Origin of the sequence: Corynebacterium sp. HMSC05C01, assembly GCF_001807155.1 — a bacterium.
GTDB lineage: Bacteria > Actinomycetota > Actinomycetes > Mycobacteriales > Mycobacteriaceae > Corynebacterium > Corynebacterium coyleae.
In genome coordinates, this window is sequence record NZ_KV787969.1 from 1 (window position 1) to 57,671 (window position 57,671).

Here is a 57,671-nt window from a genome sequence, read left to right on the forward strand (position 1 = left end):
AACAACACCAGCACACCCAACAACCACAACTTACAAAGTCACGGCCGTCAAAGCGGCGGAACCAGAGACTACAACACAACGTAAACCAAAGTCAAACCCAAGTTCAACAACCGTTTACCTTGCACAGCAACCTCATGAAATTAACTTGTTCCCTCTCGCCAGCCCCTCAAGGCCGCTCGAAGCAACGGATGAAGATATAACCACGAACTCACAAACAACACAAACACCCAGGCAGATGGTGGTTTCTGCCTGGGTGGTGTCGTCGATAAGCAGTTGCTTATGCGCGCTTAGCGCCTGCGAAGTTCTTCTTGCCTCGGCGCAGGACCAGCCATGTGCCGTGGAGGAAATCCTGGTCAGACGGCGCCCACGCCTCGTCTTCGACGCGCTCGTTGTTCACGTACACGCCACCTTCCTTGATGGAGCGGCGCGCTGCACCCTTCGACTCTGCAAGACCAGCACCGACGAGAAGCTCCACGATATCCGTGGTTTCGCCGGCTGGGATCTCAAAGACAGAGGTTTCAGAGACTGCCGATGCGAGGGTCTTCTCGTCGAGGTCAGTAAGTTCTGCGCGACCGAACAGAGCTTGCGATGCGAGTTCGACAGCCTCACGGGCTTCCTTGCCGTGGACCAGATCGGTCATCTCCTGCGCCAAGCGACGCTGGGCTTCACGCTTGAATGGGCGCTCCGCCACTTCGGTCTCCAGGCGGTTGAGCTCTTCCTGGTCAAGGAAGGTGAACCAACGCAGGTAACGGATGACATCGGCGTCCGCAGTGTTTACGAAGTACTGGTACCAGGTGTACGGACTGGTCATCTCGGGATCCAGCCACAGCGAGCCGCCACCAGTGGACTTGCCGAACTTCTTACCTTCGGAATCCGTCACCAGCGGAACAGTCAACGCGTGAACCTGCTCGCCGTCCATACGACGATTCAGGTCAACGCCCGCAACGAGGTTGCCCCACTGATCGCCGCCGCCAACCTGCAGCACGCAATTGTGGTTGCGGCGCAGCTGCACGTAGTCATTCGCCTGCAGCAGCATGTAGGAAAACTCGGTGTAAGAAATGCCGTCGTTCTCCAGACGACGCTTCACCGTGTCGCGGCCGAGCATCGTGGACAGCGAGAAGTGCTTGCCCACATCACGCAGGAACTCGATAACGCCAAGGTCTTTAATCCAGTCGTTGTTGTTGACCAGGCGTGCTGCATTGTCGCCATCAAAGTGCACGAAGCGCTTGAGCTGGCCGCTGATCCGGTCCGCCCAATCACGGACGGTGTCCGCGGAGTTCATAGAACGCTCCCCCACATCGCGGGGGTCACCGATCATGCCGGTAGCGCCACCAGCAAGCACGATCGGTGTGTGGCCTGCTTCTTGGAAGCGGCGCAGCATGAGCAGCGGAACGAGGTGGCCGGCGTGCAGCGAGGGACCAGTCGGGTCGAAGCCGCAGTACAGCACGATCGGCTGCTCGGTTTCCTTCCGCAGTGCGTCGAGGTCCGTGGACTGGTTGATCAGCCCGCGCCACTCAAGCTCATCAATGATGTTTTTGCTCATTGGGTTTTTCTCCGTCTTCTACTTTGCCGAGATGTATGGCTCTGCTTCGTCGATGAGCAGAACTGGGATGCCGTCGTCAATGCGATAGGCAATGCCGAGGCGTTCGTTGACCAGCAGCTCCCGCTCTTGGTCATACTCCAGCGTTCCCTTGTCTTTGGGACACGCGAGGACGTTAAGAAGCTTCGGATCCAGACTCATGCTTTCGGATCGTACCCGCTGCCTCCGTGGTAGCTGTCGTCGAGTCCGGGCAACTCACCGAGCTCTTGACGCAGGAACTGCGCTTGTGAATCCATGGCGCGCAGATTGTCGTCCAAAATCCCCTGCTGCACCCGCTCAGCAGCGCGAGTGAGCGTGGTTAAAGAGTCCACAACCACGCTCACCGCAGACTTGTCTCGGTACTGAGGGGCATCAAGGTACGTATCGACGACCTCCGGGTAGTACACATTGACTACATTCCACATCGTCTGCCGGTGCTTAGGCGTCGGCTCGAGGTGTTCCCACTCGGACAATACGAACTTGGAGGCTTTTTCAAACGCTCGCGCCTGCATCATCACCTGACGTGGTGGCTTCGCCGATTCCAACCGATCAGTCGTTTGCCGCAGCGCATTCTCGAGAACTTGCGACGTGGGCAGGGTTGGTGCTGCTGGAAGTTCCTTGGTTTTCCGGGACGGCGCAAGAGCCGCGCCGGCGCCATACGCGGCCGCCGCGGCGACCGGCCAGAACAGTCCGATACCTACCGCAATATGAACCACAACCACGAGGGTGGCCAGCACCAACCCAAGCTGGTTCTTGGGTGAGGCGAAATACCGGGCTGCTTTTCCCGCAGACGAATTATTGGAATCCACGAATCTCCTTAAAGGCAGCCGCCAGGTCGCCACCAAGCGCGTCAAACACCTCACCACCGGTGAGATCTGCAAGTGCTTGCATCTCTATCGCATTAGCATCGCCGTACAAGATAACGAACACAGGCACGTTGCGCAGCTGTTCTGGCAATGCTTCATACTGCCTCTTGAATTCGACATAGTCTGGGGCAACGGTGCTTTCGCCGTCACTCAGCAGGACTATCGACGGAATACCTCCGTTCGGGTCCGTATTCCTCAATGCCTTCAGCAGGGTCTGATACACCGCGGTTCCGCCCTCAGCCTGGAGACCATCGACGAAGTCAGATAGTTGTTCAGCAGACTTCGGGTCTTCCCGGGAGAAGCGAACTGTCAACGGTTCGTGTGGTGCGAAATCAAAGGCTTGCAACGTGACGGTTTCCCGGTCGCGTAGGGAGACGTCACCGGTGAGTGTTGAAGCGGATCCGTCGATAAGCGAGTGCATGATGCTTTTCAGCGACGCCAACCGCTGCCCTTCCATCGACCCGGAAGTATCTAGCACAAACGTTGTTCGGCCTGGTTTGCGGTAGGAGTTGTCGTACGCATAAAGCAGCTCATCGACGACTCCCTCGTTGGCTGGGAACGGCAGCTCGATGACGTGTTGGTTGGCTATCTCCACCGGCACGTTATCCACGCCGGTCACAGGCCTGCGATAGGTCTGAGCGATGTCCTCTTGGTGTTCCAGGAGCCAGCGCGACAGCTCTTCTACCCGACCCCGCGCGTCTGCATGCGCAGGGTTAGCCAGTGCCGATAACGGGTAATCTGCGGAAATCACGCCATCGGCGGGGACAACAACCTCAATAGGCACACCTTGGGCCTTTAGCTGGTGAAGTGTTGCTTCGTAGTTGATGATGCCATCGCCTCGGGACGAGTCATTGACAAACGTCTCAGCCAGCCACCCGGAAGAACCGGAAACCATAGATTGCGCTTCGAACATTTCCTTGAGCTGTGGCCCAACGCGCTCCAAGTCAGTAGGGGAAATCGCATCGCCGGTGTCTGCGAGCGCAGTCGCCACCGAGACGAGTGCGGAGAATCCCGAGTTCGAGGCTTGCGGGTTGGTCATCCCGAACGTGAACTTGCCGCTTGCGGCAGCGTCGGCAAACTCGGCCCAGGTGGGCTGCTTGGTGTCCCAGCCGAGGCGCTTTGCGCTGTCCTCCCATACACCGAACGCGACGGGGCTTGTGGCAATCTTTGTCTCACCGTCCAACTTGTCGGAGGCGCCGATCAGGTTGACGTAGCGGTTCGTAGCAAACCATGTGGCATCCACTTCCCCATCGAAACCTCCCTGTTTGAGCGTTTGGGAGTTTTCTAAAGTTCCGCCGGGGAACTGCATGTCGATAGTGAAGCCGAGCTCCTCTGCTGCACGATCAACCAATTCTTCGAGGTCTTTGAGCTCGGTTGCAGCGACAATGGTCAGATCGGCATTACCGCTGGGCCCTGCGCCGGATGTATCAGGAGTATTGGAAGTGCCTTCTTCGAAAGTGCTACACGCGACGAGCACCAGAGACATGAACGCAGCAAGCGCCGCGACGAGGCGATTCATTATTCCTCCTCCTTCACCGGTGCGGGTGCTCCGCCATAGCGTTGACCGACACCGTCGATGAGTTGTTCAAGCCTGTCGTAGGAGGGTGGGTCGATGGAATTGACGTAATCCGCAGGCGCATCGAGCCCTCGATCCTCCATCTCTTGGGCCAGGTTGCCTGAGGTCGCGGGCCGGAATCCGTGGTACGCGGCCAGCCTTTGTAGCTCGGGGTCGTTGGTGAGCAGACGACCGAGTTCTCTACCGCCCTCGCTCACCCCGACGATGCCGTGGTTAGCCAGCACTGTCGGACTGAGTTGCAGCAGCACCATATCGTCGCGGATTCGGGAATTATCTCGCATCTGCTCACCAATGAACTGTGCTTCGTACACCATCACCATCGGTACCGCTCCCATGCCTTGGCTGAGGTAGTCCGCAAAAGGGCCAGAGGATGAGGCTTCGCTGTATCCCTGAGCGGTGAAGAAGGGCGCAATCTCGTCGACAAGAAAACCAACGTCATTGGCGCGATCGGGTTCTCGCTGTGCTACCTCCCACGCCAACAGCGACAGATACATCGCGGCGGAGTTTGAGGTGCGGATATCTGTCGAGCGGATCTGTACATTGCGTGGCGACGGAAACGCGTCCCCGAGGTCGCGCCATCGTTTTCCGGAGCGGGCCAAGTCCATGTACTTGTTCACGTCCAGTGTGTAAGCGCCGTTCTGCTCAGCCACGACTCCCTCAGCTACCAGTAGATCCGCAATCGGCTTCCAGCTCGCTACCGCCATCGGGGAGAAGAACGGGAAATCCACCGAGTAGCCACTGCCCTGTTCGCGCACCTTTTGCGTGGCAGGCCCGGAAGACGGGAAAACGAAATCTTGTGCGGCAATATCCGTGGTGGTAGCTATCTGGCGGGACCCCGCTGTTGTCACGCTGACGCTGTAGCCCAACGCTGCAAGTCTGTCCTTGACCTTGGGGTCTTCAAAGAAAGCCCGCTTTTCAGAGCCGATTACTCCGTGGAGTTGCTGCACGTTGCCCTGAGACTGGCGATTTGATTCAGCGCCACTGTCTTTTTCGTCGCCATCACTGCCAAAGGGAAGAAGCCCCCGGCCTAAAGCGACTGCGGCGATGACCACTGCAATAAAAATGAGGCCAAGCACCACGGAGACTGACCGTCCCCGGGGCTTGGCTTCATAGGTATTTGGCGCATCCATATCCCAATGCTAAAGGGAAACTCTGAACTGCGCTCTGCGAACGTGTATTTACTTCTTCCGTACTGGCTGCTCTGCCCACTGGCGCGCAGCCTTGTTCGCTTCGCGCACACGCTCCCGCTGCTCCACCACACGCGGTTTCGCAGTACCGCCGCGGGTATCGCGGGATGCGACCGCCCCATCGACAGTAAGTACCTCGCGCACTTCGGGGAGCAGACGCTTATCGACGCCCGCTAGCTCCTCATCCGTCAGATCCACGAGATCGACACCACGGGATTCTGCGATGCGAACGCAGGCTCCCGAAGCCTCGTGTGCTTCGCGGAATGGAACGCCCTGGCGCACCATCCATTCGGCAAGGTCGGTGGCCAATGTGAACCCTGCTGGAGCCAGTTCGCGCATGCGGTCTTCGTGGAACGTCAACGTGGAAACCAGTCCAGTGAACGCCGGCAGGAGGATGGAGAGCTGCGTGACCGAGTCGACCAACGGCTCCTTGTCTTCCTGAAGGTCACGGTTGTACGCCAGCGGCATAGCCTTCAGCGTGGCGAGCAAACCGGAAAGGTTACCGATCAAGCGACCAGCCTTGCCGCGGGCAAGTTCCGGAACGTCCGGGTTCTTCTTCTGCGGCATGATCGACGAGCCAGTCGACCACGCGTCATGCAGCGTGACGTAACCGAACTCTGGCGTGGACCACGCGATGATCTCTTCGGCGAAACGAGAGATATCAATCGCAATCTGTGCCAGGACGTACGCGGATTCTGCAGCAAAGTCGCGCGATGAGGTGCCGTCGAGCGAGTTGTCGGTTGCAGAATCGAAACCAAGCTCCTCTGCGATCGCCTCTGGGTCGAGGTGCAGCGACGAACCAGCCAGCGCTCCGGAACCGTACGGCGAGACTGCCAGTCGCTTGTCGGCATCCTTGATCCGGTCCAGGTCACGCAGCAGCGGCTGGGCATGCGCCAACAGCGAGTGCGCAAGCAGGATCGGCTGTGCAGCCTGGAAGTGGGTCTTGCCAGGCATGATCGCGTCTGGGTGGGCTTCCGCCTGTGCGACGATCGCGTCGATCAGATCGCTGACATCGAGTGCGACACCCCGCAGGGCATCGCGCAGCCACATCCGGAACATGGCCGCAACCTGGTCGTTGCGGGAACGTCCAGCACGCAGGCGACCACCGATCTCGGGCCCGACACGGTCGATGAGTCCACGCTCCATCGCACCATGGACATCCTCATCGGTCGGCAACGGACCGAACGAGCCGTCGGCAACGTCGCGGCCGAGTTGGTCCAGGCCGTCGAGCATGACGGCGAGGTCGTCGTCGCTAAGCAAACCTGCCTTGTTCAGCACCTTCGCGTGTGCCTTGGATGCGAGCACATCGTATGGCGCAAGCACCCAGTCAAAATGGGTAGACACGGACAGGGCGAACATGGCTTCCGACGGGCCGCCGGAAAAACGACCGCCCCAGAGCGCACCTTCGTTTGTCTTGTGCTGCTCCATTTACTTGCCGGCCTCGCGGTCGCGCTTGTTCGCGATCTGGGAGGACAGACCGTGCAAACGCACGAAGCCCTTGGCCAGGGTCTGGTCGAAGGTATCGCCGGTGTCGTAGGTAGCCAGGTTGAAGTCGTACAGCGAGTGGTTGGAACGACGGCCGTTGACCGTGATCTGGCCAGCGTGCAGGACCATGCGGATATCGCCGGTGACGTGCTCCTGGGTGGACTCGATGAACGCATCCAGGGAGCGCTTCAGCGGGCCGAACCAGAGGCCGTCGTAAACCTCCTCGGACCAGCGTGCATCGATAAGACGCTTGTAGCGAGCCAGCTCGCGCTCAACGGTGACGTCCTCAAGAGCCTTGTGAGCGGTGATCAGCGCGACGGCGCCCGGCGCTTCGTAGACCTCGCGGGACTTGATGCCAACCAGACGGTCCTCAACCATGTCGAGACGGCCAACACCCTGGGCACCTGCGCGACGGTTCATCTCTTCGATTGCTTCGAGGACCGTGACCTTACGGCCGTCGATGGCCACCGGCTTGCCGGACTCGAAGGAGATGATGACCTCGTCGGGAGCGTTGCCGAGCGCCGGGTCCTCGGTGTAGGCGTAGAGGTCCTTTGTCGGCGGGTTCCACAGATCCTCAAGGAAGCCGGTCTCAACTGCGCGGCCCCACACGTTCTGGTCGATGGAGAACGGCGACGCGGCAGACTGCTCAATCGGCAAGTTCTTGCCCTCTGCGTACTCGATGGCCTTATCGCGGGTCCAGGCATAGTCACGAGCCGGAGCGATGATCTCCAGGTCCGGATCCTGGTTCAGGAATCCGACCTCGAAACGAACCTGGTCGTTGCCCTTGCCGGTGCAGCCGTGGGCGACGTGCGTGCCGCCGTACTTGTGACCAGCCTCAACGAGATGCTTGACAATCAGCGGACGCGAAATCGCGGAAACCAGCGGGTACTCGCCCTGGTACATACCGTTCGCCTTGATGGTGGGCAGGCAATACTCCTCGGCGAACTCATCCTTGGCGTCCACAACAATGGACTCCACTGCACCACAGTCCAATGCGCGCTGGCGCACTGACTCCATGTCCTCGCCGCCCTGTCCAAGGTCGAGGGAGACCGCGATCACTTCACCGCCGGTCATTTCAGCCAGGTACGGGATAGCAACGGACGTGTCCAAACCGCCTGAATATGCAAGAACAACGCGATTAGTCATGGTAGAACGATTCTCCTTCAAAAGATTTCATGAATAGTATGAGGTTACCTGCAGGGTAAAACTTTTTAGTCGCTGCCCCGGGCGTGTCCGCCGAAGAGTTCCACGGCAAGTTCTACGCCGGTGAGCGGTTCGCGTGCAAGAACAAAAATTGTGTCGTCGCCAGCAATGCAGCCGACAACCTGGTCGAGGCCTACGCGGTCAATGTAGCTGGCCAAATACTGCGCCGCACCTGGGGGCGTGCGCAGCAGTGCAAGTTGACCCGAGCCATCCACGGATACGACCAACTCGTCAATCATGCGGCGGAGCTTCTCACGGGGGCCAGTCTGCGCGTTTTCAAAACCATCGGCATCGCCGTTGATCGTGTAGTAGGCACGGCCGCCGCCAGATGGGCGGATCTTCTTCGCACCAAGTTCATCCAAGTCCCTCGACAGGGTCGCCTGCGTAATGTCGATGCCTTCTGCGAGCAGCAGCTCCGACAACTGAATCTGCGAGGAAACACGAGTCTGCTCAAGCAACTCGAGGATCCGTGCTTGGCGTGCGGTACGGGATACAGGTTGGGACATTATTGGTGCTCCAGAAGCCAGGTCAGCAACGCTTTCTGCGCATGTAAACGGTTTTCAGCCTCGTCGAAGACGCGCGACTGCGGGCCATCAATGACCTCCGCGGCGACCTCGTTCCCGCGGTACGCGGGAAGGCAATGCAAGAATATTGCATCGTTTGCCGCGCGCGCCATCAGGTCCGCATCAACCTGGTAGGGCAAGAACGGTGTGCGACGATCCTTGCCGTCCTCTTCCATGCCCATCGAGATCCAAGTGTCGGTGATCACGACGTTCGCGTCTTCAGCAGCTGCAACATCATCAGTCACGGTGACTCGGGCGCCGGTTTCTGCGGCGCGCTTCTCGGCGCGCTCGACAAACTCGGCACGCGGCTGGAATTCCTTGGGCGCGATAACAGTGATGTCCATCCCCGCTGTAGCGAAACCGATCAGGTACGAGTTAGCCATGTTGTTGTCACCATCGCCGAGGTACACCGCTTTCAGCCCCTTCAGGCCAGCGGCGCCTTCCTCGGGGCAGAACTCCTCGATGATGGTTTGCAGGTCCGCCAGGATCTGGCATGGGTGCAGGTCATCGGTAAGTGCATTGACCACAGGAACGGTGGCTGCCTCAGCCATGTCCACAAGGTTCTGGTGATCGTAGGTGCGCCACACAATTGCCTGTACGTAGCGAGACAGTACGGCACCGGTGTCCTGGAAGGATTCGCCCTTGCCCATCTGTGCGTGCCCAGTCTCAGTCACAATCGCCTGGCCGCCAAGTTGCGCAATACCGGCGTCGAATGAGAACCGCGTACGCGTCGAGGTCTTGTCAAACAGTACTGCCACTGAAAGCGGCCCTTCCAACGGCCGGTGCGACAGCGGTGCCTTTTTCAGCTCCGCTGCGAGTGCAAGGACTTCAGCCTGTTCTGCTGGGGTGAGATCGTCGTCTGCGAGAAAATGACGAGCCATTGGTCTAGTTCCTTTCTGCGGCTTGTGCGATTGCGGCTGCGAGACGCTCAACCGCCTGCTGGATCTCGTTGTCGCTAATTACCAGGGGTGGGGTGAGTCGGATGACAGTGTCGGACGGCGCGTTCAGAATGACACCGTGTTCGAGCCCATGCTTGACGACGAGCTTCGCAACCGGTTGCTCCAGCACAACGCCCAGCATGAGTCCCCGGCCGCGCACTTCCGCGACGCCGGGAACGTCCGTGGTTTCGTCGATAAGCACTGCTGCTTTGCGACGAACATCGGCCAGGAACCCATCGTCAATAGTGTCCAGCACCGCGTTGGCCGCAGCACACGCGACGGGGTTGCCACCGAAGGTTGTGCCGTGGCTGCCCGGAGTGAACAGTGTCGCGGCTTTACCGCGGGCGATCGTCGCACCGATGGGCAGTCCCCCGCCGAGACCTTTGGCCATGGTGATGACATCCGGCACGACCCCTGCGTCTTCGAAGGCGAAGAAGGTGCCGGTGCGGCCGACTCCGGTTTGGACCTCGTCGGTGATGAAGAGGATGCCGTGCTCGTCGCAAAGCGAGCGCACCGCCTGCAAGAAGCCCTCGGGCGCCGGGATGATGCCGGTTTCGCCCTGAATCGGCTCCAAGATGATGGCGGCAGTATCGGTAGGGTTCTGCTCAACCAGAGCCGTCAGCGCATCAATGTCGCCATACGGGTAGAACTCCACACCCGCGGGCAATGGCGCGAACGGGGCCTGCTTCTCTGGCTGTCCGGTCAGCGCGAGCGAGCCCATGGTGCGGCCGTGGAAACCATGCTCGGCTGCGAGGATGCGCCCCCGACCAGTGAGACGGGCAAGCTTAAATGCGGCCTCGTTGGCTTCTGCGCCAGAGTTACTGAAAAACACACGGGCGGTCTCGTCGCCGACGCGTGCACGGAGCTTCTCCGCCACCTCGACGACCGGCTTCGAGCCGAAGAGGTTGGACACGTGGCCGAGGGTGGCCACCTGCTGCGACACCGCCTGCACGATGGCTGGGTTGGCATGTCCCAGCGCGTTCACGGCGATGCCTGCGAGCATGTCGATGTACGTTTTCCCGTCGGCATCGGTGACGGTAGCGCCATCGCCAGAGACGAGTTCAACCGGCGGGGCTGGGTACGTGTCTAGCAGTGACTCCGACCAACGTGTAGCGAAGTTGCTCATGCCTCATCCTTCCTAAAGATTGTGCCGTCTGGGTAGTGGGTGCGGTCGTAATCGTCGGGAAGCACCATCGTGCCCACACCACCCATTGTCAGCAGTTCGAGCAGTACCGAGTGGGCCACACGACCATCAATAACGTGCGCCGCTTTCACCCCGCCCTGGACCGCGGTCAGGCAGGCTTCCATCTTCGGGATCATCCCGGTATCAAAGCCAGGCAGCATCTTCTCGAGCTCAGCTGCCTCGATCTTGGACAGCAACGAATCGCGGTTTGGCCAATCGGTGTAGAGCCCCTCCACGTTCGTGAGAACTACGAGGCGTTCCGCGCCGATCGCAGCTGCCAGCGCGCCTGCGGCTTCGTCGGCGTTGATGTTGTAGACCTCGCCGTTTTCGCCAGGAGCGATGCCAGAAACGACCGGGATGCGGCCGGCGTCGATGATGTCCATCACCGCTGCCGGATTCACGTCGGTGATTGTGCCGACAAGCCCGATATCCATAAGCTCGCCATCCACTTCGACCTGGCGGCGCTTGGCCGTGAACAAGCCGGCGTCCTCGCCTGAGGTGCCTACCGCGTACGGGCCGTGGGAGTTGATCTTGCCCAGAAGATCACGACCTACCTGCCCGAACAGCACCATGCGCACGACATCCAGGATTTCCGGCGTGGTGACACGGAACCCGCCGACGAACTCGCCGCCGTCGAGGCCCAAACGCTTGAGCATCGCGCTAATCTGCGGCCCGCCGCCGTGCACGACCACGGGCTTTGCGCCAACGGTGCGAAGAAACACCATGTCTGCGGCGAACGCCGCCTTGAGTTCTTCATCAATCATGGCGTTACCGCCGTACTTCACCACCACAATCTTGTCGCGGTAGTGCTGCAGCCACGGCAGTGCTTCGGCAAGGACGGTGGCGCGCTGTTCACTCGTTAGATTAGGCATCAACTCACCCACCTCCTAGCTCGGGTACGCGGAATTGATCTCGACGTAGGCGTGCGAGAGGTCGGTTGTGCGCACGGTTGCGCTGCCCGCTCCCCCGGTGCCCAGGTCCACAACAACGTCGATGTCGGCTCCGCTCAAGTCAACGTCGCGGGCGCCTGGAGCGCCGGTCGACTGCTCGCATACGGTCTGACCATTGAAGGTCACGGAGATGTTCTCCGCATCCATCTCGGCATCGGCCATGCCTACGGCTGCCAGCACGCGGCCCCAGTTCGGATCGGAGCCGAACATCGCTGTCTTCACCAGGCTGTCGCGGCCGATCGCACGCGCTGCGTTGAGCGCTTGTGCATCGTCGAGCGCCCCTTGGACGGTGATCGCGACACGCTTGGTCACGCCTTCCGCATCCGACTGCATCATCGCCGCTAGCTTCGCGCACGCTTCGTGCACTGCGGCGTTGAGTTCTGCTTGCGTTGGGGTCACGCCACTGGCACCGCTTGCCATTGCGACGACCGTGTCGTTGGTGGAGGTCGAGCCATCAATATCCAACGTGTTGAACGTCGTGGCACAGCCTTGCTCGAGCGCAGCCTGCAACGTGGCGCTGTCAGCTTTTGCGTCGGTGGTGATGCAGACAAGCATCGTCGCCAGCGACGGCGCCATCATGCCGGCGCCCTTTCCCATCGCCCCCACAGTCCAGCCGTCACCCTTGACGACGACTTCCTTCGCCACCGTATCTGTCGTCCGAATCGCATCTGCAGCACCCGCCCCATCATCGCCGAGTTGCTTGACGACGACACCGATACCGGCTTCCACCTTGTCCATCGGAAGTGTGTCGCCGATCAGCCCCGTCGAGCAGACCGCAACGTGGGCTGGGTCGACCCCGATGCCTTCTGCGGTAAGACGCTGCATGGCCTTTGCGTCTTCGTATCCTTGTGCGCCGGTACACGCGTTCGCGTTTCCCGAGTTCACAATCAGAGCCTTAATGGTGCCGCCAGCTGCGGCCTCACGGCTCACCTTCACTGGCGCTGCAAACACTTTGTTGCGGGTAAATACGGCTGCGCCGGCGAACTCCGGGCCTTCGTTGACAACCAATGCGAGGTCACGGTTGCCAGACGCCTTGATCCCGGCGCTGATACCTGCAGCGCTAAAGCCCTTCGGTGCGGTTACTCCGGTGGTGGTCATGAATTGTTCGTTTTCCTTTCAACAGGGGTGGAGAGTCGTTGTGAAGTGGCGGTTACGGAGCCACCGCAGCTCGCGATAGTCCTGCCCCTTCGTCCCACCCGAGTGCAAGGTTCATGCATTGCACAGCGGCACCACCAGTGCCCTTGGTCAGGTTGTCGATGGCACTCGTCGCCACCAACTTGCCGGCGTGCTCGTCCACTGCAACCTGCACGGCACACATGTTCGTGCCCACGACATGCTGGGTCTGCGGCTGCGAGCCTGCCGGAAGCAGCCTGACAAACTGTTCTCCCTGGTACGCCTGTTCGTACGCGCTATTTACCGCCTCTGCTGTAATGCCCTGCACCAATGGTGCGGTCACTGTGGTGAGAATCCCACGCGGCAGCGGTGCCAGTACCGGGGTAAAGCTCACGGAAACCCTGGCGCCAGCAACACTCTCGAGATTCTGTTGGATTTCTGGTGTGTGCCGGTGCGTCCCGCCGACGCCATAGGCTTTCAAGGAGCCCATCGTTTCCGCGCCGAGGAGATCCACATTCGCCTTCTTGCCAGCACCTGAGACACCGGAAACGGCGACAATGGTCAGGTCAGGCTCCACGAGCCCAGCCTGGAGTGCTGGCCAGGCCGCAAGCGTTGCCCCAGTGGGGAAACACCCCGGGACAGCGACACGGTTTGCCCCCTGCAGGGCGGCCCGCTGACCCGGCAGTTCGGGAAGCCCGTAAGGCCAAGATCCTGCATGCTCAGAGCCGTAGAAACGCTTCCATTGCTCGGCATCGCGCAACCGAAAATCTGCAGCGCAGTCAATCACGACGACGTCCTCGCCGAGCGCCTGACCGATCTCGGCGGAGTGGCCGTGCGGCAAGCCGAGGAACACAACATCGTGGCCAGCAAGCACATCGATTGTTGTTGGCTCAATGACCCGATCTGCAAGTTCCGGCAGATGCTGCATAAGATCGCCGACCTGCTGGCCAGCGTTCGATGCTCCGGTAAGAGCACCGATCTGAAGCGAACCCGCAAGGTAGGCGGGGTGGCCGAGTAGCAGACGGAGAATCTCACCGCCTGCGTACCCGGTGGCTCCGGCGACCGCAACCTTGATCACACTTTCTGACATAGCGGACAGTGTATCAGTTATGCAGTGCGCCGTAAGTTATTCACGGATTAATATTTACCCGCGCATTTCTGCGCCGAAGCGCTCCTTAGCCAACTCGGCTGCCTTGAGGCGAGCCTCCGAGCCTTCCTCTTCCTTCAGCGTGCGATCGGGCGCACGGAAGGCCAGGCCGAATGCGAGAGACTTCTTGCCCTCGCCGAGGGATTCCGAACGGTAGACGTCGAAAAGCGTTACGTCCTCGACAAGCTCACCTGCGCCCTCAACGAGAGTGCGACGGACGTCTTCAGCCGGAACTTCCTCATCGACGACGAGCGCGATGTCCTGGTGCAACAGCGGGAACGACGACAGGCGCGGCGCCGGAAGACGCTCCTCCAGCGGGATCGCAGTCAGGTCGAGCTCCATCGCGCACGTGCGCGCTGGCAGGTTTAGCTTCTCCAGAATCTGCGGGTGCAGCTCGCCAGCATGGCCAACGACGATACGCTCGCCAGCAGCATCGCGGACAGAGAGTTCCGCACAGCGCCCCGGGTGCCACGGCAGAACCTCGGCAGCGACGATGTCGAGTTCAACACCGCATGCGCGGGCGACGATCTGCGCAGACTGGATCGCGTCCGACCACTCATAGGCGCGCCCATTGCCCCACGGCCCCTCGAGCTCGACGTTGCCGAGCGCCACCGTTGCGGCATGCAGATTCTGCTTTGGCAGCGACTGAATAAGTTCTGCGACAACGTCGTCTGCTGGACGCTGGGTAACGGCCGGCAACGGCGAAACATCCGCGCGCTTCTCAGAGGTCTGTGCAACCGAGTAGAGCGCAATATCGCCACGGCCGCGGGCAACATTGCGGCCTGCTGCCTCGAGCATCGACGGCAGAAGCGTCGTGCCCAAGATGCCGTAGTCAGCATCCAACGGGTTCTGCACCTTCACCGTGTTGCGGCGCGGATCGTCTGCGTCGAGCCCCCACACGTCGAACGTGTCGTTGGCAATAAACGGCGTCGGGATGATCTCCGCGTAGCCGGAGTACGCCAGCGCGTGCGTGACCGCGCGACGGCGACGCTGCAGCGGGCTCAAACCGCGACCACCACGCGGCGTCGGCAGGATCGACGGGATGTCGTCGAGTCCTTCAAGTCGCACAACCTCTTCGACAAGTTCCACCGGAACGGTGATATCGGTACGCCATGTCGGCGGCGTGACCTGAAGGTTCTCACCCTCGCCTGCGATAGTGCAGCCGACCTCCTCAAGACGGCGCACAACCGTATCGCGGGAGTAGTCCACACCGATGAGCTCCGACGGGCGCGAGGCACGCATGGCAATCGGCTCACGCGGTTTAACGTCACCGACAAGCGTACGGCCAGCCTCGATCGAGCCGCCAGCGATCTCGACGAGGAGCGCACAAGCGGCATCCAGAGCGACCTCGACGATGGCGGGGTCAACGCCGCGCTCAAATCGACGAGAGGCCTCCGAGCTCAGCTTCAGGCGACGTGCAGTACGAGCAACAGTCAGCGGATCCCAGGTTGCAGCCTCGAAGTGGACGTTCACGGTGTCGTCGGAAATCTCCGACGTCGTGCCACCCATAACGCCGGCGAGGGACTGGATGCCGTTGTCGTCGCTGATCACCACATCGTCTGCGGTCAGCGTCCGCTCAACGTGGTCGAGCGTTTCAAACTTCTGACCGACCTCAGCATTGTGCACCCGTAAGCCGCCGGAGATCTTGTCGGCGTCGAATGCGTGCATCGGCTGACCAAGCAACAGCATGACGTAGTTAGTCACGTCAGTCGCCGCGTTTACAGAGCGAACACCGCTGAGCATCAGCTCGCGCTGCATCCAGAACGGCGCCTGTGCCTTCGGGTCGATGCCCTTCACAGTGCGCAGGCCGAAGCGCTGCGCCTTCGTCGAGGCCTCAACCTCGACGGGGATGCTCTCGCCTGCCGGCTCCGGAACAGCAGACATATTAACGCCTGCGATCGACGGATCCTGCGCGACATCCTTAAACGCCAGGTCGAAGGCGGATGCGATCTCACGGGTCAGGCCGCGTGCAGACAGCGCGTAGCCACGGTCCGGGGTGACGTTAACCTCGAACACGGTGTCGCCGGAGCCGAGGATCTCGCGAGCGTCATCGCCCGGGGTCGCTGCCCCCTCCTCCAGTGTGATGATGCCTTCGCTCTTTGTAGCCAGGCCAAGTTCTGCTGCGGACGCCATCATGCCGTTCGAAATGTGGTCGTAGGTTTTGCGCGCGGAGATAGCAAAGCCACCTGGCAATACCGCACCCGGAAGCGACACGATGACTAGGTCGCCTTCCTTGAAGTTTCGCGCGCCACAGATGATGCCCTGCAGTTCACCTGTGCCGTTGGCCTGTCCGACATCAACCTGGCAGTAGCGGATGGGCTTCTTAAACCCGGTCAGTTCCTCGATCTCGGCTACTCGGCCAATGACGAGCGGGCCGGTCACCTCAGGCAGCGGCTCGTAGCCCTCGGTCTCAAAACCGACGCGGACAAAACCGGCGTCCAATTCCTCGTCGGAGGGATTGAAGCCCTGGTTGCCTGCCTGATTAAGCAGGCGGGTGATCCAATTCTTGGAAATAAGCATTCTTGGTTCTCCTTTTACGCCTGCACGCCGAACGGAATAGTGAAACGGACATCGCCTTCGACCATGTCGCGCATATCCGACAGGCCATTGCGGAACTGCAGCGTGCGCTCAAGGCCCATGCCGAACGCAAAACCGGTGTACTCCTCCGGGTCGATGCCAACAGCACGCAGCACGTTCGGGTTGACCATGCCGCAGCCGCCCCACTCAATCCAGCCAGCGCCGCCCTTCTTGTTCGGGAACCAAACGTCCACCTCGGCAGACGGTTCGGTAAACGGGAAGTAGTTCGTACGCATACGGGTCTTGGTCTCCGGGCCGAACAGCACCTTAGCCAGGTGGTCGAGCGTACCGCGCAGGTGCGCCATCGTCAGCCCCTTGTCCACAGCGAGACCCTCCACCTGGTGGAACACAGGGGTGTGGGTGGCATCGAGTTCGTCCGTACGGAACACACGGCCCGGGCACGCAATGTAGATCGGCACATCGCGCTCAAGCATCGTTCGCACCTGCACCGGCGACGTGTGTGTACGCATGACCTGCTTGGAGCCTTCTTCGCCGATGTAGAAGGTGTCCTGCAAGGTACGGGCCGGGTGGTCCGGAATGAAGTTCAGCGCGTCGAAGTTGAAGTACTCCGCTTCAACCTCGGGGCCTTCGGCCACTTCCCAACCCATGCCGATGAAGATGTCGGCGATGTGCTCCGACAGCGTAGTGATCGGGTGCATCGCGCCGGCGTAAGCACGTGCGGTAGGCAACGTGACGTCAACCTTTTCCTCACGCAGCTGCTTCTCACGGTGCTCTGCTTCGCGGACCTGGCGCAGCTGGGCATAGACCTTTTCGGCGCGGCCACGCGCCATGTTCACAAAGCGACCAGCGTCCTTACGCTGATCCTTTGGGATAGAGCCCAGCGACTTGCGCGCCTGCATGATTGGGGCCTTCTCCCCCAGGTGCGCGCGATGCGCATCTTCAAGTGCCGCGAGGTCCGCAGCAGCCTCGAACGCAGCAATCGCATCGTCTGCTGCCTGGTTCAGGGCTTCCTCGGTCAGTTCAATATCCGGAAGTTGTGTTGCGTTGTCGGCCACGCTTACGCTCACCCGCGCCTTTCCACAAGTGCTCTGCAGCTCAGGGCGTCTGCAGCGATGTCGGTTCAAAAGCGTCCACCACTTTACCCGTGGAGCCGACACATGAATGCGCCAGGGGCACATGCGGTAGCTGTCAGTGTCGCGACTACCTTTCGTCTGCGTCGAGCGCCTTTGAGGATTCCCAGAGGCACATGGATGCAGCGGTAGCGAGATTCAGCGATTCCGCGCTGCCCTTAATCGGGATGGAGATCCGGTGATCAGCATTGGTGAGAAGCTCATCGCTAAGCCCGTGGGCCTCGTTGCCAAACAGCCACGCTGTTGGGCGTGCAAGCACCTCGTCCGCTTGCGCGAGGGATGTCTCCCCCGACGCCGAGGTTGCCACCGTAGCTAATCCTGCAGAATGCAGCTGCCCAATTACCCGGTGGACATCACGGTCACGTGCCACTGGTACGTGGAACAACGATCCTGCGGTGGAACGCACCACTTTCGGCGACTCTGGATCGACGGTGTCCCCAGCGAAGATGACTGCATCCGCACCCAGCGCATCTACTAGGCGGATGATCGTGCCTGCGTTGCCCGGGTCGTTGGTCTCCACACACACTGCGACTAGACGGGGCCGGCCCTTGAGGATCGACGGCACCGTCCACAGCACCGGCCTACACACCGCGAAAATACCCGTGTTGGTCACCGCGTCGGCGAGGTGCTGAGCAGCTTTGTCGTTGATGGCATGCGTGTAGACATCCATGTAGCCAGCGGCGCGAACGATTTCCTCGAAACGCTCAGCCGCTGCTTCGGTGACAAACAAGTCTGTTGCTGCACCCGTAGCCACCGCCGCTTCCACGGCGTTCTCCCCTTCCGCGAGAAAAGCTTTTGCTTTGCGACGACCCGCCGCGCGTTTCAGCTTCGCAGCGTTGACCACACGCGGGGTGCGCTCAGTAAACGGCTGCTCAAAATCCAATGCCATGGCCGATACCTTACCGCGAACAAAAACCGCCCCGTCCCACCTGGTGTGGTGGGACGGGGCGGTGTGTCGTCGAAAAGCGAAAGCGCTTATGCGGCGTTCTTCGGAGCGTTGACGTCCTCCGGCAGAGCGTTCTTTGCAACCTCGCACAGGGCGGAGAATGCAGCGAAGTCGCTGACAGCGAGCTCGGCGAGGATCTTGCGGTCGACCTCAACCTCAGCCAGCTTCAGGCCGTGGATGAGGCGGTTGTAGGTGATGCCGTTCATGCGTGCACCAGCATTGATGCGCTGGATCCACAGCTTGCGGAACTCACCCTTGCGCTTACGACGGTCGCGGTAAGCGTAGGTCTGGGAGTGCAGCCACTGTTCCTTAGCCTTGCGGTAGAGGCGGGAACGCTGGCCACGGTAGCCCTTCGCGGACTTGAGGATTGCGCGGCGCTTCTTCTTAGCATTGACTGAACGCTTCACACGTGCCATGAGTCAAACTTCCTTTTCTTATCTCGTAATCGGTTGATTGATCGGGCAGTGCTTAGGACATGCCGAGGAGGCGCTTTGCGCGCTTGACGTCAGCCTTAGCGACGTCGGTGGTGCCGGAGAGCTTGCGGCGACGCTTCGAGGAGAGCTTCTCGTTCAGGTGGCGCTTACCAGCCTGCTCGCGGCGCAGCTTGCCCTTGCCGTTGACCTTGATGCGCTTTGCGGTGCCCTTGTGGGTCTTCTGCTTCATGGTGAAAGCCCTTCAGAGTGTCGGTTATTTCAAAACTTACTTTTTGCCCTTGCGAGCCGGTCCGAAGACCATCGTCATGTTGCGGCCGTCCTGCTTCGGGCGGGACTCGACCACACCCAACTCGCCGATATCCTCAGCGAGACGCTCCAGCAGGCGGTAGCCCAGCTCAGGGCGGGACTGCTCGCGACCGCGGAACATGATGGTGACCTTGACCTTGTTGCCCTTCTCCAGGAAGCGCTCAACATTGCCCTTCTTGGTCTGGTAGTCGTGCTCATCGATCTTGGGACGGAACTTCTGTTCCTTGACCACGGTCTGCTGCTGGTTCTTACGGGCCTCGCGGGCCTTCTGATCCTGCTCGTACTTGAACTTGCCGTAGTCCATGATCTTGGCCACAGGCGGCTTAGCGTTCGGCGCCACCTCAACCAAGTCGAGATCCGCTTCGTACGCCAGCTTGCGGGCATCATCCGTACGGACAATGCCGACCTGCTCGCCGGACGGGCCGACAAGGCGAACTTCGGGGACGCGGATTCGATCGTTAATCCGAGCTTCAGCGCTGATGAGAACTCCTAGAGACTTTGAGAAACAATGTTGTTGCCGCTCTGGGTCACATTTGGGGTGATCTCACACGAAAAACCCGCTCACCGGAATCCGGTGGCGGGAGATCGTCCAGGCATGCCAACATGCGGCATACCGTTTGACCCGTATCCAACTGTGCTTTGCAGCAAGCGGCTTGGGGTGGGATTCACTCCTCTTGTGGCCCGCGTACCCGTCAAACGGACACGCTGGGCGGTGCGAAGTGAATAGTACACGCATTACACGCGTGCACCAAATCGAGCTCTCCTACCCTTTTATCAACACATCCTGGAGGAACTCGCCGGTGAAGGACCCTTCGACCTTGGCCACGTCCTCCGGGGTGCCCTGCGCAACCACGGTGCCGCCGCCTGAGCCACCTTCCGGACCCATGTCAATGATCCAGTCAGCGGACTTGATCACATCCAGGTTGTGCTCAATGACCAGCACGGTATTGCCCTTCTCCACCAGCCCGTTGAGCACCAGCATGAGTTTGCGGATGTCTTCGAAGTGCAGGCCGGTGGTCGGCTCGTCGAGAATGTAGATCGTGCGACCGTTAGAACGCTTCTGCAGCTCCGCGGCGAGTTTTACGCGCTGTGCCTCACCGCCGGACAGCGTGGTTGCGCTCTGCCCGAGTCGGACGTAGCCGAGACCGACATCTACCAGCGTTTGCAGGTAGCGGTGGATCGAGGTGATCGGCTCGAAGAACTCGGTTGCCTCGGAGATCGGCATGTCGAGCACCTCGGCGATGTTCTTGCCCTTGTAGCGCACTTCAAGCGTCTCGCGGTTGTAACGTGCACCCTGGCACACTTCGCACGGGACGTAAACGTCCGGCAGGAAGTTCATCTCGATCTTGATCGTGCCGTCGCCACGACAAGCCTCACAGCGGCCGCCCTTGACGTTGAAGGAGAATCGCCCGGCCTTGTAACCTCGAACCTTCGCCTCCTGAGTCTCGGCGAACAGGTTACGAATTTTGTCAAACACGCCCGTGTATGTCGCGGGGTTCGACCGCGGCGTGCGCCCAATCGGGCTCTGGTCCACCTGCACGAGTTTGTCCAGGTGCTCCAGGCCTTCGACCTTCTTCACACGCCCGGGCACTTGGCGCGCACCGTTCAGTTGGTTTTGCAGGGTTTTCGCCAGAATCTGGTTCACCAGCGTCGACTTGCCCGAGCCCGATACACCCGTGACAGCCACAAGTACGCCCAGCGGGATACTCACATCGACGTTGTCTAGGTTGTTCTCGCGGGCACCAACAACCTTGAGCATGCGCTGCTTATCGACGACACGTCGCTGCTCCGGAACCTCAATCTTCTTACGTCCCGCCAGGTAATCACCAGTGAGCGAGTCCTTCGCCTTCAGGATGCCCGCCGGATCTCCCTGGTAGACCACCTCACCGCCATACTCGCCAGCCTTGGGTCCGATATCGACGAGCCAGTCGGCCTCACGGATCGTGTCCTCGTCGTGCTCGACAACAACGAGCGTGTTGCCGAGGTCGCGCAGCTTCTTCAGCGTTGCGATCAGGCGCTGGTTGTCTCGCTGGTGCAGTCCAATGGACGGCTCGTCAAGCACGTACAGGACGCCGGCCAAACCGGAACCGATTTGCGTCGCCAAGCGAATGCGCTGTGCTTCACCACCGGACAGCGTGCTGGCAGAGCGCGCGAGCGTCAGATAGTTCAGGCCGACGTCGAGCAGGAAGTGCAAGCGCGCCTGGATTTCTCGCAGCACTGCGCCAGCAATCATTTCCTCGCGGTAGCCCAACACCAGGTTGTCCAGGTACTCGGACGCATCCTCGATGGACAATTCCGTCAGCCCTGCGATGGACTTCTCCCCGTGCGTCGTTGATGCGAGACGCACTGCGAGGATCTCCGGCTTCAGGCGGGCACCCTTACAGGTCGGGCACGGCACCTCGCGGGTAAACGCAAGGAGGCGCTCTTTTTGCGTATCCGATTCGGCCTGTTCAAGCTTGCGCTCGATGTAGCCCACAATGCCCTCGTAGGCGGCGGTGTAGGAACGTTGACGGCCGAAGCGGTTCTTGTACCGGACGTTGATCTTGGTCGACGAGCCGTGAATCAGGTGTTTTTGCTGCGTCTTGGTCAGCGAGCTCAGCGGCGCGTTCGCATCAAAACCTTCTTCCTTCGCCAGCGCTTCGATGAGTTTGGTGAAGTACTTCTTGTTCGGGCTCGAGTTCCACGGCTGGAACGCGTCAACCGCAGGCGCATCTGGGTCGGGAATAATCAGGTCAACGTCGATCTCCTTGCGCATACCGAGACCGTCGCAGGCCGGGCAAGCGCCGAAAGGCGAGTTGAACGAGAAGGCACGTGGCTCATACTCCTCCACGTTGAGCTTGTGCCCGTTCGGGCAGGCCATCTTCTCGGAGAAGATCTGCACGCGCTCCGGATCGTCGGCGTCAAGATCGACAAAGTCGAACCCTACAAGGCCGTCCGCCAGCTTCAGCGCTGTCTCCACGGAGTCAGTGAGACGCTGCTTTTGGCTCGCCTTGACCATCAAGCGGTCCACCACAACGTCGATGTTGTGCTTGATCTGCTTTTCCAATTTCGGCGGGTCGGTGAGTTGGTAGGTCTCCCCGTCCACGTTCACACGCGCATAACCCTGGGCGGCGAGGTCTGCAAACAGGTCCTGGAACTCACCCTTACGCTTGCGCACGATCGGCGCAAGCACCTGGAATTTCGTGCGCTCTTCGTACTCAAGAATTCGGTCAACGATCTGCTGTGGGGTCTGTCGCTCAATCACAGCGTCACATTCCGGACAGTGGGCGGTACCCGCACGCGAGTACAGCAAACGCAGGTAGTCGTAGATCTCAGTAATCGTGCCTACCGTCGAGCGCGGGTTGCGGTTGGTTGACTTCTGGTCAATGGACACCGCTGGGCTTAACCCATCGATGTAGTCGACGTCGGGCTTGTCCATCTGCCCCAGGAACATGCGGGCATAGGACGACAGCGACTCAACGTAGCGGCGCTGGCCTTCGGCGAAGATGGTATCGAAGGCCAGCGAGGACTTGCCCGAGCCCGACAGTCCGGTGAACACCGCCATTTTGTCGCGGGGCAACTCGACATCTACGCCCTTGAGGTTGTGTTCCCGAGCACCACGCACAATAAGTTTGTCGGCCACGTCTTCGCCTTTCGTCGATTCGTACTCCCAAGAAACTACCAACGTCGCGCGCTATACAAACATTCCTTACTACTGTGGCGGGCATGAGTACTTCGCTGAAGCTGCACCAGGTTTCCGTATCCGCCATGGACAACAACTGCTACCTTCTCTCTTCCGGGGAGCAAGGTTTGCTTATCGACGCCGCCGACGAGCCCGACACCCTCCTCACCATGGCCCGCGACGCCGGTGTGGAAATTACCGCGGTTCTCACAACACACCGCCACCACGACCACACTCGCGCTTTGGAAGCTGTGTTGGAAGCAACCGGCGCCACACACTACGCACCGTTTTTGGATGCCCCTGCACTTCCCGTCGCCCCCGATGTGGAACTGCGCGACGGTGACACCATCGAGTTCGCCGGCCATCGCATTCCTGTGGGTATCTTGCGCGGGCACACTCCCGGCGGCGCGTTTATCGCGGTAGACATCGACGGCGCCCCGAACCTTTTCGTGGGCGACTCCCTATTCCCGGGGGGCTTGGGCAAAACCCAGTCCGAGGGTGATTTCGTGCGACTCTTCAACGATGTGAAACAGAAGCTTTTCGACGCCTTCCCCGACGACGCAATCGTTCGCCCTGGCCACGGAAAACCCACCACGCTGGGCGCAGAACGGCCGCACCTTGACGAGTGGTGGGAGCGTCGCTGGTAAGTGGCGTTGTGCAATAGGACACAGCTGGCCTGGCGCAAAATCGCTACACTCGGTGGGAGCACAATCAGCTACAAAACGTAAGGATTTGGGTACATATATGATTCGCAAAATCGCACGCCCAATGCTGGCATCGGTCTACGTGATCGACGGCGTTGAGACGTTGTTGAACCCGGCAGCCCACAAGGACTCCGCAAATACTGTCCTGAAGAAGCTGCGCACCGCTGTTCCAGCCGAGTACCGCGGCTTCGTTCCGGAGGATCCGGAATCCGCCGCAAAGATTGTCGGCGGCGTTAAGGCTGGCGCTGGCTCCCTGTTCGCAATCGGCAAGTTCCCGCGCCTGTCCGCCACCCTGCTGGCTGCAACCGCGATCCCGACGGTGATTGGCCGCCACGCATTCTGGGAGGCCGACAGCGAGGAAGAGAAGGCTCGTCGTCGCAGTGGCGCCCTGACCGACCTCGGTCTTGCTGGTGGCGTGCTGCTGGCAACTGTTGATACGGCTGGCAAGCCGAACATGAAGTGGCGTGCACAGAACGCCGCTTCCGTTGCGCAGAAGAACATCAAGCAGGCGCTGCCGACCAAGTCTGAGACCGAGAAGGCCTTTGACAAGGCTGGTGACTGGTTCTCTGACCGCACCGACCAGGTTGCCGATTACATCGACGACAACAAGGGCGACTGGAAGAAGGCCGCTTCCAAGGCCGGCGATACCGCTAGCGACTGGTTCGACGACGCTAAGAAGCAGGCTTCGAGCTTCCTTTCCGACGCTGGTGACTGGCTCGATGACGCTGCAGACAAGGCAGAGGGCAAGGTCGATGACCTGAAGCCGTCGAAGATCCAGCAGTTCAAGGCGAAGCGCAAGGTCAACAGCGTTGTTGGTGACCTGCAGGATCAGCTCAACGATCTGCAGCCGTCTACTCTGGACAAGTTCAAGGCGAAGCGCAAGGTCAACAAAGCAACCGCGAAGGCTCAGGACAAGGCGCAGGGTGCCATCGACAAGCTGGAGAAGGCTTGGGACAAGCTCGATGCTGATCCGTCCTGGATCACCAAGCTGAAGTGGAAGCGTAAGGCCAAGAAGGCTGAGAAGCGCGCGAAGAAGCTGGTGAAGAAGGCTCAGAAGAAGCTCAGCTAAGCACTGAACTTAGTTGAACGTTACGGCCCCGAGGCGTTGGGAATATTTCCCGCCTCGGGGTTGTTTGTTTTGGGGATGCAGGATTTACAGCACAATCTTTCACCTGACCCCGTCGCCGACGAGCAGTCTCACGCGGATACGTTGTTCGCACACCTCGACGCCGAGGTGGCTCGTGCCCGTGCGAGGCTCGAAGAGGTTCAGCGTGATGTTGACCCGGACAACCCGGATTCGGACGCTCTTGTGCGGCGAGAAACTGAGTACCACGGCCTCAATGCCAAATTGGACACGCTTGGCGTTGCTGAAGCCGGGCTTGTCTTTGGGCGCATTGACGTTGCAGACGATGAGCCCGAAAATCCAGTGCCGGGGCGTGAGGATTTGGACCGGCGCTACATTGGTCGACTCGGCATTGACGACCGCGAGGATAACTACCGCACGTTGTTGCTCGATTGGCGTGCCCCGCTCGCACGCCCCTTCTACCTTGCGACGACCGCCCACCCAGAGGGCGTGGAGACGCGCCGAAATATCCGCATGCGGGGGCGCAAGGTTACTGCGGTAGATGACGAGGTGCTGTCCGGCGACAACGCAGACACATCGGTGGCCGGGGTTGGCTCTGAGGCTGCGCTTCGCCGTGCGATGAATGAAGCGCGCACGGGTCATATGCGCTCAATCGTGGAGACGATCCAGCGCGAGCAGGACGAGATCATCCGCGATCCAACCCGCGGCGTGATGGTTGTACAGGGCGGTCCGGGTACGGGCAAGACTGCGGTTGCCCTGCACCGTATTGCCTATTTGATGTACACGTGGCGCGAGCAGCTCAGCCGCACCGGCGTGCTTATCGTGGGTCCGAACCCGGCGTTTTTGGAGTACATCTCCCGTGTGTTGCCGGAGCTCGGCGAGACTGGCGTAGTGCTTTCCACTGCTGATCAACTCGTCCCCGGGTTTACGCCTACGGGCAGCGATTCGATCGCGGCTCGGGAGGTGAAGGGGTCGGAGGAGATGGTGACGATTCTCAAGCGCGCCGTGCAAGCCTACGAAACTGTTCCCGACAAGCCGGTCGTGCTGACGATTGATTCAGTAGCCATTGAGGCCACGCCCGCCATGATCAAGGCCGCGCGCACTCGCGCACGTCGCTCCCGCCGGCCGCACAATCAGGCGCGTCCGTTCTTTGCAGAACACCTCACCCAATCGCTGGCGGAGGCTTTGGCCCAAAAGATTGGTGAAGATCCCCTCGGTGGTGCCAACCTGCTGTCTGCTGCAGACGTAGATCAGCTCCACGATGACCTCGCCGATGAGCCACAGGTGCTAGCGCTTATCGACGAGCACTTCCCCGAGCTCGACCCCACCGACCTACTCGGTGAGTTCCTCACCGATGAGGATGCGATTGCGCACGCTGCTTACGACTACGACGACTACACACGTGCGGCGCTGCTGCGCTCCCCGGAGGAGGACTTCTCCCCCGCCGATACTGCACTTGTGGACGAACTGGCGGTGCTGATCGGCACCGTCGATCCGGAAGAAGCCCGCCGCAAGGAAGAAGCCGAGTGGCGCGAACTCGTGGAGGAGGCCGAAGACGCGCTGGATATCCTTGCCTCGTCCGAGTCCACCGATAACGATGACGACCAGTTTGAGGCGGAGATTCTTTCTGCGGCTGACGTGATCGACGCAGAGACGCTCGCTGCTCGTCAGCGGGTCACTGATAATCGTTCTACCGCGCAGCGCGCCAGTGCGGATCAAACATGGGCCTATGGACACATCATCGTCGACGAGGCGCAGGAGTTATCCCCAATGGAATGGCGCATGGTGTTTCGCCGGTGCCCGGCAAGGTGGATGACCCTTGTCGGAGATACCGCGCAGACTTCCTCGCCAGCAGGCGTGGACGATTGGACCGCAGCACTCGAACGCTTTGTGGGTCAGCGCTTCCGTCTCCACGAGCTGACGGTGAACTACCGCACGCCGAAGGAAATCTCAGATTATGCGGCGGAAGTTCTGACACAAATTGATCCGGAGGCGACTGCACCGACGGCAATCCGATCCACCGGCATTCCGGTTGATTTTCTTCCGGCAGGTGCGGAGGTCGTCGACAAGCGGGATGGGTTGCATGCGGTGATCGATGTGCACAACGTCGACGAGATGAAAGGCCTCGAATTCGACCACGTCACCGTGGTGGAGCCACAAAAAATCGTAGAGGCCTCGCCACAAGGGTGGCAAGACCTCTACGTCGCTGTCACCCGCGCCACGCAGACGCTGACGGTGATCGGGAACTAAGCGGGAAACCGCTTAGTTCACGGTGTGGACGATCATGACGTCGCAGTTGGACTGACGCGCGACATCAGCCGGCACCGAACCGAGCAGACGGCCGGTCAGCGAGTTGATGCCACGGTTACCGACGATGAGCAGGTCAGCGTTGTTGTCGTTGACGATCGCCATGAGCGCCTCAACCGGGGTACCCGGACGGGTCGCGGTCTGGACGTCGGGTGCACCGAAGGAACGTGCGTGCTCAGCGGCACCCTCAAGGTTCTCTAGAGCCTTCTGGTCACCGAGGATGGTCACGGAGTCCTGGCGCAGGGCCTTGGCAGCCTCATCCTCGTTCTCGTAGTAGGCGGTGCCGATAACGAGGGTGGAGCCGAATGCAGCAGCCAACTTAGCGGCACGCTCTACGGCCAGGAGGGACGACTTGGACCCGTCGGAGCCAACAACAATGGTCTTGTACGGGGAATCGGCCATGTGGAAATCACCTTTCAAGATTACGGCGCGGATATCGGGGACATTCTACCCACGAAGGATTTAATTGTGTCCCTCAGACCGGGTATCGACGAGCATGACATCCACCGGCGCCTTCTTCGCCACGTTGCCCGGGATATTGCCGAAGATCCGGCCCGCCATGGAACGCATGCCCTTGTTACCTACAACGAGCAGATCAACGTCATATTCCTGCACCGATTCCACCAGCACGGTCGCGGGTTGGCCGCCTGAGGAGACCAGGTTGATTTCCTTCGCCTGCTCCTCTTCAGCAATCTTCTTTGCCTCAGCCAAAATGTTGCGCGCGTTCGTCTCCGTCACGATGTCGACACGGCTGAGCTCCGCGTTGGTGGAGTTCAGCATCGACCCAGACGCCGTGTAGTGCGCGCAGATAATCGTGAGTTTCGCGTCGTACACGCGTGCAAGGCTTGCGGCGGCACGCACGGCGACCATGGAAGTCGGTGAACCGTCAGTACCGACGGCGATAGAAGTGTAGGTGTGCATGAGGATTCTGTCCTTTCGCTAATTTCCTGTGTCTTTAATACCACGCAGTTCGCGTTTGAGGTCAGCGATCTCATCCCTGAGGCGTCCCGCCAGCTCAAACTTCAGTTCCCGAGCGGCGTCGCGCATCTGGACGGTGAGGTCGTCGATAAGCTTTTGCACCTCGTCAGAGGCCATGTTCGCCACATCTGGCTTCTCCGCGACAGCGGTGTCTGAACTCAGCGACGCTGGCGCGTCCGCATCCGCGTTCTCGTAGACCTGATCCAAAATGTCGGCGATAGCCTTGCGCAGTGGCTGCGGGTCGATGCCGTGTTCCTTGTTATATGCGATTTGTTTTTCGCGGCGACGCTCGGTCTCGTCGATTGCTTCCTGCATCGATTCGGTGATCTGGTCCGCGTACATGATGACCTCGCCGGAGACGTTTCGGGCTGCACGACCGATCGTCTGGATGAGCGACTTCGTCGACCGCAGGAAACCTTCCTTATCGGCGTCGAGGATGGCGACGAGCGAAACTTCAGGCAGGTCGAGGCCCTCACGCAGGAGGTTAATGCCGACCAAGACGTCGAACTCGCCAAGGCGCAGCTGGCGTAGCAGTTCGACACGCTGCAGGGTATCAATGTCCGAGTGCAGGTAGCGGACCTTGATGCCGTTATCCAGCAGGTAATCGGTGAGATCCTCGGCCATGCGCTTTGTCAGTGTGGTCACAAGCACGCGTTCGTTTTTGTCCGTGCGGCCGCGGATTTCGTCGATAAGGTCATCGATCTGTCCCTTCGTCGGCTTCACGGTGACCTTCGGGTCTACCAGGCCAGTCGGGCGGATGACCTGCTCGACGAACTCGCCTTGCGCTGCCTCAAGCTCGTAGTCGCCCGGGGTCGCGGACATGTAGACCGTCTGGCCGACGCGCGCTTCGAACTCATCAAACGTCAGCGGGCGGTTATCCACCGCGGACGGCAAACGGAACCCGAACTCCACCAGGTTGCGCTTTCGCGACATATCACCCTCGAACATGCCACCGATCTGTGGGACGGTGACGTGCGACTCGTCGATAATGGTGAGGAAGTCTTCCGGGAAGTAGTCGATCAGTGTCGCCGGCGCAGAGCCCGCGGGGCGACCATCCATGTGGCGCGAGTAGTTCTCAATGCCGGAGCAGAACCCGACCTGCTGGATCATCTCCAGGTCATACTCAGTGCGCATACGCAGGCGCTGAGCCTCCAACAACTTTCCTTTGTTCTCCAACTCCTCGAGGCGGTCTGCAAGCTCTTCTTTAATCGCCTCGATCGCCTTTTCCATGCGCTCGTCAGTGGCCACATAGTGCGTTGCCGGGAAGATCCGGACCTCGTCTTCCTGGCTGAGCACATCGCCCGTCAACGGGTGGATGTAGTAAAGCGAATCCACTTCGTCGCCAAAGAACTCCACACGCACCGCGACTTCTTCGTAGGCCGGAATAATGTCCACGGTGTCGCCTTTGACGCGGAAGGTACCGCGCTTGAAGTCGATGTCGTTGCGTTCATATTGGACGTCGACAAGCAGGCGGAGGAAGCGATCACGTTCCACCTCTTCCCCGACGCGCAGGACAACGGAGCGATCCAGGTACGACTGCGGGGTACCCAAGCCATAGATGCAGGACACCGAGGACACCACGACGACGTCGCGGCGCGACAACAATGCGGAGGTTGCGGAGTGACGGAGGCGCTCGACGTCGTCGTTAATGGACGAATCCTTTTCAATGTAGGTATCCGTCTGCGCGATGTAGGCCTCCGGTTGGTAGTAGTCGTAGTACGACACGAAGTACTCCACCGCATTGTTCGGCAGCAGTTGGCGAAGCTCGTTGGCCAACTGCGCAGCCAACGTCTTGTTCGGCGCCATCACAAGGGTGGGGCGCTGTTGCTTTTCGATCAGCCATGCCGCAGTTGCGGACTTACCGGTACCGGTCGCACCCAGTAGCACGACATCGCGCTCGCCGCGGTTGAGGCGTTCATCCAACTCGGCAATGGCGCGCGGCTGGTCGCCAGAGGGTTGGAACTCTGACACCACCTCGAATGGTTTTTCGCGCCGCTCAATCTCACCGACAGGGCGAAACTCGGACTGCGCGAGGACTGGATGTTCAGCAGCAAAAGCCATGCTCGCCAGTGTATCGACGAAACCAAAAACTGGATCTATAAGTAAATCTGCTTGCAGGCAATCACTAAAGACAATACCTTTGTACTTATAGATTTAACAGCGCACTACCAGCGCACGTCGGAAAGTACAGGTGAAGCGTTCTATGCAGATGACTCGAAGACAGATGCTGCGGGCGACCGTGCTGGGTGGAGCGACCCTTGCCTTGGCGTCGTGTACCACCGCCCCCGTCGAGGAGATAAACACCTCTGGTCCACCTCGTCGCGGCGGCAGGCTCCGGGTGGGGCTCGTCGGAGGTTCTTCCACCGACACCGTAGATGCGCACATTCCAACGAGTGCTTCTGACGGCACGCGTTTGATCAACATGTACGACTCGCTCGTACGCTACGACACCAACTACGACCTGCAGTACCGCCTCGCCACGGCTATTGAGCCAAACGACGACGCGACGGTGTGGACCATCACGCTGCGCGATGGTGTGCAGTTCTCAGACGGTCGACCGGTGCGCCCTGAGGACGTCATATTCTCCTACGACCGTATTCGCGATCCCGACAACCCGAAGTCCGGTGCTGCATCGATCAACCACATCGAATCGATGGAGGTCACCGGACCGAATGAGTTGCGCATCTACCTCAATGCCCCGGACGCGACGCTCATTGACAGTCTTGCCGAGTATCAAATGGGCATCGTGCCGGAGGACTACGATCCCAAGAACCCGATCGGCAGCGGCCCTTTCAAGCTTGAGCACTTCTCCCCCGGCCAGTCGACGAAGATGGTGCGCAACGAGAACTTCTGGGGAGAGACTCCCTACCTAGACAGCGTTGTCATCATCGACTTCCAGGAGGAGGACGCCATGCTCAACGCATTGCTGTCTTCCCAGGTTGACGCAATCGGCAGCCTGAACCACTCGCTTGCACGTGTGATCGATGCAGACCCGCGCTTGGACACCCTCATTTCGCAGACCGGCATGTGGTTGCCGCTGACGATGCGCGTGGACGTTGCACCGTTTGATGATGTCCGCGTGCGCCGCGCCATGCGCCTTGCCGCGGACCGCCCGCAATTGGTGGACCAGGTCTACTCCGGCGAAGGTCAAGTGGGCAACGACATGTTCAGCCCGTACGACCCCGCCTACCCGGAGGACATTCCCCAGCGTGGGCAGAATATCGAGGAGGCCAAGCGTCTTCTCGCGGAGGCGGGCTACCCGGACGGTATCGATGTCACCCTCAACGCCGCTGAAATCCAGACCGGCGCGTTACGTAGCGCCCAGGTATACGCAGAGCAGGTCCGTCCTGCTGGCATCAACGTAACTATTAACCAGGTTGATTCCTCGACATTCTTCGCCGACGGCAACTACCTGGAGTACCCGTTCGCGTTGTCGTTCTACTACACGCGAAACTTCCTCCAGCAGGTCAACCAGTGTGCAACGGCGGATTCACCGTTTAACGAGACCCACTGGGTGGACCCGGAGTTCACTGCGTTGGCCAACGAGGCCCGAACGATTGTCGACGACGAAAAACGCAGCGAAATGATCCACGAGCTGCAGCAGCGTCTCTACGACGACGGCGGCTACATCATCTGGGGCTTTGCTAACCAGATTGACGCGTACCACAAATACGTGGTGGGGCTTCAAACCCACCCCGGCGGTATGCCGCTGGGCCAGGCCATGTTCGAGCGAGTTTGGATTGCGGAGGCATAAGCACACATGGGCAAGTTCATTCTTCGCAGGCTCGGGGTGAGTGTCTTCATCCTGTTCGCTGTATCCGTCATCATTTTCTGCGCGACGTTGCTTCTGCCTGGCTCGCCGGCCACGGCAATTTTGGGCCAGCAGGCAACGCCGGAACGTATCGCGGCGCTCGAGGCAGAAATGAATCTCGACCAGCCTCCGGTCACCCGCTACTTGCTGTGGCTGGGAGGCATTTTCACCGGTGACTTGGGCACATCGACGTCCACCGGTGGCCCAGTTTCTGAACTGCTTGGCGAGCCACTGGTGAATTCGCTGGTACTCATGCTGCTCGCCGCGGCAATTTCGATCCCTGTCGGCGTGCTCCTGGGTGTGTATGCGGCGTGGTGGCGCGGTTACAAGCGCGATTCGGCGATCACCTGGGTGACGTTGATTCTCGCTGCGCTGCCGGAGTTCGTCATCGGTATCGCACTGGTCACGTTGTTCGCTACCTCGGTGTTCCAAATTTTGCCGGCAGTGACCATGTCACCTCCGGGCAGTCGTGTGTGGGAGTTCCCAATGCAGCTGGTGTTGCCAACCTTGACTCTCGCGTTCGTCGTCACGCCTTATGTGGCGCGTATGACTCGCGCAACGATGATCGAGGCACTGGAATCGGGCTACGTCGAGATGGCGCGACTGAAAGGCGTGCCCGAGCGTCGCGTGGTGTTCCGTCATGCGCTGCCCCACGCGGTCGGGCCCATTGCACAGGTCGTCGCAATCCAGCTCGCGTGGCTGGCTGGCGGCATTGTGGTCGTCGAGTATCTGTTCCGCTACCCCGGCCTCGGCGTCGCGCTCATCGATGCGGTGAACTACCGCGACGTACAAGTTGTTCAGGCTGTCTCACTGCTGATCGCCGCGGTATATGTCGTGGTCAACCTACTGGCGGACCTTGTCAGCATTGCGGCTAACCCGAAGTTGAGGAGTAACTGATGTCTGCACCAGTACACCCCCAAGAACCAGGGAAAACCCCGAAACCCGTGGTCGACGATTCTGAACTGAAAACGTCGGTGTCCAAGCCGGAACCATTGCTGTCCCGAATTTGGGCACAGTCCGAAGGCAAGGTCGGACTCGTCTTGACGGGGCTTGTCATCGCGTTGGCGGTCGTCGGGTATTTCTTCGCCGAGCAGATCACCGGTCGCAGCACAACGGAGTTCATCGGCCTGCCATTTACGGACATCGGAGTGTTTGGCACCGATAACCTTGGCCGTTCGGTGCTGTCTCGCTTCGTTGCCGGTGGCCTCATCCTGTTGGTGACCGCGTTTTTGGCCACGGTCCTCGGCATGGTTGTCGGCACCATCATCGGCATGATTGCGGGATACGCAGGTGGCAAAGTCGATTCGGTGCTGATGCGGCTCAACGACGTGATTTTGGCGTTCCCACAGCTAATTTTTGCCATGTTGGCCATCGTTATTTTTGGCCCCTCAGCAACCGTGCTCGTCCTGGTCATTGGTTTGACGCACGCGCCTCGCATTGCCCGTGTGGCACGTGCTGCGACGATGTCCGTGACAAACGAGGACTACATCCGCGCCGCCCAGATGTATTCGGTGCCGCACTGGAGAATTCTCATCCAGGAGATCGCGCCCAACATCACCGGCCCGCTGGCTGTGGAGGCGGGTCTGCGTCTGACCTACTCCATTGGTTCGATTGCCTCGCTGTCCTTCCTTGGCCTTGGCATCCAGCCGCCGGCTGCGGACTGGGGTTTGATGATCAACGAGAACCGCATCGCACTATCGCTGCAGCCGTGGGGCGTGCTTCTGCCGGTGGCTGCGGTTGCTGTGCTGACTATCGGCACCAACATGTTGGCCGACGCCACAGCGCGCGCCACCGCAACCACTGCTACACCGCCAAAGCGCGGCCGCAACCAGACCATCGACCCGGAACGGGTGCCGAAGCACGAGCCCATCCGCCACAACGGATAGCAGCAAAGGGGAATGACGAATGACTACCGCGATATCCGCGAACCAAGACGGCAACACCAAGTCGTCAGATGATTTTGTGCTCAGCGTGAGCGACCTTCGCCTGGGCACGTTGGAAGGCGCTGAGATCCTCCACGGTGTGGACTACACGCTGAAACGGGGCGAGATTGTCTGTCTAGTCGGCGAGTCCGGCTCGGGCAAAACTACTGCCGGTTTGGCTGCTATGGGTCATCTTCGCCCGGGACTGATGCTTTTCGACGGCACCGTGACCCTCCATTCCGCAAACGGAACCGACTATGACGTCCTCAACCTCAGCGAAGCTGATCTGCGGGAACTTCGCGGCAGCCGCATCGCGTATGTGCCGCAGGATCCGGCACTGAGTTTGAACCCGACGATGCGTATCGGTGAACAGATCCGTGAAGTGCTCGACGTGCACTCCTTCGATGGCGATGCTGGTGCTCGTGTCCGCGAAGTCATGCGCGACGTGGATTTGCCGGACACCGACGAATACTTGGCCCGTTGGCCGCACCAGCTCTCTGGTGGCCAACAGCAGCGCGTCGGTATCGCAATGGCGTTCGCCATGTACCCGGACGTGCTGATTCTCGACGAGCCTACGACCGGCCTCGACGTATCCACCCAAGCCCACGTGCTGGACACCGTGCGCGAGATGACGCACAAGAACGACATCGCTTCGTTGTACATCACGCACGATCTTGCAGTGGTGGCTGAGTTGGCGGACCGTGTCGTGGTTATGCTGCGCGGTGACATCGTCGAAGAAGGCCCTGCGCAGGCGGTGCTGTACAACCCACAGCACCCGTATACTCAAAAGCTTCTCGCCGCGATTCCAGATTTGCCGGGTCGAAAGAACATCACCGGCCACGGCATCGCCTCTGCCGTCCAGGTTGAGGAGCGCGATAGCGCTGCCCCGCTGCTGCAGGTGAACAATCTGGAGATGGCCTACGGCGACAACAAGGTCCTCCACGGCATTGATCTCACGCTCGAGGAGGGTGAGTCGATTCTTCTGCTCGGCGAGTCTGGCTCCGGCAAGACAACGTTGGCTCGATCAATCGCAGGTCTCAACCCTGGCTACACCGGAGAGGTGCGCCTGCGGGGCGAACTGCTTGAGCACGGCAGCCGCGAGCGCACCGTGGATCAGCGTCAGTACGTTCAGTACATCTTCCAGTCGCCGTTTTCCTCGTTGAACCCGCGGCGCACGATCGGTGAGTCGCTGAGCGTGCCACTTGTCATGTCGGGCAAGTTGTCGCGGAAGGAGCACCGCAGGGTCGTCGAGGACGTCTTGGAAGCTGTCCAGCTCGACCGGAGTTTCTACGACCGTCGCCCGGGTGATCTGTCCGGTGGTGAGCGCCAACGCGCTGCGATTGGGCGTGCGCTCGTGAATGCTCCTGACGTGTTGGTGTGCGACGAGATCACGTCGGCTCTCGATGTGTCGGTCCAGGCATCGATCCTCGAGCTTCTTGCAGACCTTCGCGCAGAGCGCGGTCTATCGATGCTGTTTGTCACCCACAACATTGCGCTGGCACGTCACACCGCCACGCGTATTGCGGTGCTGAACAAGGGCGTTATCGTGGACGAAGGGCCAGTCGATGATGTTCTTGAGCGGCCAACGCACGAGTACACCAAGTCCTTGTTAGCAAATATCCCGGAACTTTAACTCTCTTTGAAGAAAGGCTTTTAAGTGCCTATTACTCCGCACCCGTTGACGCGCGATCTGAAAGCTTTGCCAGTTCCGGATCTTTCGTCCACGCTCGAGGCTTACATTCATGCGCTTGAGGCGGTTCTCGACGAGACCGAGCTTGCAGAAGCGAAGGCGATCGTCGCTGACTTCGCGCAGTCGCAAGCCCCGCGTCTCGACGAGGCACTGCGGCAGCGCGCAGCAACCCGTGAGGCCGAAGGCACGAACTGGCTTTCCGACGAGTGGTATTCGAGCTACCTGGCAACCCGTGGGCCACTGACACTGACGACGAACGTGGGTTTCCAGCTGGCGCTGCCATCTGAGGAGACTGGCTTGGACCGTGTGGTTGACGGCATCCGGCGAGCGTTGGTTGTTCACCTCCAAGCTGCGGGAGATGACTTGCCGGACTACGTGGACGCGCGCGGCAACCGCATTACCCAAGACCAGTGGTTTGTCTTTGGCGGAGGGCTGCGCCACCCGAGTGCCGGTGAGGATGAGATCATCGTCGCCACCGCAGGCACTGCCAACCGCGAGATCGGCGTGTTTGTCGATGGGCACCTTTACGCAGTACCCGTGACCGACGAGGCTGGCGAGCCGATTGCAGCTCCGAACCTGCGAAACGCGCTTGAGACGGTTCTGGACGCCCCGCGCAAGCAGAGCGTGGACTTCAACGCGGCATCGCTGCTCGGCTCCGAAACGCTTGCAGAAGTACTGCCGGACATGTTGGCACAGGGCGACAACGGCGATGTGTACAAACGTCTGCAGGAGTTCCTCTTCACCGTCGACCTGATCGACTACGGAGTAACCACACACGCTTCCGACGAGGAGCGGATCAACGAACTGACCTTCCTCCCCCGTGGTGCATGGACGTACAAGCCGCTGAGCTACCAGTTCAGCCTGACAGATCCCTGGAGTGCAGTGCACGTTGAGCACTCGTGCCAGGACGGCGGAACCCTCGTTACCGCGATCACGCGCATGCAAGAAGCGGAGATCGGTGTCGGCGCAGATTTCGTCGCAAAGCCGCAGGAACTGCGCTGGGATCTCGATAACGCGCTCACCACGCGCATCGAGAAGAGCGTTGCCGAGGTTGCGGGCGCGGCGGAGAAATTGCGTACCCGCATCGTGCACGTGCCGTTTGACCAGCCTGCGGACCTGCCGTTGAAGTTCAGCCGCGATGCTTCAGCGCAGTTAATGATGACTATCGCGCAGCAACTGACCTACGGCCGAGTACGCGCGGCATATGAGGCCGTTGACATGCGTGAGTTCCGTGCCGGACGCACGGAGTGCTTGCGCGCCGCCACACCCGAGGCTGCTGCTTTTGCGCGAGCGCTTGTGGAGGGTACGGCTGAACAGGCTGGCCTCGAGGCCGCCATCAACGCGCATCGGGCATGGGTGAAGCGGTGCAAGTCTGGCAACGGCTTCGACCGACATATCCAGATGATGGCGACTATCGACGACACTCACGCATTCTTCAACGACACGCGTGTAACCGCTGCTCGTCGCGATTTCTTATCCACGACCTCGATCGGCGGCGCAGCTCAGATCGCTCGCTACTGCTTCGCACCGGCATTGCCAGAAGGATTCGGCATCGCGTATACCCCGCTGCACGACGATACGGAGTATTGCGTCTCCTGGAACGCAGCGACTGCCGAACAGCCGGAAGAGTTCCTGGCCAACCTGACAAAGGCCGGCGAGTTGCTCTGGCAGTTCTGCGCTACGTTGAGCACAAACGCTGAGTAAGGACAGTCAGACGGCGTACTTTCGCACTTCGGCAAGCCACTGGTCAAGTTCGCCTGCGTCCTCCCACATGGAGTAGAGCTCCGAACCACCTGGTCGAAGAATCGAACGGGCGCGCCGCCTGATCCACTGCCGGTCGTCGAATGTGAACGGCGAATCGACGCCGGCACCACTATGTCGCTCGGGGAAATGTCCGTTAAGCATGGCAGCAAGCGCGATGACGGATGCAGCCTCATCAGTTCCCAGAGACCCAAGACCACAATCGAAACGGAATTGGGCAATGTCGAATGTGCCGTTGACCACTGCGTCAACCGCTTCGATTGCGGGGTCGTTATCAAACGGCCCTGTATCCCAAGTTCCCATACCGCGTCACGCTAAAAGGCGTAGGTAAATCAATGATTGCCACAGAGTGAATTTCCGCGGTATTTACGGTAAGAACCTCACGCGTTAATCATCCGTACAACCTTTTCTACCTGTGCTGCGAGTGCCTCGAGCGGCCCGTTGTTATCCACAATGATGTCGGCTGCCGCCCGTCGGGTGTCGTCGTCAATCTGCTGCGCGATGCGCGCCCGCGCGTCCGATTCCGTGAGCCCTCGCTTGTCGACGAGCCTGCGTACCCGCTCGTCCACATCAACATCGACGACGACCGTGATGTCCATGTCGTGGTGTAGGCCGAGATCCACAAGCAACGGCATGTCGTAAATCACCGCGCGAGCGCCTGCCTTCTCTGCCTCATCGAATCGCCGGTTGGATTCAGCGCGGATGGCCGGGTGCGTTAAAGCGTTCAATTTCTCCGTTTGCTCCGTCGAAGAGAAAGCGCGTTTCGCCAGCTCTGCGCGGTTTAAGGCGCCGGTGTCGTCGATAAGATCCTCGCCAAAAACCTCCGCGACCTGTGCGAGCACCGGTGAGCCTGGTTCCATGATCTCTCGTGCGATCTGGTCGGCGTCCACGACCGGGAAACCTTCCTTCCCTAGCATTCGCGCAACTGTGGATTTGCCGCTGCCGATTCCGCCCGTGAGTCCAACTTTCTTCATGCATGTGAAGATAGCAAAGCGCCCCGCCCACCATGACGGTGATGCGGGGCGCTAACGCTGATTACTTAAGGGCAATCCCTAAGCACGAACTCGTCGTGGCTTAGTTGCCAGCAAGCTTGTCGCGCAGAGCAGCGAGCTGCTCGTCGGAAGCCAGCGAGCCGATGTTCTCCTCAGCCTGGTCAGCTGCCGGAGCTGCAGCTGCAGACTCAGAGGAGTAGTTGGCCTGATCGCCAGCCTGCTCTGCAGCCTCGGCTGCAGCGGCGCGGTGACGCTCGATCTGGGCAGCGTGTGCCTGGTGGCGACGCTCTGCTTCGGCGTAACGAGCCTCCCACTGCTGGCGAGCCTCGTCGTAGCCTTCCATCCACTCGTTGGTCTCCGGGTCGAAGCCCTCCGGGAAGATGTAGTTGCCCTGCTCGTCGTAGGAGTCGGCCATGCCGTAGCGAGACGGATCGAACTCTTCGACGAAGTCCTCGTCAGCCTGCTTGAGCGACAGGGAGATACGACGACGGTCCAGGTCGATGTCGATGACCTTGACCATGACCTCTTCGTTGACGTTCACAACCTGGTCCGGAACCTCGACGTGGCGCTGAGCCAGCTCGGAGATGTGGACGAGGCCCTCGATGCCCTCTTCGACGCGGACAAACGCACCGAACGGAACCAGCTTGGTGACCTTGCCCGGAACGATCTGGCCCACAGCGTGGGTGCGGGCGAAGACGCGCCACGGATCCTCCTGGGTCGCCTTCAGCGACAGGGAGACGCGCTCGCGGTCGAGATCGACGTCGAGCACCTCGACAGTGACCTCGTCGCCAACAGCGACAACCTCGGACGGGTGGTCGATGTGCTTCCAGGACAGCTCGGAGACGTGGACGAGGCCGTCAACGCCGCCGAGGTCAACGAATGCACCGAAGTTGACGATGGAGGACACGACGCCCTTGCGGACCTGGCCCTTCTGCAGCTGGTGCAGGAAGTCGGAGCGGACCGCAGACTGGGTCTCCTCCAGGTAAGCACGACGGGACAGGACCACGTTGTTGCGGTGCTTGTCCAGCTCGATGATCTTTGCCTCGAGCTCCTGGCCGATGTACGGATCCAGGTCGCGAACACGACGCATTTCGACCAGCGATGCCGGCAGGAAGCCGCGCAGGCCGATGTCGAGGATGAGGCCGCCCTTGACGACCTCGATGACCGTACCGGTAACCGGCTGGTCGTTGGCCTGCAGCTCCTCGATGGTGCCCCAAGCACGCTCGTACTGAGCACGCTTCTTGGACAGCATCAGGCGGCCTTCCTTGTCCTCCTTGGTCAGGACAAGCGCGTCGATCTCATCGCCGACCTCGACCACGTCTTCCGGGTCGACGTCGTGCTTGATGGAGAGCTCGCGGGTGAGGATGATGCCCTCGGTCTTGTAGCCGATGTCGAGCAGGACCTCGTCGTGGTCAACCTTGACCACGGTGCCGGTGACGATGTCACCGTCGTTGAAGTACTTGATGGTCTCGTCGACTGCGGCGAGGAATTCCTCAGGGCCACCGATGTCGTTGATGGCAACCTGGGGTGCGTTGGTAGTGCGCATAAGTAGTATGTGCTCCGAAAAAATAGGAGATCGTGATTGGACAGAAGCGTCTCTCTCAGCAGCGTAAGCGCCGAAACGCTCGCGATTGCTGATCTCGCAGCGGGCTGGTCGCCACACCCTCCTATTACGATGGACGCCAAGCTCGCGCGTAGACACGCCCGCACGAGTGTAGACACTTTCCGCAGCTAGAGCAAATGATCTGAGCCCCCGGGCACTGCAACGCAGTTTATAAGCAAGGGACTACCATGACGCAAGTCCATAACTCTACAACTCAGAAAGTGTGTTCACTCTATGTGGAAACGCAGCCTTGCCGTCGCAGCATCGTTCGTCGGCATCGTCGTCGGAGCGGGTTTTGCCTCCGGCATGGAAGCACTCCAATACTTCGTCGCCTACGGCACCCAGGGCTTTTGGGGCGTGATCGTTGCTGGCGTGACCATGCTGCTAGCCGCCACCGCGTTTGTCACATTCGGGTCGTATTTCCTCGCCGACGAACACAATGAAGTCTTCTACAAGGTGGCATCGAAGCCCGCCGCGTTTCTCATGGACTGGTCTGCGGTTATCTGCATGTTCTCCGTCGGCTTTGTCATGTTTGCTGGCGCAGGCTCGAACCTGAACCAAGCATTCGACTGGCAGATTTGGGTGGGCGCGGTACTCATGCTTGTACTGATGCTTATCGTCGGCCGGTTCGACGTTGACCGCGTCGCCTCCGTCATCGCTTGGGCAACTCCCCTGCTGGTGATCTTCGTGCTCATCGGCGCGATTTATTCGTTCACCCAGATCAGCGTCGACTGGTCTGAGGTGGATAACTTTGCACGTAACGAGGTAAACCGCGCTGACGGCACCCCGTTTTGGTTCTTGGGCGCACTCAACCACACGGGACTAAACGCCCTATGTGGTGTCTCAATGGCGATCGTGATGGCCGGTGATGAGTTTGACACGAAGAGCACGCGCATTGGCGGAGTCCTTGGTGGACTCATTTACGTGGCACTTCTTGCCCTTCTTGTAGCCGCGCTGCTCATGCAGGTCGAGGTAGTTAACGGCCATGACATGCCACTTTTGACCGTTCTGGATAACGTCCACCCAGTCCTGGGCTTCATCATGACCTGGGTGATCTTCCTCATGGTGTTCAACACCTGTTTGGGCATGTTCTACGCGCTGGCAAAGCGACTCACCAGGAAGAACCCAGAGCGCTTCTACCCGGTCTATGCCATCGCCTGCATTGTCGGTTTTGGCCTTTCCTTCGCCGGCTTCCAGCCACTCGTTTCCAACCTGTACCCGATCCTGGGCTACCTCGGCCTGTTCGTGATGACAGTGATGACCGTCGTCTACTTCCGCCACCGCACCCGCCTGAAAGAAGAAGGCGAGCGCCGCGCTCATGCGGTCGAAGCAGCGCTTGACGACGACACCTCGGAAGAGATTGAAGATCTCGCCGAAGACTCCAATCTCGAGGAGGATGAATTTAAAGAAGCAGTTGAAGACGCCATCGAGGATGCCTCCAACGAGAAAACCGTCAGTGACACATAGACCAATCAGGCCTCGCCAACACCCCAGCGGGGGTAGGTGTCGGGGGTAGAAATTTGGCACTTACCCCCACGTAACTAAAGGATCCAAAAAGCCGTTCACCTGTCCACATAAGCTGCGACTTATTAGACATTCCGTCACATACTTAACAGTTACTGTGCATTGCTTGTGCGCCCGCTCAGTAGCAATTAAGGTTTTACCTGGTTCTTGAGGAATAGCCCCAGAACAGAGTGAAATATAAGCACTGTCTGAGGCTCGGTACCTAATCGAGAATCCCGCCGCTAGGTGGTAACAAAATAGAAAAAGGAAATGGCCTGGGGGGTTGGGCCACGTCGGGGGATACGGTAACTGGGGACGCCGTACTCGAGGCGGGCATCAGATGAAGTTTGCGTGCTTCACGTGATGCCCGCCTCGTGCTTTCCCGAAACGTACTCGCGGTTAGTGCGCCGCCTCTTCCCAGTTTGCGCCAGTACCTGCAGACACCTCTAGCGGTACGAGGAGTTCGATTGCCTTGTCCATTTCGCGCTCCACGATCGCTTGGACAGCGTCTAGCTCGCCCGGGGCAACCTCGAGCACCAACTCATCGTGCACCTGTAGGAGGACACGTGATGCGTAGTCCCGCAAGGCGTCGTCGACACGAAGCATCGCAACCTTGATGATGTCCGCAGCAGTGCCCTGGATCGGGGCATTCAGCGCTGCACGCTCGGCGTTCTCCCGCGCGATTCGGTTGTCACTTGTGAGTTCCGGCAAGTAGCGGCGGCGACCGAACACAGTCGAGGTGTAGCCGTCGCGACGCGCCTGCTCGACAACCTCATCAAGGTAGCGCTTTACCCCGCCGAATCGTTCGAAGTAGTTCTCCATAATGCCCTTCGCCTCACCGGCGGAGATCGACAATTGTTGCGACAGGCCGTAAGCAGACAAGCCGTAGACGAGGCCGTAGGACATTGCCTTGACCCGGCGACGTAGCTCTGGCGTGACCTGATCGATCGGCACATCAAACACTCGGGACCCAACGAAGTTGTGCAGGTCCTCCCCCGCCCGGTACGCCTCGATCAGGCCCTCGTCTTGGCTAAGGTGCGCCATCACACGCATCTCAATCTGCGAGTAGTCGGCGGTAAGCAGGCACTCGTAGCCCTCGCCAACTACAAACGCAGAGCGAATCTTGCGCCCGGCTTCAGTACGCACGGGAATGTTCTGCAGGTTCGGCTCCGCCGAACTGAGACGCCCCGTCGAGGCCACAGTCTGATTAAACGTGGTGTGGATCCGGCCATCCGGCTGCACCGTCTTAATCAGGCCTTCCACCGTGGACTTCATCTTCTGGTGCTCACGGTGCGCGAGCAGATAATCAAGGAACGGGTGCGGATTCTTCTCTGCGAGTGCTTCGATCTCAGCCGCAGCAGTCGAGTAACCCGTTTTCGTCTTCTTCGTCTTCGGCAGCGCAAGCTTGTCAAAGAGCACGACAGAGAGCTGCTTCGGGCTAGACAGGTTCAGGTCCGGCTCGTCGACCAGCTGACGCGCCTGCTCTTCGACCTGCTCAACCTTATGCGTCAAGTCCTTGCGCAGCCCCTCCAGAACGTCCAGATCAACGGCGATGCCAATGTGCTCCATTTCCGCGAGCACCGTGACCAGTGGCAGTTCGAGGTCCGCGTACAACTCGTAAGAGTTGATCTCGCGCAGGTCCTTGGACAACTCTGCGGCAAGCTCCAGAATCGCCGCAGCCGCATCTACATCGCCCGAATCATCCAGCAAGCTCAGCTGATCAGAGCTGGTGCTGAGCTGGCGCTGCAGGTGACGCTGGTACACATCCTCGAGCGCATACGTGCGCTGGCCGGGACGCAGCAGATACGCCGCGATCGCAGTATCGTGCGCGATCCCCTGCAGCTCGATGCCGCGGCCACGCAGCATGTGATAGGCAGCCTTGGCTTCGTGCAGGAACTTCGGGTCATCCGACTCGAGCCAGGTCTTCAGCGCCTTGTCCTCATCAGCCGACAGATCGGCGGCAAGTTTCGCAATGCCGTGGCGCTGCTTATCGACGATAGCCAGCGCCGTCAGATCACCCGATCCAGGCGTCGCCGTACCGGAAAGGTACAGGGCAAGGCCTTGACCTTCATGAGACTTCAGCCAGGTGTCCAGAGACTCGTTATCAACCGTCACGTCAGCCAGCTCCACCGTCTCAGGTTCGGGTGCGCTGCCATCGGTCGGTACCGCGGCGAGCACGCGTTCGCGCAGATTCACGCCGAACTCGAGGTCGTCGAAACGCGCCGCAACCTGGGCGACATCGGCTGGCTTGAGTTCGAGATCACCCGGCGCCACGGGCAGTTCCACATCGGTGACCATTGCGGTGAGTTCGCGGTTCAATCGCACCTGGTCAATGCGTTCGCGGAAGTTGTTGGCTGCTTGCCCCTTCAACTCATCCGCATGCTCGATAAGCCCCTCGAGCGTGCCGTACTGCGTAATCCACTTGGTGGCGGTCTTCTCCCCCACTTTCGGCACATTCGGCAGGTTGTCTGACGGGTCGCCACGCAGGGCCGCGAAGTCCGGGTACTGCTCAGCCGTCAGGCCATATTTCTTCTCCACCTCCGCCGGGTTAAAGCGCGTCATCGTAGACACGCCACGCATTGGGTACAGGAGGGTCGTAGTGTCGTCGACAAGCTGGATGTAGTCGCGATCACCACTGACCAGAACAATCTCGTAGTCACCATCTGCACGAGCCTGGGTCACAAGCGTGGCGACGATATCGTCCGCCTCAAAGTTCTCCTTGCTCAACGTCACAATGCCGAGATCCCCCAGCACGTCCTCAATCAGCGGAACCTGGCCTTTAAACTCAGGTGGAGTAGCCTCACGCTGCGCCTTGTACTCCGGAAAGCGCTCCGTACGGAACGTCTTTCGGCCCACATCGAACGCGACAGCAGCGTGCGTCGGCTTTTCGTCGGAAAGAATATTGGCAAACATGGACAAGAATCCGTACACCGCATTCGTGTGCTGCCCACCCGACGTGGAGAAGTTCTCCGCAGGCAACGCATAGAACGCGCGGAAGGCCATCGAGTGGCCGTCGATCAACAGCAAACGCTTGGATTTTTCCGATGTTGTAGTCACGGTCAGCCAGTCTAGCGGGCGCCACGACACGACCTTCCGCACCTAATCCACCTGCGATTTCACACATCGGGGTGAACTGCGATACACTTTCGCGCGTCGCCCCAGTAGCCCAATTGGCAGAGGCAACGGATTCAAAACCCGTCCAGTGTGAGTTCGAGTCTCACCTGGGGCACAAAATAGCAGGTAGGCCATACATCATAGGTTTGAGACAGGGGATCACCCTTCTAGAACCCTTCTATATAAACCTGCTGGTAGACAAGAACCCCGTTGGTGATTCCCAACGGGGTTTCCTGCATCTTTCCCTAGCTAGAGGCCGGTTGAAACTCTTGCTCCCTTGGCTTCTCTACGCCGAACTTAGCCAGGACTAGATCGCGAAGAACTTCTACAGGTTTTCCTTCGTCCATCAGTAGGACTCGATCTACACGGCGAAGAAACGCTCGCCTTAAAATATCAGGATGCCCGTTATAGAGGGTCCATGGTGGCAGGTTTGAGATTATGACGACTTTGGTGAACATAGCTGTCCGGTTCGCGTATCTGGCAGGCAGCTGTAGTGGGTAGACGTCCAACAAATTGTTTAAGTCCGTCAGCCCAAGCTGACCCGTAAACTCGTCTAGAACAAGCACATCTTCAGCTCCGTAAGAATCATACGGGTGGTTGTAATCTGTGACTCGATAGAGATCTGGGAAATTGTCGTAAACCCAGTGCGTCTTTCCGGTACCTGGTTCGCCGTAGAGATAAGTAACCTGGACGTCACGCATGATGCCGCGAGCATTTCTTCGATCACGTGCAGAGACCAATTCTCGAACGTAGGCTTGCATCCTCGCAGCCTCTGGAAAATTAAGTAGCACTTGGTCTACCGATTGATTTTCTTCTAAGATGGCTTCACGAATCACCTCGACATCTTTGCGTCGGCCCTGCTCGTTGGATATGACGATCCGACCATTTTCCAGCGGGGCCTCATCTTCCACACGCGAATCTTCCTTTGTGACATATTCAGCCGCTTGTCTTAGGCTTCCTGCTCGTGGCTCAATATGCGCTTTGGGGATTAGATTCTTAAGCGTGGTGAAGCGAACTGCATGTGGATTTTCAATGAGAATTTGCCAATGGCGGTACCCAGATTTCCCTTCCTCAAGCTGGCCCATGTAGGTATAATTCGAAAGAGCCTCCTCAACGTATTCGCGGTCATAATCTTTGGCTGGAATAGTCAATAGCCAAGATCTCGATTGCTTGGTTTTTTCGCTCATTTTTATCTTTCCTTTCATCAAAACTACGTTCTATCTGCGCTGCGACAGCGACAGAAGTGGGGGGTAACACTAGCCCCCACTTGGCCCTCGCCAGTCGATGCTCGCTCCGCTCGCATCTCCCAGCTCGGGCCAACTCATTTACAGGATTCGCTGCTTTATCACCCGGACCTCGACGGTGCCTCCGCCACGCTTCTCGATTTCAGCTCCATAGAATGGCACCTGAGCAACAAGCGCATCGACAGATTTCACTAGCCGAGCTGTATTTAGGTAGGGATGTTGTATCTGGTACACGAGCCCTGGCAGATTATGCTGACGCCGAATGGTCGGTGGTAACCCTTCCGGCATCAACCCCGCGCGCTCCCAAGCCGCCAAAGAATTTGGCCCGGGCTCAAAGACGTCTTCAGGCCTCTGAACTCCTCGCTCACTTAGTGGTGTGCCAAAGATTCCATTGATTTTCATTCGCCAGTGTTCTCTGGCTTTTGGAAAACTGCCGAACTCCGAATAGAGAGCGAGGGCGAATACACTAGCTAAAAACAGATAGATGACGATCATGATCGCGCTGATCATTACGCATCACCGACCTTCTGAACTTGCGTCGCCCAAAGGTATATTCCCGCTGCGCTTCCAGAGGAATAGGCACCTACGTGCAGATCAACAAATTGCGCTCGGTCGCCATCCCTGAGCGCCGGCTTCTTATCGGCGACAACCGTCACTCGTTGTTCTGTGGCTAGCCTCCCAAAAGGCACTATCACAGGGACCGTCCACTGGAGAATCCCCTGAGCTGTCTTCTGCTCACCGTCTTTTCCGGTCTTCGGCGATACCTCGCCATACACCTCGGCACCTTGAAAGAACGGGAGCAGAGGTGTCATGCTGCTAGGAAAAACTGTCTTGGTCATTTGAAAACCTTTCCGGCACCCAGATTGCCGTTGTCTTTGCAGGCATCAGTCTGCGTTAGGAAGACATGCCTGCGCTCGATGTTTTGCGCCCAACATCTGGGATTGAAACGCCCCTTTAGTTTACTTCAGCCATCATTGCAACTCGGAACAAATTTCCACCTAATTTTGGGTGTAGTTCCGGACGTTTGGGAAACAGGTCCCACAAGCGGGCATAATGGGTTTTCGAGCGTTCGAAAAATACTCAGCACAGACTCTCAAATGCTGCGAAAAACAGCAGACGGTTGCGCGAAAGTCCGTGTTGCCCGCTGCGAACGCAGGCTGGAAACGCGAGTAGCTCCACTCAGCCCCACCGAAGATTGGTGCCCCCTAAGAACCGAATCTCAGTGGTGAGGTGTTTCGGCGAATATAGACCGTCGACATCCCGGACAAAGCGTAAAGTGTTTGGGGATTTGAAGAAAGATGTGAATTTTGAACCTATCGGACCTGGCAGAAACTCACCGGATAAATGCCACACTTGAAATCGGTTTAGACCATCTCTCCCAAGAGGAGCAGTTTTTTACGCCATGGGAGGTCGCTGCGCTCATGGCTGAGCGACTGATCCCTGACCCTCACCTACCTTCTTCCGTCAGGGTTCTCGACCCCGGAGCAGGGCCTGGAATCCTTTCAGCTGCAGTTGTAGAGCGGATCACGTCACTTTGTCCCACTACCGAAATTCACATCACAGCTGTGGAAAAGGATGCCACGCTAATCCCCACGCTGACGGACACCCTCAAGGCCTGTGTTGCCTTCAATCCACGGGTCACCTATTCGGTGCACAATGCTGATTTCATCTATTGGGGCTCAGACCAGCAGGATCTCTTCAAGGAAGCATCTGAGGCAAGAAAATATGATCTCTGCATCCAAAACCCTCCCTACGCAAAACTCCCTGCAAAGTCCCCAGAATCCACTCACCTCAAAGCTGAAGGCATCCACGCCCCAAACCTTTACGCCGCGTTTTTGGCCATAGCCAAAACCCTCCTCGCAGACCGTGGCAGACTCACCGCAATCACCCCACGCTCGTTCTACAACGGCACATACTTCACCCGATTCCGGCAGTTCATGTTCGACACCACCAGTATCGAATCCATCCACACCTTCGAATCCCGCAGAGAAGTTTTCAAAGACACAGGTGTACTGCAAGAGTCGATCATCACCACGTTCATTTCCAGCAAGGAAACTCCCGAAAACGTTGAACTTTCCACCTCGCGATCCCAAGCCCACGATGTGACCTCACGCACCGTCGATTACAACGCAGTCGTAGTAGGCGGTGTCATCTTTGTTCCCGCCACCGACAAAGATGAAAACGCTGTTGCATGGATGTCCAACGTCACCGCAGCCCTTGCCGAGCTGCCGTTCAACGTTTCTACAGGCCGAGTCGTTGACTTCCGATCACGTGACAAACTCGCCACAGAACCAACCGACAGCGCTGTCCCAATCGTCTACCCGGCACACTTCAACCAACAAGGAATCACCCACCCCAAACCGACCGTCACCAAACCCCAGTACTACATGTCCGATGACATCGAGAGTGACAAGAATCTTGTCCCCGCAGGTTCCTATGTTCTCGTGAAGCGTTTCAGTGCGAAAGAGGAAAAACGACGAATCGTTGCCGCAGTTTGGAACGGACCGACCGCAGCGTTTGATAACAAAACAAACTTCTTCCACCACAATGGCCAAGGGCTCGACCAGGAATTGGCGATTGGTCTTGCAATATGGCTGAACTCCACCTATGTCGATGATTTTTTCCGCGTGTTTTCTGGGCACACGCAGGTCAACGCAGGCGATCTGAAAATGATGCCTTACCCAACTGTCGAACAGCTTCACGCTCTTGCGGCACTACAAAACACATCACCCGATGAAGCCGTTTCCACGGTGTTCGGAAGCTAGCCTGTAGTACATGGCTACCCTTGACGAGGCGAAAGATATTCTCACCCAGCTTGGATTCGACGCGAAAAGAACCAACGATATTTCCGCACGAACCCTTCTCGCGTTGGCCCATGTTGATGAAACCGACTCGTGGGCGGACGCCACCAACGAGATGTATGGAGTCCGTGGGCTGATGGATTTCATGCGTTCTAGGCTCGACTATCCAATCGCGGAAAATAGCCGCGAGACAGTTCGCCGTTTCGTGCTGAAACAGTTCGGTGAGGCAGGATTCGTCATTAAAAACGCCGACGACCCGTACCGACCCACAAACTCAAGCCTGAACAACTACAAACTCACCCCCGAAGCACTAGAAGTCGTGCAATCCTATGCCTCGCCGGAGTTCGATTCGGTCGTTGAGAGATATTTGGCTGAGAGGCTCACCCTTATCGAGCAGCATCAAGCGGCCCGCCAACGAGGGAGGTTTACAGTGACCCTTCCAGGTGATGTAGACCTCACGCTGAAAAAGGGCGGACAGAATGAGCTGATCAAAGATATGGTCGAGAAGTTTTGCCCGCAGTTCATTGACAATGGCCGAGTGCTGTATATCGGGGATGCCGATCAGAAACTGGTGCATTTCGATTCTGACACGCTTGCAAATCTTGGGGTTGAGCTCGATGAACACGGCAAAATGCCCGATTTGATTGTGTACGAGCCGTCCAAGAATTGGCTGTATCTGATGGAGGCCTGCTCAACTCATGGGCCTGTTGACCACTCTCGATACAGGGAGTTGCACGAGTTGTTCGGTAGCTCTTCTGCGGGTCTTGTGTTGGTGTCGTGTTTCCCCGATAAGCGGACGATGCGGTCCTATTTGCTGGATTTAGCTTGGGAAACTGAAGCGTGGGTTGCGGATGAGCCGACGCATATGATCCACCTTGATGGGCAGAGGTTTCTAGGTCCATATAGCTGAGAATCAATTCCCCCGAAAGAGAAGGGCCGCCGTTCCTTACCCAAGTGACATGGGGATTTGGAGAACAGGCGATGGGGAATCTAAACCGTGTAATATTTACTTCATGCCAAGACCTCGTTTAATGCTCGGACAAGTTGGATCAATCCGCGTCGCCGAACGGCCGACAACCGGAACGTCTGCCCCCTTCGTAGCAACAGCCTGGCTTCGCCGCCTGGACGGGAAGAAGGTACGGCTCGAAGTCTGTGGATCTTCCGTATCCAATGCCCGGCAAAACCTCCTTGAACGCGCACAAGCCAAGAAACATGAAGGCACGTCAAATGCAACGAATCTCACTGCTTACTCGACATATAAGGAGGTAGTGCTTGAGTATCTCAATTTCGAGCGGCGCGACGACCGGATCAAACCCCAGTCAGTTGACCGCTATGAATCGATGGCCAAGAACCACCTCCTACCCTCGCTCGGTGAATTCCTACTTCACGAGCTAACTCGAGCTGTCGTCTCAAACTTTGCTAGAAAGCTCCCTCCGAGCACTGCCCGTGAGTGCCGCAAGGTTTTTCGCAATAGTTGGCGATGGGCTCAAGATGAGAACCTGGTTGATAGGGACTGTCCTTGGGGCGACATCGTTCTGAAGTCCTCTACGCCTCTACCCAAAAAGCGAGATGACTACGCAACTCCTGAGCAACTCCTTAAGCTCAGAAGGATTGCAGATGCAGATTCGCCCTTCATGGCAGCATTTATGAGGACTTCCATGGATACTGGAATGCGCATCAGCGAATTGCTAGGGCTTTCACGGGCTGACATCGACTGGGAGAACGCTACGCTTACAGTGCACTCTGGCGTTGTCCACCAGAAGGGGCGTGGGCTCGTGCGCGGCGACACAAAGACCCACTCCTCTGTGAGAGTCTTGAAAATTACAGACGCGACCCTAGTGAAGATTTCCGAATTAGCTGAGCATCTAGACGCAATGTGCCATTTCGAGGCAGATCCAACCCAAATTCCTTTGCTTTCTATTGACGGAAAATTCAATTACCCCAGCTCGGTCAATAAGCGTCGGCGGGAAATGTTGGCGGGGACTGGCCTGGAAGGCATCACGCCGCACACCATCCGCAAAACTATCGCCACGGTAGTTGCTAATGCGACGAAGGATCATGAAGCAGCGGCTGAAATTCTGGGGCACGAAAACGTCATGGTTACGGGCCGACATTACTATCAGCGCGATACAGGTCCCAGGGATGCAACCGGAGCCATGGAAAAATTCCTCGAATCAGGTGGACAGAAGCAAATTAGCCCTTCTTAAACCCTTCTATTTGCCCAATCGATTCCTCACGCGAGCCGTGGGCACCTACCCTTAACCCCTGTACAGAATGGCCCCTGTAGCAAAGGTAACCCCGATCAAGCGCCTTTCCTATACCCGTCCAGTGTGAGTTCGAGTCTCACCTGGGGCACCACTCGGGAGGGGGTTTCGGAAAAGTTTTCCGGAACCCCCTCCCCTTTCGTTTTCAGCAAGAAGTGACACGGCTTGCTGGTAAACATCGCTTTCCTAAACCTCAAAACCCGGAAATTCACCACCAGGCCGAGTCGGAAGCAAGCAACGACACGTTGACAGCAGCACAGGAGATCGCGGTCGCCAATGGTGGTCCGGCCCCGCCCCGCATGAGGCGAACCAAGAGCGCTATAGAGAATTAGCGGAGGTAATCGAGTACCAGCTCACTGAGACGAAAACGGCATAAGCGAAAGGAAGAACGAGCGGAACGAAGGCACCTATAGCAATACAGACCGCAAGCAAGCCGACGGACTTAAGTCCACCTTTGAGCTCTGTAGATGACGCAACGAGAAGCACTGTCGGTATGGCAACGACGAAAAGAAGAGCGATGAGCAGAAGAGCAGGCGCCCCGTGTAAATACCCCGCAAGAAGAGTCCCGATGCCCGCGCAAATCCACAAGAGCTTTTGCAAACTCACAACTCGTACCTCCGGCTACTTGTTAGGCGTATTTGCACGAGTCTAGTTAACCCTTCTTTTCCTTCCTGCGGGCTTCTCTGCGTTCGCGGCGTCGAGCGCGTTTGGCTTTGCGGATATCGACGACCCAACACGGTACGAACGGCCACGGAAGTGGAATCCCGAACGCGCCCGTAAAACCAATGATTCCGATGCCCCCGGCAGCCATGCATAAAACAAGCAACACCGTTTCAACAGGCTCGGGAAGGTTCATAATTCCGAACAAAACGAAGGCACTGGCAGTACCAATAACCAGCGATCCGTAGGGATAGACGAAGAGCGCGCCATCGCTCTCTGAACCGTTTACATCGCCCTCGTCGTACCATTCCTCCGTTTTGGGCGCCCTTCGCACGCCCTGGATGTAGAAGGTCCAGCAAGCGATCATCAACAGGACTCCACCGATACAGACCAGCAGCACAGTAATATCAAGATCCCTGCTCATAGAGTATGACCTCCAAAGCTTGAGTGTCAGGTACCAAACAAGCTACCAGCGTCTGATCAAGCAAGCTCGGGAGCAATTTGAAGGTTCGCGGCTAGTTGATCAGGCCGTAGCTGCGCCAAATCTTGAGCATCTTAGGCCGGTTTTTGTAACGGATGGCTAGCTCTTCCATCTTTTCCAGCACTGCCTTACGCGCGACTGGATCGGCCGGGAAGCAGTTGATGATTTGCGTCGCCGATGCGGCAGCCTGCTTGTACGCCCTGTCGCCACTTGCCCGAGCAATGTGCTCAGGTTCCCTGAGCATGATTTCAAGTGCACGTTCCGGGTCGTGACTGGATAGCACTGAACGGGCGAATTCAAATGCAGAGTGAACGTCGGCCTCGTCGCCATCTACCACCGACAGGCCCAATTCCGGATCGTTGAATCTCATTGCCGCTTGCAGGAGCATCACGTCTCTGCCCGGGATGCCCTCTGGGATGAGGTCGATCACGTCTTCGGTCACTCCCGGTCCATGGATCACGCGGTCAAATGTCACTGTTCCCGGGTTTTCTTTGAACTTTTCAATGCGGTAGTCCAACAACGCTTTGTCTCCCAGGTAGGCGCGCAATCGGTTTTCAAAGAAATCGATTTCGTTCCACTGGATCGGTGTATCCCACTTCGAAAGGACTGCTTTGACCTCATCTTTCCTGCCCCGTGACTCATAGAACTCGATGAGGTCCTTCACGGAGTTACCGTCGAGCAGTATTGATTCGATCTGGTCGTCGTCGCCACGCAAGAATGCAACATCGAGGAAGAGCGCCTTGGCACCGTACTTCGGTGGATTCGCCTCAAAGGCTGCGGCGATTGATTCGACCGCATCAGCGCCGAGAAGTCCCGCGTAGGCCCTCAGATCAGGCTCAACAAACGGCGCTTCCAGTGTCTCCTTCACCAACCACTTGGCAAGTTTTTGTTGGTCCTCAACGCCGTCAGCGCATGCTCGCGCGTGCAGGTCGAAGCATCGATGCAGCTCGTCGCCGAGCATCCCGGAAGAATCATCCGCACGTCCCAAAACCGCATTCAACCTCGTGATCGCGCGCTCAATTTGGGGGCGTACTGCGACGCCACGGTGCTCATCAACGTACGCCTCCACCACGTCAAGGGCATCGCTCCAGTGCCGTGCGAGTTCCATACTTTGCCAATAATCCCGAAATCCACTGCTCTTCCGCGATGCAGCGGTGATCGCCGATTTCACGTGTTCACGGACTTGTTTGTCATCGCCCGAACTCTTCAAGGCGTTAAACTCCAGCATCTCTTCGACCTCTGGAATCTGCCGCAGATGGTCAATGAGTCGCCGCAGTTCATCTGGGCTGGCAGAATCCACGTAGGTGTCCACCGCGTCTGGAGCCGACTCGTTGGAGGTAGCAGAGGAATCGGTAACCGCGGAATCGTCGAACGAGAGCTCGTTCGGGATGAGCAGCGCAAGTGCGACTGCCACCGCGTGTTTACACCATTGCGTGCCCACCGGGCAGTCGCACGTAGTGCCAACCCGATCCCCTTGCACAAACAATGTCGTTCGGTATGTCCACGTCCCTTGGACTGCGGCCTGAACTTCAGATTCAGTATCGCTAAGGATGGTGACATCTGCGGAGGAGATTTTTTTCCCTCGGTTAAATGCTCCTGAACCTGCGGCGTCTTCGATGGTTTCTTCTGTCAGCCAGCCCAAAATGGTGGTAGTCATTTCGCCAGTCTAACGCAGGTAGAGAAGAGCAACATGGGCATTAGGCGATGGCTTGGTTAGACTACGGCGCATGCGCCAGACCTATATCGCCGGCTTTGTCGCCGGAGCACTCATGTTGACCACGCTGACGGTTCCCGCACATGCACAGGAAGGGGCAGCGCAAGAGGACGCTCCAGTCTCCCCGAGCAACGCGCTGAAGGACACCATCGATTCGTTTGCTGCGCTGTCTGACGCGACCAGCTCGGCAAAGAAGGACGCTGAGAGCAACAAGGACAGCACAGACGGCAAGGACTCCAAGGACAAGCCGAAGGGGCTCATCGAGGCTCTTGAGCCGAACCCGGAGAAGGATCCGATGTACATCGATCCGGAGAAAAACCCGCTGAAGAAGGTGTCTAGCTCCGAGATGTTTACCGAGTGGACCGACGACATGGAAGAAGGCGAAGGCAAGGAGGTCGTCCAAGCTTGGGCAAGGGGCTCTTCCATCCCGGATACTGCTAACCCGGTTGAGCTGTGGAAGATGGAAGCCCAGGGCTCCGCAAAGATGGGCAAAGGGCTTTTCACCGGCGATTTCGCCCTGAGCTCAGAAGGATCCAGCCAGCGTACTTCCGTGTGGATCCCGGTCGTCCTCGGCATGATGGTCATTGGCCAGATCATTGAGCTGGCTATGCGTGGTATTCGTATGGCAACACAGTAGTTTCTACTGCTCGGGCGGTGCGTTTTATCATCCCGCATTCGGCGCGTAATATACGGGACTACGCAAGTATTCATCGTATGCGGGAGACCAATGCATTACCCACCCCACGCAAAGCGGCGTCTTTTCGCCGCTGTGCTCGCCGCGGCCCTGCCGCTCGCGGGCTGCGTTACTAACACAGAGGGCGGCAACCCGGACGGCTGGGAGCCGATCGTTCCGGACGCCGTACCTGAGATTGCGGCGATGGTGCCGCCAGAAATTGCCGCAGACGGCGTGCTCAACGTCGGCGCGAACCCACCGTTCGCCCCGTTCGAGTTCAAAGACTCCACCGGGCAGGTCATCGGTGTGGAGATGGACATTGCCCGTGCACTCGCTGGTGTCATGGGGATGGACTTCGATGTTGCAGACATGGACTTCTCGATGATCCTGCCCGCTGTCTCCAGTGGCAGCCTCGACGCCGGTGCTTCAGGTTTTACCGATAACGAGGAACGCCGCCAGACCTTCGACTTCATCAATTTCCTCTACGCGGGTATTCAGTGGGCTGCCGCTCCTGGCGCCGACGTGGATCCGAATGATGCGTGCGGTTTGACGGTCTCGGTGCAGCGTACGACGGTTTCGGAGACCGACGACGTTCGTCCGAAGTCAGAAGCCTGCGAAGCAGCGGGCAAGGACCCGATTACTGTGCTTGCCTTCGACACAGCAGACAACGCAGCGCTTGCAACGCTTGTCGGGCGCGCCGATGCTTACAGCGCCGACTCCCCTGTTACCGCGTGGGCTGTGGAGCGCTCCGACGGCAAGATGGAAATGATCGGCGACATGTTTGACGCCGCGCCGTACGGCATTGCTGTGCCGAAGGGTTCTGCGCTTGCGCCGGCGATGGCTGCCGCGATGCAGCACCTCATCGATACCGGCGATTACCAGCGCATCCTTGCGCAATGGAATATCTCGACAGGTCTGCTCGACCAGGCTTTGATTAACGAACAACCAGTGGGAGAACACTAAGCATGAGCACCCCATATTCCCAGTACGTCGCCTCTCAGGGCGAACGCAAGCGTCCTGAGCGTATCGAGGCGAAACCGTTGCGCCACCCTGGACGGTGGACGCTCGCAGTGATTCTTGTGCTGCTTGTGGTCTGGTTTGTCATCGGCGCGGCCCGAAACGAGGCTTACGGCTGGGACATCTACTTCCAGTACCTGCTGGATACCCGCATCGCTATGGCGGCCCTGCACACCATTGCAATCACGGTGCTGGCGATGCTGCTCGGCGTTGTCGGCGGTGTGCTGTTGGCCGTCATGCGCATGAGCCCGAACCCGGTGTTCAAGACGGTGGCGTGGGTGTTCCTGTGGATCTTCCGTGGTACCCCGGTCTACGTCCAGTTGATGTTCTGGGGCTTGATTGGCGCGATCTACGACTCGATCAACGTCGGCTTCGCCCAGATTCCGCTTGAGCCGTTTACCTCTTCAGCGTTTACCCTGGCCGTTGTTGGCCTCGGTTTGAATGAGGCCGCCTACATGGCAGAGATCGTCCGCTCCGGTGTCTCCGCAGTGCCGGAGGGCCAGGTTGAGGCCTCGAAGGCATTGGGCATGAGCTGGGGGCAAACGATGACCCGTACGGTGTTGCCGCAGGCAATGCGCATCATCATTCCGCCGACCGGCAACGAATTCATCTCCTTGCTCAAGACATCTTCGCTCGTCGTTGCTGTGCCGTACTCGCTTGAGCTTTACGGCCGCTCGATGGATATCGCCGCCGCCCTGTTCCAGCCAGTACCGCTCCTTCTGGTGGCTGCGACCTGGTACCTGGTGATCACGTCGTTGCTCATGGTCGCCCAGCACTACCTGGAGCGCTACTTCGACCGCGGCGCCACCCGCCAGCTCACTGCTCGCCAGCTCGCCAGCCTGGCTGACGCCGAGGGCACCATTCCGAACAACGTTGAAATTGTCGAAGAACCGCAGAAGAAGGGACAGCGCTAATGACCGTCAAGGAAACTCCTATGATCCAGGCGGTAGATGTCTGGAAGTCCTTCGGCAGCCTCGACGTGCTCAAGGGCATCGACCTTGAGGTCGCCCCCGGCGAGGTGACGTGCCTGATCGGCCCGTCCGGCTCTGGTAAGTCCACGCTGCTGCGTTGTGTGAACCACTTGGAAAAGGTCAACGCGGGTCGTCTGTACGTCGACGGCGAGTTGATCGGCTACAAGGAGCGCGACGGCGCACTCTACGAGATGAGTGAGAAGGACGCCGCCAAGCAGCGTCGCGATATTGGCATGGTGTTCCAAAACTTCAACCTGTTTGGCCACCGCACGGTGCTGGACAACATCATCGAAGCCCCGGTGCACGTCAAGGGCCAGCCGGTTGCAGAGGCCACTGCGCGCGCGAAGGAGCTGCTTGCGATGGTCGGTCTTGAGTCGAAGGCTGACGCGTACCCGATCCAGCTCTCCGGTGGTCAGCAGCAGCGTGTGGCAATTGCCCGTGCGGTTGCAATGGATCCGAAGCTGATGCTTTTCGACGAGCCCACCTCCGCCCTCGACCCCGAACTCGTTGGCGAAGTGCTGCGTGTGATGCGCAAGCTCGCCGATGATGGCATGACCATGCTGGTGGTCACTCACGAACTGTCGTTTGCCCGCGAGGTCGCAGACAAGGTCGCGTTCATGGATGGTGGCCAGATCATCGAGAACGGCACACCGGAACAGGTGCTGGATAACCCGCAACACGAGCGTACGAAGTCGTTCGTCTCCACGCTGTTCTAGCCGGACACTCCCTTACACGAAACGGCCGCCCACATCCGGGCGGCCGTTTTTCATCCATACAACAAGCCTGCGAGGCCGCGGACTAGTGTGGTGGCGCCTCCGAAGAACGCAAGCCCGAGCGCGATGCGGTAGGCCTTCGCGGACGGTACGTGCGGGGCCAGCCGCTTTCCCGCGGTGATTCCGAGAAGCATGCCGCCAAAGGAGGCGACCCACAGCCAGGGGTTGATCGAGGAAATATCCGCCGCACCAGAGAGTTCCTTTGCCCCGAACGACAGTGCGCCGGCGACGAAGAACAACGGCTGCAAGGTGGCGGCATAGATGCGCTGTGGCCAACGTGCCGCGTGCGCGTAAACGGTAAATGCCGGCCCGGCAACGCCTGCGAGGGTGTTCATGAACCCGCCGACGGCGCCAGCGGCAGCTGCAGGAACCACACCTTCGATCTGAGGCACGTAGCGCTTGCCCAACGTCACCACTGACAGGGCGATGAGTAACAGGGCACCGACGATGATGAGCAGGGCGCTCGTCGATACGTGAGAGACCACCCACACCCCGGGAAGCACGCCGATGATGAGCGCGCCTGCGATCGGCCAGAACTTAGACCAATCGATGTCGCGGCGCATCCCCCAGGTGTTAAACACCGCATTGACCATGGCGATAACGTTGATCATGAGCACGCCAACCACAGGTCCCAACAGCAACGAGAGCACAGGCCCGGTGATCAGACCCAGTCCCATGCCGGAAATGCGCTGCAGCCCAGCGCCCATCACAACTGCGAGCGCGACGGCGATCAACACGATCAATTGCTGAATTTCTCCCGAATCGCGTCGTGGACGCTCTCCGGCACGAGTCCGGAAAT

The 57,671-nt window shown here is 59.0% G+C and carries 50 protein-coding genes and 1 tRNA gene (1 of these 51 running past the window's edge); 17 read left to right on the top strand and 34 right to left on the bottom strand.

Annotated elements, in window-relative coordinates; translation table 11 throughout:
- Positions 1-277 precede the first annotated feature (277 nt).
- The 20 genes from tyrS to uvrA form a co-directional block, all read right to left on the bottom strand.
- Positions 278-1,543, bottom strand: coding sequence for a tyrosine--tRNA ligase (gene tyrS / locus HMPREF3145_RS08965; RefSeq protein ID WP_070422900.1), 1,266 nt, complete (start codon positions 1,541-1,543; stop codon positions 278-280).
- 18 nt (positions 1,544-1,561) lie between these two features.
- Positions 1,562-1,741 (bottom strand): Trm112 family protein, encoded by a 180-nt coding sequence (locus tag HMPREF3145_RS08970; RefSeq protein WP_070422901.1) that lies wholly within the window; start codon positions 1,739-1,741, stop codon positions 1,562-1,564.
- On the bottom strand, positions 1,738-2,388 hold the full coding sequence (locus HMPREF3145_RS08975; protein WP_070422902.1) for a hypothetical protein: 651 nt from the start codon (positions 2,386-2,388) through the stop codon (positions 1,738-1,740). The genes HMPREF3145_RS08970 and HMPREF3145_RS08975 overlap by 4 nt, the downstream gene beginning before the upstream one ends.
- The gene (locus HMPREF3145_RS08980; protein WP_070422903.1) at positions 2,375-3,964 is read right to left on the bottom strand and encodes a VWA domain-containing protein; all 1,590 of its coding nucleotides are present in this window, start codon (positions 3,962-3,964) and stop codon (positions 2,375-2,377) included. Before HMPREF3145_RS08980 ends, HMPREF3145_RS08975 begins: the two co-directional genes overlap by 14 nt.
- Positions 3,964-5,151, bottom strand: coding sequence for a hypothetical protein (locus HMPREF3145_RS08985; RefSeq protein ID WP_070422904.1), 1,188 nt, complete (start codon positions 5,149-5,151; stop codon positions 3,964-3,966). The genes HMPREF3145_RS08980 and HMPREF3145_RS08985 overlap by 1 nt, the downstream gene beginning before the upstream one ends.
- A 48-nt stretch (positions 5,152-5,199) precedes the next feature.
- Positions 5,200-6,636, bottom strand: a complete 1,437-nt coding sequence (gene argH / locus HMPREF3145_RS08990; protein WP_070422905.1) for an argininosuccinate lyase — start codon at positions 6,634-6,636, stop codon at positions 5,200-5,202.
- Positions 6,637-7,839 carry an argininosuccinate synthase gene (locus tag HMPREF3145_RS08995; RefSeq protein ID WP_070422906.1) on the bottom strand — a complete coding sequence of 401 codons (1,203 nt, stop codon included), beginning with the start codon at positions 7,837-7,839 and terminating at the stop codon, positions 6,637-6,639.
- 65 nt (positions 7,840-7,904) lie between these two features.
- Positions 7,905-8,402 (bottom strand): arginine repressor, encoded by a 498-nt coding sequence (locus HMPREF3145_RS09000; RefSeq protein ID WP_070422907.1) that lies wholly within the window; start codon positions 8,400-8,402, stop codon positions 7,905-7,907.
- Complete coding sequence (gene argF / locus HMPREF3145_RS09005) at positions 8,402-9,340, bottom strand: ornithine carbamoyltransferase (protein ID WP_070422908.1); 939 nt, start codon at positions 9,338-9,340, stop codon at positions 8,402-8,404. Before argF ends, HMPREF3145_RS09000 begins: the two co-directional genes overlap by 1 nt.
- A gap of 4 nt (positions 9,341-9,344) precedes the next feature.
- A complete protein-coding gene (locus HMPREF3145_RS09010; protein WP_070422909.1) occupies positions 9,345-10,523 on the bottom strand; it encodes an acetylornithine transaminase in 1,179 nt (392 codons plus the stop codon).
- On the bottom strand, positions 10,520-11,452 hold the full coding sequence (argB, locus tag HMPREF3145_RS09015) for an acetylglutamate kinase (protein WP_371325706.1): 933 nt from the start codon (positions 11,450-11,452) through the stop codon (positions 10,520-10,522). The genes HMPREF3145_RS09010 and argB overlap by 4 nt, the downstream gene beginning before the upstream one ends.
- A 15-nt stretch (positions 11,453-11,467) precedes the next feature.
- Entirely contained in the window at positions 11,468-12,628 is a 1,161-nt protein-coding gene (gene argJ / locus HMPREF3145_RS09020) for a bifunctional glutamate N-acetyltransferase/amino-acid acetyltransferase ArgJ (protein WP_070422911.1), read from the bottom strand.
- A gap of 52 nt (positions 12,629-12,680) precedes the next feature.
- Positions 12,681-13,733 (bottom strand): N-acetyl-gamma-glutamyl-phosphate reductase, encoded by a 1,053-nt coding sequence (gene argC, locus HMPREF3145_RS09025; protein WP_070422912.1) that lies wholly within the window; start codon positions 13,731-13,733, stop codon positions 12,681-12,683.
- Positions 13,734-13,787: 54 nt separating this feature from the next.
- A complete protein-coding gene (gene pheT, locus HMPREF3145_RS09030) occupies positions 13,788-16,310 on the bottom strand; it encodes a phenylalanine--tRNA ligase subunit beta (RefSeq protein ID WP_070422913.1) in 2,523 nt (840 codons plus the stop codon).
- Between the two features lie 14 nt (positions 16,311-16,324).
- Entirely contained in the window at positions 16,325-17,395 is a 1,071-nt protein-coding gene (gene pheS, locus HMPREF3145_RS09035; RefSeq protein WP_246817574.1) for a phenylalanine--tRNA ligase subunit alpha, read from the bottom strand.
- 133 nt (positions 17,396-17,528) lie between these two features.
- A complete protein-coding gene (locus HMPREF3145_RS09040; protein WP_070422915.1) occupies positions 17,529-18,347 on the bottom strand; it encodes a TrmH family RNA methyltransferase in 819 nt (272 codons plus the stop codon).
- An 86-nt stretch (positions 18,348-18,433) separates the two neighbouring features.
- The gene (gene rplT / locus HMPREF3145_RS09045) at positions 18,434-18,820 is read right to left on the bottom strand and encodes a 50S ribosomal protein L20 (protein WP_070422916.1); all 387 of its coding nucleotides are present in this window, start codon (positions 18,818-18,820) and stop codon (positions 18,434-18,436) included.
- 52 nt (positions 18,821-18,872) lie between these two features.
- The gene (gene rpmI, locus HMPREF3145_RS09050; protein WP_070422917.1) at positions 18,873-19,067 is read right to left on the bottom strand and encodes a 50S ribosomal protein L35; all 195 of its coding nucleotides are present in this window, start codon (positions 19,065-19,067) and stop codon (positions 18,873-18,875) included.
- 36 nt (positions 19,068-19,103) lie between these two features.
- Complete coding sequence (infC, locus tag HMPREF3145_RS09055) at positions 19,104-19,625, bottom strand: translation initiation factor IF-3 (protein ID WP_083279489.1); 522 nt, start codon at positions 19,623-19,625, stop codon at positions 19,104-19,106.
- Positions 19,626-19,907: 282 nt separating this feature from the next.
- On the bottom strand, positions 19,908-22,766 hold the full coding sequence (uvrA, locus tag HMPREF3145_RS09060; protein ID WP_070423016.1) for an excinuclease ABC subunit UvrA: 2,859 nt from the start codon (positions 22,764-22,766) through the stop codon (positions 19,908-19,910).
- An 83-nt stretch (positions 22,767-22,849) separates the two neighbouring features.
- Here uvrA and HMPREF3145_RS09065 point away from each other — a divergent pair, with 83 nt between their 5' ends.
- The 3 genes from HMPREF3145_RS09065 to HMPREF3145_RS09075 all read left to right on the top strand — a co-directional run bounded on the left by HMPREF3145_RS09065 (position 22,850) and on the right by HMPREF3145_RS09075 (position 26,843).
- Positions 22,850-23,452: an MBL fold metallo-hydrolase gene (locus HMPREF3145_RS09065; RefSeq protein WP_070422919.1), complete on the top strand. Its 603-nt coding sequence runs from the start codon at positions 22,850-22,852 to the stop codon at positions 23,450-23,452.
- 97 nt (positions 23,453-23,549) lie between these two features.
- Entirely contained in the window at positions 23,550-24,578 is a 1,029-nt protein-coding gene (locus HMPREF3145_RS09070; RefSeq protein WP_070422920.1) for a DoxX family protein, read from the top strand.
- A 75-nt stretch (positions 24,579-24,653) separates the two neighbouring features.
- Entirely contained in the window at positions 24,654-26,843 is a 2,190-nt protein-coding gene (locus HMPREF3145_RS09075; protein WP_070422921.1) for a HelD family protein, read from the top strand.
- A gap of 12 nt (positions 26,844-26,855) precedes the next feature.
- Here the strand turns inward: HMPREF3145_RS09075 and HMPREF3145_RS09080 are convergent, their stop codons facing one another.
- The 3 genes from HMPREF3145_RS09080 to uvrB are packed head-to-tail and all read right to left on the bottom strand — an operon-like array spanning position 26,856 to position 29,939.
- Positions 26,856-27,302 carry a universal stress protein gene (locus HMPREF3145_RS09080; RefSeq protein WP_070422922.1) on the bottom strand — a complete coding sequence of 149 codons (447 nt, stop codon included), beginning with the start codon at positions 27,300-27,302 and terminating at the stop codon, positions 26,856-26,858.
- A gap of 60 nt (positions 27,303-27,362) precedes the next feature.
- A complete protein-coding gene (locus HMPREF3145_RS09085; RefSeq protein ID WP_070422923.1) occupies positions 27,363-27,821 on the bottom strand; it encodes a universal stress protein in 459 nt (152 codons plus the stop codon).
- Between the two features lie 18 nt (positions 27,822-27,839).
- Positions 27,840-29,939 carry an excinuclease ABC subunit UvrB gene (uvrB, locus tag HMPREF3145_RS09090; RefSeq protein WP_070422924.1) on the bottom strand — a complete coding sequence of 700 codons (2,100 nt, stop codon included), beginning with the start codon at positions 29,937-29,939 and terminating at the stop codon, positions 27,840-27,842.
- 148 nt (positions 29,940-30,087) lie between these two features.
- Between uvrB and HMPREF3145_RS09095 the strand changes: the two genes are divergently transcribed.
- The 5 genes from HMPREF3145_RS09095 to HMPREF3145_RS09115 are packed head-to-tail and all read left to right on the top strand — an operon-like array spanning position 30,088 to position 37,005.
- Complete coding sequence (locus tag HMPREF3145_RS09095) at positions 30,088-31,632, top strand: ABC transporter substrate-binding protein (RefSeq protein ID WP_224212741.1); 1,545 nt, start codon at positions 30,088-30,090, stop codon at positions 31,630-31,632.
- A 6-nt stretch (positions 31,633-31,638) separates the two neighbouring features.
- Positions 31,639-32,586: an ABC transporter permease gene (locus HMPREF3145_RS09100; protein WP_070422926.1), complete on the top strand. Its 948-nt coding sequence runs from the start codon at positions 31,639-31,641 to the stop codon at positions 32,584-32,586.
- Positions 32,586-33,575 (top strand): ABC transporter permease, encoded by a 990-nt coding sequence (locus HMPREF3145_RS09105; protein ID WP_070422927.1) that lies wholly within the window; start codon positions 32,586-32,588, stop codon positions 33,573-33,575. Before HMPREF3145_RS09100 ends, HMPREF3145_RS09105 begins: the two co-directional genes overlap by 1 nt.
- A 19-nt stretch (positions 33,576-33,594) precedes the next feature.
- Complete coding sequence (locus tag HMPREF3145_RS09110; RefSeq protein ID WP_070422928.1) at positions 33,595-35,244, top strand: ABC transporter ATP-binding protein; 1,650 nt, start codon at positions 33,595-33,597, stop codon at positions 35,242-35,244.
- Positions 35,245-35,268: 24 nt separating this feature from the next.
- Complete coding sequence (locus HMPREF3145_RS09115) at positions 35,269-37,005, top strand: choline/carnitine O-acyltransferase (protein WP_083279490.1); 1,737 nt, start codon at positions 35,269-35,271, stop codon at positions 37,003-37,005.
- Positions 37,006-37,011: 6 nt separating this feature from the next.
- Here the strand turns inward: HMPREF3145_RS09115 and HMPREF3145_RS09120 are convergent, their stop codons facing one another.
- The 3 genes from HMPREF3145_RS09120 to rpsA all read right to left on the bottom strand — a co-directional run bounded on the left by HMPREF3145_RS09120 (position 37,012) and on the right by rpsA (position 39,600).
- Positions 37,012-37,365 carry a DUF4259 domain-containing protein gene (locus HMPREF3145_RS09120; RefSeq protein WP_070422929.1) on the bottom strand — a complete coding sequence of 118 codons (354 nt, stop codon included), beginning with the start codon at positions 37,363-37,365 and terminating at the stop codon, positions 37,012-37,014.
- 77 nt (positions 37,366-37,442) lie between these two features.
- On the bottom strand, positions 37,443-38,036 hold the full coding sequence (gene coaE / locus HMPREF3145_RS09125; protein WP_070422930.1) for a dephospho-CoA kinase: 594 nt from the start codon (positions 38,034-38,036) through the stop codon (positions 37,443-37,445).
- Between the two features lie 100 nt (positions 38,037-38,136).
- Complete coding sequence (gene rpsA, locus HMPREF3145_RS09130) at positions 38,137-39,600, bottom strand: 30S ribosomal protein S1 (protein ID WP_070422931.1); 1,464 nt, start codon at positions 39,598-39,600, stop codon at positions 38,137-38,139.
- 291 nt (positions 39,601-39,891) lie between these two features.
- Here rpsA and HMPREF3145_RS09135 point away from each other — a divergent pair, with 291 nt between their 5' ends.
- The gene (locus HMPREF3145_RS09135; RefSeq protein ID WP_070422932.1) at positions 39,892-41,124 is read left to right on the top strand and encodes a YkvI family membrane protein; all 1,233 of its coding nucleotides are present in this window, start codon (positions 39,892-39,894) and stop codon (positions 41,122-41,124) included.
- Positions 41,125-41,559: 435 nt separating this feature from the next.
- Here the strand turns inward: HMPREF3145_RS09135 and polA are convergent, their stop codons facing one another.
- On the bottom strand, positions 41,560-44,163 hold the full coding sequence (polA, locus tag HMPREF3145_RS09140; RefSeq protein ID WP_070423018.1) for a DNA polymerase I: 2,604 nt from the start codon (positions 44,161-44,163) through the stop codon (positions 41,560-41,562).
- Between the two features lie 152 nt (positions 44,164-44,315).
- Between polA and HMPREF3145_RS09145 the strand changes: the two genes are divergently transcribed.
- Positions 44,316-44,389, top strand: a tRNA-Leu gene (locus HMPREF3145_RS09145).
- 130 nt (positions 44,390-44,519) lie between these two features.
- On the opposite strand, the gene HMPREF3145_RS09150 is transcribed toward HMPREF3145_RS09145, so the two are convergent.
- The 3 genes from HMPREF3145_RS09150 to HMPREF3145_RS09160 all read right to left on the bottom strand — a co-directional run bounded on the left by HMPREF3145_RS09150 (position 44,520) and on the right by HMPREF3145_RS09160 (position 46,357).
- On the bottom strand, positions 44,520-45,461 hold the full coding sequence (locus HMPREF3145_RS09150) for a hypothetical protein (RefSeq protein WP_070422933.1): 942 nt from the start codon (positions 45,459-45,461) through the stop codon (positions 44,520-44,522).
- Positions 45,462-45,599: 138 nt separating this feature from the next.
- Positions 45,600-46,028 carry a hypothetical protein gene (locus HMPREF3145_RS09155; protein WP_070422934.1) on the bottom strand — a complete coding sequence of 143 codons (429 nt, stop codon included), beginning with the start codon at positions 46,026-46,028 and terminating at the stop codon, positions 45,600-45,602.
- Positions 46,028-46,357, bottom strand: a complete 330-nt coding sequence (locus HMPREF3145_RS09160) for a hypothetical protein (protein ID WP_070422935.1) — start codon at positions 46,355-46,357, stop codon at positions 46,028-46,030. Before HMPREF3145_RS09160 ends, HMPREF3145_RS09155 begins: the two co-directional genes overlap by 1 nt.
- 468 nt (positions 46,358-46,825) lie before the next feature.
- On the opposite strand from HMPREF3145_RS09160, the gene HMPREF3145_RS09165 reads away from it, so the two are divergent.
- The 3 genes from HMPREF3145_RS09165 (at position 46,826) to HMPREF3145_RS09175 (ending at position 50,526) form a co-directional block, all read left to right on the top strand.
- Complete coding sequence (locus HMPREF3145_RS09165; protein WP_141740854.1) at positions 46,826-48,283, top strand: Eco57I restriction-modification methylase domain-containing protein; 1,458 nt, start codon at positions 46,826-46,828, stop codon at positions 48,281-48,283.
- 10 nt (positions 48,284-48,293) lie between these two features.
- Positions 48,294-49,229 (top strand): BsuBI/PstI family type II restriction endonuclease, encoded by a 936-nt coding sequence (locus tag HMPREF3145_RS09170; RefSeq protein WP_070422937.1) that lies wholly within the window; start codon positions 48,294-48,296, stop codon positions 49,227-49,229.
- 103 nt (positions 49,230-49,332) lie between these two features.
- On the top strand, positions 49,333-50,526 hold the full coding sequence (locus HMPREF3145_RS09175; protein WP_168162463.1) for a tyrosine-type recombinase/integrase: 1,194 nt from the start codon (positions 49,333-49,335) through the stop codon (positions 50,524-50,526).
- Between the two features lie 709 nt (positions 50,527-51,235).
- On the opposite strand, the gene HMPREF3145_RS09185 is transcribed toward HMPREF3145_RS09175, so the two are convergent.
- Together HMPREF3145_RS09185 and HMPREF3145_RS09190 are read right to left on the bottom strand one after the other, a co-directional pair.
- Positions 51,236-51,667 carry a hypothetical protein gene (locus HMPREF3145_RS09185; RefSeq protein ID WP_070422940.1) on the bottom strand — a complete coding sequence of 144 codons (432 nt, stop codon included), beginning with the start codon at positions 51,665-51,667 and terminating at the stop codon, positions 51,236-51,238.
- Positions 51,668-51,758: 91 nt separating this feature from the next.
- Complete coding sequence (locus tag HMPREF3145_RS09190) at positions 51,759-53,381, bottom strand: SWIM zinc finger family protein (protein WP_141740855.1); 1,623 nt, start codon at positions 53,379-53,381, stop codon at positions 51,759-51,761.
- A gap of 70 nt (positions 53,382-53,451) precedes the next feature.
- Between HMPREF3145_RS09190 and HMPREF3145_RS09195 the strand changes: the two genes are divergently transcribed.
- From HMPREF3145_RS09195 to HMPREF3145_RS09210, 4 genes are all read left to right on the top strand, one after another.
- Positions 53,452-54,075: a hypothetical protein gene (locus HMPREF3145_RS09195; RefSeq protein WP_070422942.1), complete on the top strand. Its 624-nt coding sequence runs from the start codon at positions 53,452-53,454 to the stop codon at positions 54,073-54,075.
- A gap of 90 nt (positions 54,076-54,165) precedes the next feature.
- Positions 54,166-55,074 carry an ABC transporter substrate-binding protein gene (locus tag HMPREF3145_RS09200; RefSeq protein ID WP_070422943.1) on the top strand — a complete coding sequence of 303 codons (909 nt, stop codon included), beginning with the start codon at positions 54,166-54,168 and terminating at the stop codon, positions 55,072-55,074.
- Between the two features lie 2 nt (positions 55,075-55,076).
- Positions 55,077-56,042 carry an amino acid ABC transporter permease gene (locus HMPREF3145_RS09205; protein WP_070422944.1) on the top strand — a complete coding sequence of 322 codons (966 nt, stop codon included), beginning with the start codon at positions 55,077-55,079 and terminating at the stop codon, positions 56,040-56,042.
- A gap of 20 nt (positions 56,043-56,062) precedes the next feature.
- On the top strand, positions 56,063-56,815 hold the full coding sequence (locus HMPREF3145_RS09210; protein WP_141740856.1) for an amino acid ABC transporter ATP-binding protein: 753 nt from the start codon (positions 56,063-56,065) through the stop codon (positions 56,813-56,815).
- Between the two features lie 50 nt (positions 56,816-56,865).
- Here the strand turns inward: HMPREF3145_RS09210 and HMPREF3145_RS09215 are convergent, their stop codons facing one another.
- Both HMPREF3145_RS09215 and coaD read right to left on the bottom strand, forming a co-directional pair.
- The gene (locus HMPREF3145_RS09215; protein WP_311524002.1) at positions 56,866-57,609 is read right to left on the bottom strand and encodes a sulfite exporter TauE/SafE family protein; all 744 of its coding nucleotides are present in this window, start codon (positions 57,607-57,609) and stop codon (positions 56,866-56,868) included.
- Between the two features lie 2 nt (positions 57,610-57,611).
- Positions 57,612-57,671, bottom strand: partial view of a pantetheine-phosphate adenylyltransferase gene (gene coaD / locus HMPREF3145_RS09220; RefSeq protein WP_070422946.1) — the final stretch only. Its footprint extends 420 nt past the window's final position; 60 of the gene's 480 nt are visible here — the last part of the coding sequence; its start codon lies off the right edge, out of view — the gene reads right to left on this strand; its stop codon occupies positions 57,612-57,614.

What these genes read in the sequence shown, in the direction of transcription:
- tyrS (WP_070422900.1), bottom strand. Translation starts at nt 1,543, where the DNA reads ATGAGCAAAAACATCATTGATGAGCTTGAGTGGCGCGGGCTGATCAAC.
- HMPREF3145_RS08970 (WP_070422901.1), bottom strand. Translation starts at nt 1,741, where the DNA reads ATGAGTCTGGATCCGAAGCTTCTTAACGTCCTCGCGTGTCCCAAAGAC.
- HMPREF3145_RS08980 (WP_070422903.1), bottom strand. Translation starts at nt 3,964, where the DNA reads ATGAATCGCCTCGTCGCGGCGCTTGCTGCGTTCATGTCTCTGGTGCTC.
- HMPREF3145_RS08985 (WP_070422904.1), bottom strand. Translation starts at nt 5,151, where the DNA reads ATGGATGCGCCAAATACCTATGAAGCCAAGCCCCGGGGACGGTCAGTC.
- argH (WP_070422905.1), bottom strand. Translation starts at nt 6,636, where the DNA reads ATGGAGCAGCACAAGACAAACGAAGGTGCGCTCTGGGGCGGTCGTTTT.
- HMPREF3145_RS08995 (WP_070422906.1), bottom strand. Translation starts at nt 7,839, where the DNA reads ATGACTAATCGCGTTGTTCTTGCATATTCAGGCGGTTTGGACACGTCC.
- HMPREF3145_RS09000 (WP_070422907.1), bottom strand. Translation starts at nt 8,402, where the DNA reads ATGTCCCAACCTGTATCCCGTACCGCACGCCAAGCACGGATCCTCGAG.
- argF (WP_070422908.1), bottom strand. Translation starts at nt 9,340, where the DNA reads ATGGCTCGTCATTTTCTCGCAGACGACGATCTCACCCCAGCAGAACAG.
- HMPREF3145_RS09010 (WP_070422909.1), bottom strand. Translation starts at nt 10,523, where the DNA reads ATGAGCAACTTCGCTACACGTTGGTCGGAGTCACTGCTAGACACGTAC.
- argB (WP_371325706.1), bottom strand. Translation starts at nt 11,452, where the DNA reads ATGCCTAATCTAACGAGTGAACAGCGCGCCACCGTCCTTGCCGAAGCA.
- argJ (WP_070422911.1), bottom strand. Translation starts at nt 12,628, where the DNA reads ATGACCACCACCGGAGTAACCGCACCGAAGGGCTTTAGCGCTGCAGGT.
- argC (WP_070422912.1), bottom strand. Translation starts at nt 13,733, where the DNA reads ATGTCAGAAAGTGTGATCAAGGTTGCGGTCGCCGGAGCCACCGGGTAC.
- pheT (WP_070422913.1), bottom strand. Translation starts at nt 16,310, where the DNA reads ATGCTTATTTCCAAGAATTGGATCACCCGCCTGCTTAATCAGGCAGGC.
- HMPREF3145_RS09040 (WP_070422915.1), bottom strand. Translation starts at nt 18,347, where the DNA reads ATGGCATTGGATTTTGAGCAGCCGTTTACTGAGCGCACCCCGCGTGTG.
- rplT (WP_070422916.1), bottom strand. Translation starts at nt 18,820, where the DNA reads ATGGCACGTGTGAAGCGTTCAGTCAATGCTAAGAAGAAGCGCCGCGCA.
- rpmI (WP_070422917.1), bottom strand. Translation starts at nt 19,067, where the DNA reads ATGAAGCAGAAGACCCACAAGGGCACCGCAAAGCGCATCAAGGTCAAC.
- HMPREF3145_RS09065 (WP_070422919.1), top strand. Translation starts at nt 22,850, where the DNA reads ATGAGTACTTCGCTGAAGCTGCACCAGGTTTCCGTATCCGCCATGGAC.
- HMPREF3145_RS09070 (WP_070422920.1), top strand. Translation starts at nt 23,550, where the DNA reads ATGATTCGCAAAATCGCACGCCCAATGCTGGCATCGGTCTACGTGATC.
- HMPREF3145_RS09075 (WP_070422921.1), top strand. Translation starts at nt 24,654, where the DNA reads ATGCAGGATTTACAGCACAATCTTTCACCTGACCCCGTCGCCGACGAG.
- HMPREF3145_RS09080 (WP_070422922.1), bottom strand. Translation starts at nt 27,302, where the DNA reads ATGGCCGATTCCCCGTACAAGACCATTGTTGTTGGCTCCGACGGGTCC.
- HMPREF3145_RS09085 (WP_070422923.1), bottom strand. Translation starts at nt 27,821, where the DNA reads ATGCACACCTACACTTCTATCGCCGTCGGTACTGACGGTTCACCGACT.
- uvrB (WP_070422924.1), bottom strand. Translation starts at nt 29,939, where the DNA reads ATGGCTTTTGCTGCTGAACATCCAGTCCTCGCGCAGTCCGAGTTTCGC.
- HMPREF3145_RS09095 (WP_224212741.1), top strand. Translation starts at nt 30,088, where the DNA reads ATGACTCGAAGACAGATGCTGCGGGCGACCGTGCTGGGTGGAGCGACC.
- HMPREF3145_RS09100 (WP_070422926.1), top strand. Translation starts at nt 31,639, where the DNA reads ATGGGCAAGTTCATTCTTCGCAGGCTCGGGGTGAGTGTCTTCATCCTG.
- HMPREF3145_RS09105 (WP_070422927.1), top strand. Translation starts at nt 32,586, where the DNA reads ATGTCTGCACCAGTACACCCCCAAGAACCAGGGAAAACCCCGAAACCC.
- HMPREF3145_RS09110 (WP_070422928.1), top strand. Translation starts at nt 33,595, where the DNA reads ATGACTACCGCGATATCCGCGAACCAAGACGGCAACACCAAGTCGTCA.
- HMPREF3145_RS09120 (WP_070422929.1), bottom strand. Translation starts at nt 37,365, where the DNA reads ATGGGAACTTGGGATACAGGGCCGTTTGATAACGACCCCGCAATCGAA.
- coaE (WP_070422930.1), bottom strand. Translation starts at nt 38,036, where the DNA reads ATGAAGAAAGTTGGACTCACGGGCGGAATCGGCAGCGGCAAATCCACA.
- rpsA (WP_070422931.1), bottom strand. Translation starts at nt 39,600, where the DNA reads ATGCGCACTACCAACGCACCCCAGGTTGCCATCAACGACATCGGTGGC.
- HMPREF3145_RS09135 (WP_070422932.1), top strand. Translation starts at nt 39,892, where the DNA reads ATGTGGAAACGCAGCCTTGCCGTCGCAGCATCGTTCGTCGGCATCGTC.
- polA (WP_070423018.1), bottom strand. Translation starts at nt 44,163, where the DNA reads ATGGCCTTCCGCGCGTTCTATGCGTTGCCTGCGGAGAACTTCTCCACG.
- HMPREF3145_RS09150 (WP_070422933.1), bottom strand. Translation starts at nt 45,461, where the DNA reads ATGAGCGAAAAAACCAAGCAATCGAGATCTTGGCTATTGACTATTCCA.
- HMPREF3145_RS09155 (WP_070422934.1), bottom strand. Translation starts at nt 46,028, where the DNA reads ATGATCAGCGCGATCATGATCGTCATCTATCTGTTTTTAGCTAGTGTA.
- HMPREF3145_RS09160 (WP_070422935.1), bottom strand. Translation starts at nt 46,357, where the DNA reads ATGACCAAGACAGTTTTTCCTAGCAGCATGACACCTCTGCTCCCGTTC.
- HMPREF3145_RS09170 (WP_070422937.1), top strand. Translation starts at nt 48,294, where the DNA reads ATGGCTACCCTTGACGAGGCGAAAGATATTCTCACCCAGCTTGGATTC.
- HMPREF3145_RS09175 (WP_168162463.1), top strand. Translation starts at nt 49,333, where the DNA reads ATGCCAAGACCTCGTTTAATGCTCGGACAAGTTGGATCAATCCGCGTC.
- HMPREF3145_RS09185 (WP_070422940.1), bottom strand. Translation starts at nt 51,667, where the DNA reads ATGAGCAGGGATCTTGATATTACTGTGCTGCTGGTCTGTATCGGTGGA.
- HMPREF3145_RS09190 (WP_141740855.1), bottom strand. Translation starts at nt 53,381, where the DNA reads ATGACTACCACCATTTTGGGCTGGCTGACAGAAGAAACCATCGAAGAC.
- HMPREF3145_RS09195 (WP_070422942.1), top strand. Translation starts at nt 53,452, where the DNA reads ATGCGCCAGACCTATATCGCCGGCTTTGTCGCCGGAGCACTCATGTTG.
- HMPREF3145_RS09200 (WP_070422943.1), top strand. Translation starts at nt 54,166, where the DNA reads ATGCATTACCCACCCCACGCAAAGCGGCGTCTTTTCGCCGCTGTGCTC.
- HMPREF3145_RS09205 (WP_070422944.1), top strand. Translation starts at nt 55,077, where the DNA reads ATGAGCACCCCATATTCCCAGTACGTCGCCTCTCAGGGCGAACGCAAG.
- HMPREF3145_RS09210 (WP_141740856.1), top strand. Translation starts at nt 56,063, where the DNA reads ATGATCCAGGCGGTAGATGTCTGGAAGTCCTTCGGCAGCCTCGACGTG.